39 protein-coding genes are annotated in these 44279 nt (G+C 41.3%); 16 read left to right on the top strand and 23 right to left on the bottom strand.

Features of this window, described 5'->3' with window-relative positions; all coding sequences use genetic code 11:
• Window positions 1–1166: 1166 nt before the first annotated feature.
• Window positions 1167–2399, bottom strand: coding sequence for a tyrosine--tRNA ligase (tyrS, locus tag FTT74_RS12250; RefSeq protein WP_167845626.1), 1233 nt, complete (start codon window positions 2397–2399; stop codon window positions 1167–1169).
• Window positions 2400–2462: 63 nt separating this feature from the next.
• Between tyrS and FTT74_RS12245 the strand changes: the two genes are divergently transcribed.
• Entirely contained in the window at window positions 2463–3590 is a 1128-nt protein-coding gene (locus tag FTT74_RS12245; protein ID WP_004969740.1) for an anhydro-N-acetylmuramic acid kinase, read from the top strand.
• Between the two features lie 131 nt (window positions 3591–3721).
• Here FTT74_RS12245 and erpA read toward each other — a convergent pair whose 3' ends face one another.
• The 3 genes from erpA to FTT74_RS12230 all read right to left on the bottom strand — a co-directional run bounded on the left by erpA (window position 3722) and on the right by FTT74_RS12230 (window position 6396).
• The gene (gene erpA / locus FTT74_RS12240) at window positions 3722–4057 is read right to left on the bottom strand and encodes an iron-sulfur cluster insertion protein ErpA (RefSeq protein WP_004969742.1); all 336 of its coding nucleotides are present in this window, start codon (window positions 4055–4057) and stop codon (window positions 3722–3724) included.
• A gap of 133 nt (window positions 4058–4190) precedes the next feature.
• Complete coding sequence (locus FTT74_RS12235; protein WP_104852777.1) at window positions 4191–5198, bottom strand: putative solute-binding protein; 1008 nt, start codon at window positions 5196–5198, stop codon at window positions 4191–4193.
• Window positions 5199–5379: 181 nt separating this feature from the next.
• Entirely contained in the window at window positions 5380–6396 is a 1017-nt protein-coding gene (locus tag FTT74_RS12230) for a putative solute-binding protein (protein WP_004969750.1), read from the bottom strand.
• Window positions 6397–6783: 387 nt separating this feature from the next.
• Here FTT74_RS12230 and FTT74_RS12225 point away from each other — a divergent pair, with 387 nt between their 5' ends.
• A complete protein-coding gene (locus tag FTT74_RS12225) occupies window positions 6784–8724 on the top strand; it encodes an ATP-binding cassette domain-containing protein (protein WP_104852778.1) in 1941 nt (646 codons plus the stop codon).
• A gap of 457 nt (window positions 8725–9181) precedes the next feature.
• Here the strand turns inward: FTT74_RS12225 and FTT74_RS12220 are convergent, their stop codons facing one another.
• The 5 genes from FTT74_RS12220 to dnaA all read right to left on the bottom strand — a co-directional run bounded on the left by FTT74_RS12220 (window position 9182) and on the right by dnaA (window position 15972).
• Window positions 9182–9544, bottom strand: a complete 363-nt coding sequence (locus FTT74_RS12220) for a hypothetical protein (protein ID WP_004969754.1) — start codon at window positions 9542–9544, stop codon at window positions 9182–9184.
• Between the two features lie 161 nt (window positions 9545–9705).
• Window positions 9706–12174 (bottom strand): DNA topoisomerase (ATP-hydrolyzing) subunit B, encoded by a 2469-nt coding sequence (gene gyrB, locus FTT74_RS12215; RefSeq protein ID WP_154320151.1) that lies wholly within the window; start codon window positions 12172–12174, stop codon window positions 9706–9708.
• 44 nt (window positions 12175–12218) lie between these two features.
• Complete coding sequence (gene recF, locus FTT74_RS12210) at window positions 12219–13301, bottom strand: DNA replication/repair protein RecF (protein ID WP_154320150.1); 1083 nt, start codon at window positions 13299–13301, stop codon at window positions 12219–12221.
• Between the two features lie 37 nt (window positions 13302–13338).
• Window positions 13339–14487: a DNA polymerase III subunit beta gene (gene dnaN, locus FTT74_RS12205; RefSeq protein WP_004969759.1), complete on the bottom strand. Its 1149-nt coding sequence runs from the start codon at window positions 14485–14487 to the stop codon at window positions 13339–13341.
• A 108-nt stretch (window positions 14488–14595) separates the two neighbouring features.
• Window positions 14596–15972 carry a chromosomal replication initiator protein DnaA gene (dnaA, locus tag FTT74_RS12200; RefSeq protein ID WP_004969761.1) on the bottom strand — a complete coding sequence of 459 codons (1377 nt, stop codon included), beginning with the start codon at window positions 15970–15972 and terminating at the stop codon, window positions 14596–14598.
• A gap of 660 nt (window positions 15973–16632) precedes the next feature.
• Between dnaA and rpmH the strand changes: the two genes are divergently transcribed.
• The 6 genes from rpmH to FTT74_RS12170 all read left to right on the top strand — a co-directional run bounded on the left by rpmH (window position 16633) and on the right by FTT74_RS12170 (window position 21391).
• On the top strand, window positions 16633–16767 hold the full coding sequence (rpmH, locus tag FTT74_RS12195; protein WP_000831329.1) for a 50S ribosomal protein L34: 135 nt from the start codon (window positions 16633–16635) through the stop codon (window positions 16765–16767).
• Window positions 16768–16798: 31 nt separating this feature from the next.
• Window positions 16799–17191, top strand: a complete 393-nt coding sequence (gene rnpA, locus FTT74_RS12190; RefSeq protein WP_004969764.1) for a ribonuclease P protein component — start codon at window positions 16799–16801, stop codon at window positions 17189–17191.
• Between the two features lie 9 nt (window positions 17192–17200).
• Window positions 17201–17521: a membrane protein insertion efficiency factor YidD gene (yidD, locus tag FTT74_RS12185; RefSeq protein ID WP_004969767.1), complete on the top strand. Its 321-nt coding sequence runs from the start codon at window positions 17201–17203 to the stop codon at window positions 17519–17521.
• A gap of 5 nt (window positions 17522–17526) precedes the next feature.
• Window positions 17527–19290, top strand: coding sequence for a membrane protein insertase YidC (gene yidC / locus FTT74_RS12180; protein WP_004969769.1), 1764 nt, complete (start codon window positions 17527–17529; stop codon window positions 19288–19290).
• Window positions 19291–19381: 91 nt separating this feature from the next.
• Window positions 19382–20737 carry a tRNA uridine-5-carboxymethylaminomethyl(34) synthesis GTPase MnmE gene (mnmE, locus tag FTT74_RS12175; RefSeq protein ID WP_178867910.1) on the top strand — a complete coding sequence of 452 codons (1356 nt, stop codon included), beginning with the start codon at window positions 19382–19384 and terminating at the stop codon, window positions 20735–20737.
• 318 nt (window positions 20738–21055) lie between these two features.
• Complete coding sequence (locus tag FTT74_RS12170) at window positions 21056–21391, top strand: DUF1622 domain-containing protein (protein ID WP_154321234.1); 336 nt, start codon at window positions 21056–21058, stop codon at window positions 21389–21391.
• 123 nt (window positions 21392–21514) lie between these two features.
• Here FTT74_RS12170 and FTT74_RS12165 read toward each other — a convergent pair whose 3' ends face one another.
• Together FTT74_RS12165 and FTT74_RS12160 are read right to left on the bottom strand one after the other, a co-directional pair.
• Window positions 21515–22702: an MFS transporter gene (locus FTT74_RS12165; RefSeq protein ID WP_171287397.1), complete on the bottom strand. Its 1188-nt coding sequence runs from the start codon at window positions 22700–22702 to the stop codon at window positions 21515–21517.
• A gap of 102 nt (window positions 22703–22804) precedes the next feature.
• The gene (locus FTT74_RS12160) at window positions 22805–23071 is read right to left on the bottom strand and encodes a metal/formaldehyde-sensitive transcriptional repressor (protein WP_004969779.1); all 267 of its coding nucleotides are present in this window, start codon (window positions 23069–23071) and stop codon (window positions 22805–22807) included.
• Window positions 23072–23129: 58 nt separating this feature from the next.
• Between FTT74_RS12160 and dmeF the strand changes: the two genes are divergently transcribed.
• Window positions 23130–24077 carry a CDF family Co(II)/Ni(II) efflux transporter DmeF gene (dmeF, locus tag FTT74_RS12155; protein ID WP_167846433.1) on the top strand — a complete coding sequence of 316 codons (948 nt, stop codon included), beginning with the start codon at window positions 23130–23132 and terminating at the stop codon, window positions 24075–24077.
• A gap of 168 nt (window positions 24078–24245) precedes the next feature.
• Window positions 24246–24893, top strand: coding sequence for a DsbC family protein (locus tag FTT74_RS12150; RefSeq protein ID WP_373683485.1), 648 nt, complete (start codon window positions 24246–24248; stop codon window positions 24891–24893).
• A gap of 174 nt (window positions 24894–25067) precedes the next feature.
• Here FTT74_RS12150 and FTT74_RS12145 read toward each other — a convergent pair whose 3' ends face one another.
• The 4 genes from FTT74_RS12145 to FTT74_RS12130 form a co-directional block, all read right to left on the bottom strand.
• The gene (locus FTT74_RS12145) at window positions 25068–25325 is read right to left on the bottom strand and encodes a GlsB/YeaQ/YmgE family stress response membrane protein (protein ID WP_004969785.1); all 258 of its coding nucleotides are present in this window, start codon (window positions 25323–25325) and stop codon (window positions 25068–25070) included.
• Between the two features lie 196 nt (window positions 25326–25521).
• Window positions 25522–26049 carry a hypoxanthine phosphoribosyltransferase gene (gene hpt, locus FTT74_RS12140; RefSeq protein ID WP_004969787.1) on the bottom strand — a complete coding sequence of 176 codons (528 nt, stop codon included), beginning with the start codon at window positions 26047–26049 and terminating at the stop codon, window positions 25522–25524.
• A gap of 217 nt (window positions 26050–26266) precedes the next feature.
• Window positions 26267–27607: a guanine deaminase gene (gene guaD / locus FTT74_RS12135; RefSeq protein ID WP_179989095.1), complete on the bottom strand. Its 1341-nt coding sequence runs from the start codon at window positions 27605–27607 to the stop codon at window positions 26267–26269.
• Between the two features lie 159 nt (window positions 27608–27766).
• Window positions 27767–28732, bottom strand: coding sequence for a TerC family protein (locus FTT74_RS12130; RefSeq protein WP_104852786.1), 966 nt, complete (start codon window positions 28730–28732; stop codon window positions 27767–27769).
• Window positions 28733–29130: 398 nt separating this feature from the next.
• Between FTT74_RS12130 and FTT74_RS12125 the strand changes: the two genes are divergently transcribed.
• Window positions 29131–29412 (top strand): GNAT family N-acetyltransferase, encoded by a 282-nt coding sequence (locus FTT74_RS12125; RefSeq protein WP_004969793.1) that lies wholly within the window; start codon window positions 29131–29133, stop codon window positions 29410–29412.
• 161 nt (window positions 29413–29573) lie between these two features.
• On the opposite strand, the gene FTT74_RS12120 is transcribed toward FTT74_RS12125, so the two are convergent.
• Together FTT74_RS12120 and mpl are read right to left on the bottom strand one after the other, a co-directional pair.
• A complete protein-coding gene (locus tag FTT74_RS12120) occupies window positions 29574–30659 on the bottom strand; it encodes a zinc-dependent alcohol dehydrogenase family protein (RefSeq protein ID WP_179989096.1) in 1086 nt (361 codons plus the stop codon).
• Between the two features lie 238 nt (window positions 30660–30897).
• The gene (gene mpl, locus FTT74_RS12115) at window positions 30898–32268 is read right to left on the bottom strand and encodes a UDP-N-acetylmuramate:L-alanyl-gamma-D-glutamyl-meso-diaminopimelate ligase (protein WP_004969796.1); all 1371 of its coding nucleotides are present in this window, start codon (window positions 32266–32268) and stop codon (window positions 30898–30900) included.
• 241 nt (window positions 32269–32509) lie between these two features.
• Between mpl and FTT74_RS12110 the strand changes: the two genes are divergently transcribed.
• From FTT74_RS12110 to FTT74_RS12095, 4 genes are all read left to right on the top strand, one after another.
• The gene (locus tag FTT74_RS12110) at window positions 32510–32851 is read left to right on the top strand and encodes a DMT family protein (RefSeq protein WP_019836196.1); all 342 of its coding nucleotides are present in this window, start codon (window positions 32510–32512) and stop codon (window positions 32849–32851) included.
• Window positions 32852–33074: 223 nt separating this feature from the next.
• Window positions 33075–33587, top strand: a complete 513-nt coding sequence (gene purE / locus FTT74_RS12105) for a 5-(carboxyamino)imidazole ribonucleotide mutase (RefSeq protein ID WP_019836195.1) — start codon at window positions 33075–33077, stop codon at window positions 33585–33587.
• A 14-nt stretch (window positions 33588–33601) separates the two neighbouring features.
• The gene (locus FTT74_RS12100) at window positions 33602–34723 is read left to right on the top strand and encodes a 5-(carboxyamino)imidazole ribonucleotide synthase (RefSeq protein ID WP_131261895.1); all 1122 of its coding nucleotides are present in this window, start codon (window positions 33602–33604) and stop codon (window positions 34721–34723) included.
• Between the two features lie 678 nt (window positions 34724–35401).
• Entirely contained in the window at window positions 35402–36688 is a 1287-nt protein-coding gene (locus FTT74_RS12095) for a lytic murein transglycosylase (protein ID WP_004969803.1), read from the top strand.
• A gap of 70 nt (window positions 36689–36758) precedes the next feature.
• Here FTT74_RS12095 and FTT74_RS12090 read toward each other — a convergent pair whose 3' ends face one another.
• From FTT74_RS12090 to FTT74_RS12070, 5 genes are all read right to left on the bottom strand, one after another.
• Entirely contained in the window at window positions 36759–37136 is a 378-nt protein-coding gene (locus FTT74_RS12090; RefSeq protein WP_162164695.1) for a hypothetical protein, read from the bottom strand.
• A gap of 140 nt (window positions 37137–37276) precedes the next feature.
• Window positions 37277–38191: a matrixin family metalloprotease gene (locus FTT74_RS12085; RefSeq protein ID WP_179989097.1), complete on the bottom strand. Its 915-nt coding sequence runs from the start codon at window positions 38189–38191 to the stop codon at window positions 37277–37279.
• 219 nt (window positions 38192–38410) lie between these two features.
• Window positions 38411–40345 (bottom strand): molecular chaperone DnaK, encoded by a 1935-nt coding sequence (dnaK, locus tag FTT74_RS12080; protein WP_104852793.1) that lies wholly within the window; start codon window positions 40343–40345, stop codon window positions 38411–38413.
• Window positions 40346–40466: 121 nt separating this feature from the next.
• Window positions 40467–41039: a nucleotide exchange factor GrpE gene (grpE, locus tag FTT74_RS12075; protein ID WP_257220042.1), complete on the bottom strand. Its 573-nt coding sequence runs from the start codon at window positions 41037–41039 to the stop codon at window positions 40467–40469.
• Window positions 41040–41605: 566 nt separating this feature from the next.
• A complete protein-coding gene (locus FTT74_RS12070) occupies window positions 41606–42073 on the bottom strand; it encodes a hypothetical protein (RefSeq protein ID WP_131261893.1) in 468 nt (155 codons plus the stop codon).
• Window positions 42074–42293: 220 nt separating this feature from the next.
• Between FTT74_RS12070 and FTT74_RS12065 the strand changes: the two genes are divergently transcribed.
• Complete coding sequence (locus FTT74_RS12065) at window positions 42294–43367, top strand: alpha/beta hydrolase (RefSeq protein ID WP_131261892.1); 1074 nt, start codon at window positions 42294–42296, stop codon at window positions 43365–43367.
• A 40-nt stretch (window positions 43368–43407) separates the two neighbouring features.
• On the opposite strand, the gene FTT74_RS12060 is transcribed toward FTT74_RS12065, so the two are convergent.
• Window positions 43408–44052 (bottom strand): acetoacetate decarboxylase family protein, encoded by a 645-nt coding sequence (locus tag FTT74_RS12060; RefSeq protein WP_167846493.1) that lies wholly within the window; start codon window positions 44050–44052, stop codon window positions 43408–43410.
• Window positions 44053–44279: the final 227 nt, after the last annotated feature.

The raw sequence follows: 44279 nt of genomic DNA, 5'->3' as shown, positions 1-44279 counted from the left end.
ATTTTCTGACTTAAATTTCGCTCAAATAAACTTCGAGTAATTTAAACCAATCAATCAATGAAATATGTTCGATCAATCAATCAGTAAAAATCCACACAAGTTGTTCTTCATAATCTCTTAATGATCTCAATTTCTGCCTCGTCAGCAGAAATTTTAACGCAAAACACTTCTAACAACTCAACCCTGTAAGCTAAGTTCGTAGGCTGTTTCGCGTCGGGATGGGTGCATTCTAGGGGATTTCAAAATCTTTGCAAGCCCCAAATTAGAATATTTTTCACGTATGTATTTTTTTTCTACAAAAATGCTTGGTTTTTTAATTTTTTAGCTATTTTTTCATCAAATTTAAATAAAAACTCTCCTCTACAATGCAGAGAAGACTTTTTTTATCCATACTTTTATGGGTTCAAATCGGTCAAGTTTTGAAGACTGCAATCAACGATTGCCAATGTATATGATTCGTTTCATCTTACGACATCTAAAAAATTTTACATCTCAGTTAAAAATGCTTTTGCATTATCCAAAATAATATTCCTACATACGGCGTACATCTAGCATTGATTTCATGTCAGCTTGGTGGTTTTGTCCGTTAATTCATAGTTGATGCTTAGCATTTGCATTACCGACTTCAAGTTGACAAACCTACTCTTCTATTCGGCAAGTTTAGATCGCGCCATCCACATGCACTACTTACAAGATGTTTTACCATATATAAGTAGCTTTGAAATTTGAATTAGGTCTTAAAGTTTTAAGAATATTTTTATAAAACAAAGAGAAGTAATCTTACATTTTACCTTTAGATATAAAATACAACAAAACTAGAGGCAAAAAAAAGAAAGAGATCTCTCCCAAAATCTCTCCCTCGGAGTTGAATCTATATGCGATCCATATATCGTTATTATAGTTATACGAAAAAAAAGAGTCCCCTGGGGAAGGGACTTGTAAATTGTGGAGCTATAGTTATAAGTACCCTCTAGATCTGTTTTGTACACTGTGTCTAGATGGGTAAATCTTATACATAACTGAGCAAAAATGCAAGCTGCTTGGAAAAATTTAAGTGTTGTTTTTATAAGGTTTTTTTTGAATTTACTTATTCATATAATTAATATACCAAACAGAAAATAAAAGCAGACCGAAGCCTGCTTTTATTTCAATCACTTAGAATGGATCTAGTCCGTAAATGTGACTTTGGCAATGGCTTTTTTACCCGCCTGAATAATATATGTTGCGTTTTCTTTGACCGAGAAACCTGCGTCGACCACATTCCAATCTACTTTTACTGCGCCACGTGCAACAGCATCTTTGGCTTGTGCGGCATTTTTGGTTAAACCTGCAGCACGTACAATAGAAGCAATAAATAATTCACCACCAAATTCAGCACGTGAAATCGTCACTTCTGGCGTACCTTCAGGTAATTCACCTTCGGTAATGATATTACCTGCACCTTTATGGGCATTGGCTGCAGCTTCGCTGCCGTGGAAACGCTCAACCAATTCGAGTGCCAAAATCTTTTTGATTTCTTGAGGATTACGACCTTCTGCCATTTCTTTGAGCAACACTTCAATTTCATCCATCGACTTGAAGCTGAGTAATTCAAAATAGCGCTCAATCAGACCATCAGGCATCGACAAGACTTTTTGATACATCGCACCCGGTGCATCAAATACGCCAATATAGTTGCCTAAAGATTTAGACATTTTATTCACGCCATCTAAACCTTCAAGAATTGGCACAGTAATACAAACTTGTGCTTCCTGATCATAACGACCTTGCAAGGTACGTCCCATCAACAAGTTAAAGGTCTGGTCTGTACCGCCCAATTCTACATCGGCTTGTAATGCCACCGAGTCATAACCTTGTACCAACGGATACAAAAATTCGTGAATCGCAATCGGTTGCTGGTTGTTATAACGCTTGGTGAAGTCATCACGTTCCAACATACGCGCTACGGTTTGCTGCGATGCCAACTGAATTAAGTCTGCTGCAGTTTTTGTTGCAAACCATTCAGAGTTAAACACCACTTTGGTTTTATTTGGATCAAGAATTTTAAAAACTTGTTCCTGATACGTTTTGGCATTTTCCAAGACTTTTTCACGTGACAACGGCGGACGTGTAGCACTTTTACCTGTTGGGTCACCAATCATGGCAGTGTAATCGCCAATCAAGAAAAATACTTCGTGACCTAAGTCTTGGAATACTTTTAATTTATTGATTAATACCGTATGCCCCAAGTGTAAATCAGGTGCAGTCGGGTCAAACCCCGCCTTAATTTTTAAAGGACGATTCTCTTTTAATTTCTTTAGAAGGTCTTCTTCAGAAATAATTTCATGCGTGCCTCGTTGAATGAGAGCAAGTTGTTCTTCAGCCGGCAGGAAATTTGACATCACGAAATCCAAATACATCAGTTATTCAATTTGTGCGATATACTAACACTTTTTCAGCATATTGCAGGCTATAGAATAACCATGACAGCGATCTATATTGGGGTAATGACGGGCACAAGTATGGATGGTGTCGATCTTGTTGCTGCTTCTTTTGATCCACTGCAACTCCACGCGACCCTGACTTTGCCGTTTGATCCCGATTTACGTGACGAACTCATGGCACTGACTTTGCCAGGTGACAATGAAATTGACCGCATGGGCAAAGCAGATGTGGCTTTAGCCACCATGATTGGACATGGTATTAACAGCCTGATTGAAAAAAATAAACTGGATAAATCTCAAATTAAAGCGATTGGTTCGCATGGCCAGACCATTCGTCATCGTCCTGAACATGCTTTTACTTTACAAATTGGTGATCCGAACATCATCACCGAAATCACCCAAATTCCTGTAATTTCAGATTTTCGTCGTCGTGACATGGCTGCAGGCGGACAAGGCGCACCGTTAGTGCCCGCTTTCCATCAAAACTTATTCCAACATCCGAGTATTCATCGGGTAATTTTAAATTTAGGCGGCATTGCCAATGTCAGTTTGTTGCCTGCAGGACAGCCCGAAGCAGTATCGGGTTTTGATACAGGGCCTGCCAATATTTTAATGGATGCTTGGTGTGAGCGTTACACAGGACAACCTTATGATGAAAATGGCAATTGGGCTGCGTATGGACATCCGATTCGCAGCTTGTTAGATCGTTTACAAGCCCATGCTTTTTTCTCTAAAGAACCACCCAAAAGTACAGGGCGCGAAGACTTTAACTTGGAATGGCTAGATGAACAGGTTGCCGATTGGCGCAATGATGTGGAATATGACGAGCTGGAAGATAATCCTGAAAATATTCAAGCGACTTTATTAAAGCTCACCACCCGCGCGATTAAAAAAGCCATTTATCGTTCAGGCATGGATACAGGTGAAGTCTATGTCTGTGGCGGTGGTGCCTATAATTCTTATTTGCTAGAGCAATTGCGCTGGCGTTTGCGCAAACATCAATGGACTGTACAAAGTACAGCCGATTTAGGGCTAAACCCAACATGGGTCGAAGCCACCGCCTTTGCTTGGTTGGCAATGCGTTTTTGTCAGCAATTAAGTGGCAATTTACCTGCGGTCACAGGGGCTAAAGGTGATCGCATTTTAGGTACCATGACTTTGGTTTAAGGATGCACTTTTAAACCAGATCAGTAGCAACAAAAAAGCCTTTCCTCTTCTATATAGGAAAGGCTTTGATCATTTTGAGTGCATCAATCTACTTTTTCAGATGCTGATACTCAAAAATATTTAAATCATACTTAGATTGAGAATGAAGAACCACAACCACAAGTCGTGGTTGCATTCGGGTTTTGTACCACAAAACGCGAACCTTCCAAGCCTTCAATATAGTCCACTACCGAGCCAACTAAATATTGATAGCTGAGTGAATCGACCAGCATTTTTACATCGCCATTCACAAATTCTGCATCATCTTCATTTTGGCTTTCCGCAAAGTTAAAGCCATAAGAAAATCCTGAACAACCGCCACCTGTCACATATACACGTAGCATTAAGTCTTGATTACCTTCACTGTCACGCAATTGGCGAACTTTTTTAGCAGCGTTGTCGGTGAGCTCAAGTGCTTGGGCATTCATGATGGATTTTCCTCAGGTACAATTCAGATGTCTTTTCTGCAAAAAGACCACTTATCAAGTATAGCATACTCAATATTGGGACGGTGATGCAGAATTAAAGTGAATTCTGAGTAATTACCTCAAGATTCTCCAATTATTTGTAATTTTCGTCCTGCAATCCACATTCAAAATTGGTTGGCGCTTCTTTACAGCGGAATTGCCACAATAATTTCATCATGCGTTTGTCATAAACACCACGTTTAGTTAAATCAATCCGCGATTCACGCATCATTTTTTGATAACCCGGTTGATCTGCTGCAGGCACTTGCATCCAATATTTTGCAGGAATATCGGCTTTCATTTTGCCTAAAATACCAAAGGCACGTGGTAACTGCCCTTTCACCCATTCACGTGATTTTTGCCCAAAACCTGCAGGGAATTTATCTGGGCGGATAATAATATTGCCCGTGACCTGTAAAATTGGATAATTCACAATCGCGCCTTTAGTGCCTAAGCCTTTATGTAGTTCCAAAGGACGGAATACTGCAGCAGGCGCACCAATAATATCGACCTGACCATTGTTAAATTTACTGCCAAAATTGGTGACATCGGCACTGACTGCTTGCGCACCAATTTGCTGTACCATAATTTTTTGCGCTTGGTCATAATCTAAAACAGCAATTTTTTTCCCCGCGGCTTTGGCGACACTATTAATACTGCGGTCATTCACCATCAAAAAGGCATCGCCCACAGGAATGACACCTGCAACTTCATACTGACCATTGCGCATATATTTGGCGAAAGCAGGACTTGCCAAACCTTGCATGACTTTGACTGCCAGTTTTAAATCTGGAATCGCGCCAATTGCATCCAATGAGCCTGTAAAATGGTTAAATTGACGACCACGCATGCCCGTCACACTAATACCATCACATTTTCCTGCTTTAAAATCTTCTGCAATCACGCCTTCGTTTTGACCTACGCGTAACTCAATCTCTGCACCCCAGTTTTTGGCCGCCAATTGATAGTCTTGCATTAAGTTATAGACATCACCGTTTTTACCGACCAAATCGAATACACAGACCACTTGTTTGGCCTGCGCTGCACTAGCGACTAAAGATAAGCCTGCGCCAAATAATAAAGCTTGCGTCCATTGTTTCATTTCTAGTTCCTTCCATTTTTTGTTTTTCTGCGCACAGTTGATCCAAACCTTCAATTTAGTATCACTGTTCTTTTATCAAGCTCAGATTAGCGAATTTTGATTTTTTGGCTGATATGGCTCAATTGACGAATCTTTCATTATAAAAAACCTAGAGATCTAGGCTTTTTTATTAAAAATCAATCTATTCACCACCTAGTGAACATTCAAAATTGGTTTTTTCGACAGAACAACGAGCGCGTTTTAACACACTCATCATGGCAGGGTCATAAATGCCGCGTTTGGTCATATCCATACGTCCATCACGCAGCATTTTTTGATATTTGGTTTTATCTTCTGCGCTCAAGTTCATTTTATATTTGGCTGGAATCTCACCTTCCAAACGATTAATCATACTCATCGCTTTAGGCAGATTTTTTACAAACCAATCTCGTGATTTTTGCCCAAAGCCCGCAGGGAATTGTTCAGGACGAATCACAAAGTCTGCGGTCACTTGTAATACAGGGAAATTAAACATTGCCCCGTTATTGCCTAAACCTTTGTAGATTTCTAAAGGTTTGTACGCATAGGCAGGCGCACCGACCATATCGACCTGACCATTGTTAAACTTCGCCACAAAGTTAGATACATCAGAAATGACGGCTTGCGCGCCTACACGCTGCACCATAATTTTTTGTGCATCGTCATAGCCCAATACCGCAAACTTTTTCCCTGCTGCTTTTTCAATCGAGCTGATGTTCTTGTCGCGCACAAAAATAAAGGCCGAACCTAAAGGTGAAATACCCGCAACTTCATATTTCTTGCCACCTAAATTGGTAACCATTTTCGCTGCATTACGTTGATCTAAAGCAAAGCTGATGGCACGTTGTGCAATCGCATTACTTGGCGCACCACCTAAAGCATCAATCGAGCCTGCAAATTTATTGTATTGGCGAGCACGCATGGCGGTCATAAATACCCCATCACATTTGCCTGCTTTAAAATCATTGTCTGCGACAGCTTCATCCTGACGTGGAATTAAATTGACTTCTGCACCCCAGCCTTTTGCTGCTAGCGCCCACTCTTGTGCCATCTGAAAAGATTCACCTGACTTACCCAGTAAGTCAAAGACACATACATCTACTTTTGCTGCTTGCGCCTGAGCACTGAAACCGATCGCTGCGAATGCTGTCAATGTTGCGCTGACCCATATTTTTTTCATTGTTTCGATCCTTCTACAGATTTTTTTATTTTTGAGTGTCCGTACACGAAACAAATATTAAGCAAGTTCAAATTAAAAAAATAGAGCATTTACTCGAATTTCATCTGTCAATTCTGCCAAAACCTTATACTGCCTTATTTAAGCGATCATTTTTATTTCATAATTCACTTATATTTTATAGATTTAGATCAAAATAAAGATCATTTCCAACATGCACGTATTTTGTGTTTGTTTACAAAGTCATAAAAAAAGCCTGTTGTTAGATCATAATTTTTAAACATCACAAGAGAGATTTTTCGCAAATCACAAATAAAACTGGGCTTATTTTTGTTTTCTGGTGGGCTTCCATTAGAATATGCCCAACTTTTGTTGTGACCAGTAAACACCATGATTCAACTTGACCAAGTTTCTTTACGCCGCGGTGGACGTGTTTTATTTCAAAAAGCGTCTATGCAAATCCATCCAGGCTGGAAAGTCGGTCTTACAGGTGTCAATGGTGCAGGAAAATCCAGTTTATTTGCTGCGCTTTTAGGTAGTTTAACCCCAGACGAAGGTACGTTGAGCCGTCCGCAAGGCTGGACTGTGGCGCACATGGCACAGGAAGTTAAAGCATTGGATTTGCCTGCGATTGATTTTGTGCTGTCGGGTGATGAAGAATACTGGAACATTCAACAACAACTGCAACATCCTGAACAATTAAATAATGACCAACTTGCACATTTGCATGGTCGTTTTGATGAAATTCATGGTTATACCGCACCCGCCAAAGCCGCACAACTGATGGCAGGTTTAGGTTTTATGGAACATCAAAACAGCTTGGCGGTCAGTAGTTTTTCTGGTGGATGGCGCATGCGTTTAAATTTGGCGCGTACCTTAATGAGTCGCTCCGAATTATTATTACTGGACGAACCAACCAACCACTTAGACTTAGATGCAATTTTATGGTTAGAAGACTGGCTTAAAGCCTATGCGGGAACTTTGGTGCTGATTTCCCATGACCGTGATTTTTTAGATGCCATTACCGATCATATTTTACATATTGAAAATAGTGAACTGACTTTATATACAGGCAATTATTCAACCTTTGAAACCACACGCAGTGAACGCTTGGCACAACATCAACAAGCGTATGAAAAACAATTAGAAACCCGTGCACATTTACAAAAATATATTGATCGTTTTAAAGCCAAAGCCACCAAAGCACGGCAGGCACAAAGCCGTATCAAGCAATTGGAACGCATGCAATTGCTTGCCCCTGCGCATGTAGATACACCATTTACCTTTAGTTTCCGTGAACCGACCAAAATGAGCTCACCCTTACTGACCTTGGAACAAGTCAGCATTGGTTATGCAGACAAAGTGATTGCCAGCAAAATTAACCTACAAATTACCCCGACCAGTCGTATTGGTTTATTGGGGATGAACGGCGCAGGTAAATCGACCTTAATTAAATCCTTAGTGGGTGAATTGGCGTTATTGGCAGGTACTCGCAAAGCCTCAGAATTACTCAATATTGGCTATTTTGCACAGCATCAAATGGATGCTTTGGATGATAGCGCCAGCCCGATGCTACAACTGGCACGCATTGCCGATAAAAAAATCAGCGAAGCCACTTTACGCGCCTTTTTAGGCAGTTTTGGTTTTAGTGGCGAACGTATGGACACGCCTTGTGAAAGTTTTTCAGGAGGTGAACGTGCACGTTTGGCTTTGGCTTTAATTGTCTGGCAACGTCCTAACGTACTGATTCTGGACGAACCGACCAACCATTTAGACTTAGATATGCGACATGCCTTAACCATGGCATTACAGGATTATGAAGGTGCAGTGGTATTGGTGTCACACGAACGTCAATTAATTGCCAGTGTCTGCGATGACTTACTCTTGGTTCATGCAGGACAATGCACAGAATTTGAAGGCGATTTACAAGATTATGCCCAATGGTTACGCCAAGCTCGTGCAGACATGCTTAAGCAAGGTACATCCAACACAGCTCCATCCAATCCAAGTCCAGTGGTTGAGAACAAGACTAACCTAGTCAAAGTAGATAAAGAAGCTCAACGCAAACTGGCAGCACAACGCCGTGAACAAACTCGCCCTATTCGTAAAAATATTGAAAAATACGAAGCGCAAATTGAAAAAATTCAACCGCGTCTGACTGAAATTGAAACCGAACTGGCAGATCCTGCCCTTTACGATGCCAACCGTAAAGATGATTTGCTCAAACTCATGAATGAGCAAAATGATCTGAAAACAAAATTGGCACAGGCAGAAGAACAAATGCTTGAATTGATGATGGAATTGGAAGAACTCGAAAGTAGCTTTGAATAGCCATACCGATGAGATTTTAACGCTATGCTAAATAGGGTTAAATCTCATCATATTTCGTAGAATATGCATTGTGTATGTTCCATACTTATAAGACACATTCGTAATAGTTTTAATCTTTAGTTTATCTTCACAATAACCACGCAAAGAAATTTAAGTCACTCTCTGCGTTTGTTTATTTTTACTTATCAATCTTGCACCACAGCATAGTTGTATGACACCCCCCACCCTGAATAAAAGTAAGACAACGATAGCTACCAAGCAAGAAGTTTTGAATTTAAAACTCAGTGTGATTTTTAAATTCAAAATCTACAATTTAAATTTAAAAGCAAAAACTTAGTTATCCACAACTCAAACTAACTGTTATTTTAAATTCAAAACTCTAATTAAAGCCAAATCAATCCATTCTTTCATGGTTATTTTGAGTCATTGAATCTCAGTGATTCACAGAAAATCGCTGCTACTCGGCAGTAATTTTTGCTTTGCTAATACATAATTCTTGTATTTTCCAGCCCTGAATATAGCGCCAGATTTCTTGAATATACCCTTGATCATCCGCCAAACCAATTTGAATCCGACAGTTAACCTGCTCACGATCAAACTCATATTCTTCTAATTCAACATTCGGTTTGATCGGTTTCCAGACACCATTATTCACTGCATGCTGAATGTTGGCATAACGTGTTTCACGATTTTCCACACGTGATTCTGCCGTATAAACGACTTTAAAATCTTCATCTTCATAGTGTGCTAACAGCTCCACATTGCCAGTAAAAAAAGCATTCACCCATGCATCACGTGCTTGTTCTAATTGATTATCCATCTTAATGATTCTCCTATATTTTTGGCTTAATGTAGCTCAGCATGACAGAACAATAAGTCAGTTTTATAAAAGTTATTTGGATGAATCACGACAACAACAAAAGCCAAACATAAAAAAGCACTCCGTAGAGTGCTTATGGTTATGCGGATGATTTGGACGAATTAAGCGTCAATATCTGCATTTAAGGCATTTTCTTCAATAAAGGCACGACGTGGTTCTACATCATCGCCCATTAAGCAAGAGAACATGCGGTCTGCTTCAATGGCATCATCAATGGTGACTTGCAACATATTGCGGTTTTCTGGGTCCATCGTGGTTTCCCAAAGTTGTTCCGCATTCATCTCACCCAAACCTTTATAGCGCTGAATCATCATGCCGCGACGCGAGTCCTGCAAAATGTGTTGCCACACTTGATGGAAATTGTTGACCGTAATTTTACGTTCGCCTTTTTCCAAATACGCACCTTCTTCAAGCAGCGTAAACCAGCTTTTTGAATTTTTCAGCAAACGTGCATATTCAGCTGAACCCAGCAAACCTGTATCTAGTAAATAAGTATGGGGCAAGTTGTGCACATATACCGTGATTCGTGGCCAATACGTTGCAGATTTTTGACCATCCGCATCTTCTTTTTCAAACTGTTCGATGCTTAATTCAGGACGCAAACCTGGCTGTAATCGTTCAATGCTTTGACGTAATTGCTCGCCCCATTGTTGTACATACGCCTGATCTGCTGCTTGATCAATTTTAAAGGCATCTAATTCTAATAAACCATCCAACAGACTTGCAGGATAACGCAGCGTTAAACGGCTCAAACTCTTTTGTGAAGTTTGATAATCCGCAATGACTTTGGCTAAAGCCTCACCACGAATTGCAGGTGCATCAGCACTCACATGCAGCTCCAATTCATCAATCGCATTAGAAATTAAATAGGTTTCTAAAGCATCGTTATCTTTGATGTATTGTTCCTGCTTGCCTTTTTTCAGCTTATACAATGGTGGCTGTGCGATATAAATATGACCACGCTCAACCAATTCTGGCATTTGACGGAAGAAGAAGGTCAATAGCAAGGTACGAATGTGTGAACCATCTACGTCGGCATCGGTCATGATGATGATTTTGTGATAACGCAGTTTGTCTGGGTTATATTCTTCACGACCAATACCACAGCCCAAAGCGGTAATTAAAGTACCTACTTCTGCCGATGAAATCATCTTGTCAAAACGGGCACGTTCCACGTTCAGGATTTTACCTTTCAGTGGCAAAATTGCCTGCATTTTACGGTTACGACCTTGTTTAGCCGAACCACCTGCAGAGTCACCCTCGACTAGATATAATTCAGATAATGCAGGGTCTTTTTCCTGACAGTCAGCCAATTTACCAGGCAAACCTGCAATATCCAAAGCACTCTTGCGGCGCGTCATTTCACGGGCTTTACGCGCCGCATCACGGGCACGCGCTGCATCAATAATTTTACCCGCAATGGATTTTGCCGCTTGTGGATTTTCCAATAAATATTCAGAGAAAGATTTATTCATGGCCTGCTCAACAGCAGGTTTCACTTCACTCGATACCAATTTTTCTTTGGTCTGTGATGAGAATTTTGGATCTGGCACTTTGACCGACACAATCGCGGTTAAACCTTCACGTGCATCATCACCCGACACCACGACTTTTTCTTTTTTCAGGATATTTTCGCTTTCCATGTAGTTGTTTAACCCACGGGTTAGCGCAGCACGGAAGCCTGCCAAGTGCGTTCCACCGTCTTTTTGTGGAATGTTATTGGTAAAGCAACGTACGTTTTCCTGATAGGAATCATTCCACTGCAAAGCAACTTCTACGGTAATTCCGTTTTCAGCCTGTGTCGTGAAATGGAAAATTTCATTCAGATGGGTTTTGCCTGCATTAATATATTTCACAAATTCAGACAAACCACCTTCATAGTCAAAAATATGTTCTAAATTGACACGTTCATCACGCAATACAATACGCACGCCCGCGTTTAAGAAAGACAATTCACGCAATCGGCGTGCCAAAATATCCACATTAAAAATGGTTTGGCTAAAGGTTTCAGCACTTGGCCAAAAACGCACAGTCGTACCTGATTGCTCAGTGTCGCCCACTACTTTTAAAGGATATTGTGGATCACCATGGCGGTATTCCTGTTGGTGAATTTGACCCGCGCGTTTAATCGTTAATTCAAGTTTACTCGATAAAGCATTGACCACCGACACACCAACGCCGTGCAAACCGCCCGACACTTTATAACTGTTGTCATCAAACTTACCACCTGCGTGCAGAATGGTCAGAATGACCTCTGCTGCAGAGACACCTTCTTCAGGGTGAATATCGGTTGGGATACCACGACCATTGTCAGATACGCTGACAGATTCATCTTCATGGATAGTCACCAAAATTTCATCACAATGACCCGCCAAAGCTTCATCAATAGCGTTATCGACTACCTCGAACACCATGTGATGCAAACCTGTACCATCATCTGTATCACCGATATACATGCCTGGGCGTTTACGAACAGCATCTAGGCCACGCAATACTTTGATACTAGAGGAATCATAAGCCTTTTCATTGGTTTGTTCTGTAGTAGAGACAGATTGATCTTCTGAACTCATGGTTTCTCCCTAGTGAAAAATAGGTCTATCCAAAGATAAAAAAATTATTGCTCAACAGCCTGCACCGTTCCGTGATCGACCTGAAATAAGCGATAAGGAATCGACAACGCTTGTAAGTGTTGTTGCACGGATTGATGATCTAAAGTGGTAATAAAAACTTGACTACCCAATTGGCTTAATCGTTCAATTAAACGTTGTTGTGCGCTTAAATCTAATTCTGCTGTCAGATCATCTAATAATACCACAGTTTCCTTATTAGACGCATGCAGCATTGCAATCTGTGACAGTTTTAATGCCATAATCAATAGCTTTTTCTGCCCACGTGACAGCACCACATCGGCATCACCCATTGGGGTTTTTAAGCGTAAATCGGCGCGGTGTGGCCCATATTCGGTATAGCGACGTTCCACATCTTTTTGATGATAATTGCACAGATCATTCAACAAGCCTGTTTCGGTATGAAAGCCTGCGCTGTATTCCAGACTAATGTGTAAATCAGGCAATAAATACTGTAAATCTTGTGCAAAAAATTGCTGCCATTGTTCCACCGTTCCCAAACGCTGCTGATGCAAAATCTCACCATAATCACTGAGCATTTTGTTCCACGGTTCCAAGTCCGACAGACTTAAATGTCGCTGTGATTTAAGCAAACTATTACGTTGTTTTAAGGCACGTGAATAATATTGCCAAGCGTGATAAAACTCTGGTTCCACGTGGAACATCAACCAGTCCAACAGTTGCCGTCGTGGTTTTGCACCATGGTCAATAATATCGGTACTGAGTGGATCAATATGTTGTAAAGGCAGAATTTTAGCCAATTGCCCTTGGGTCGCAACAGGGTCGCCATTGACCTTAATCAACTGCTCACCCGATGCCATTTTTTGCATGCCAATTTTTTCAGTCAATGACTGAGCAAATACAATCGCATCTTGGCTACTGTTCTGAATGTAATTTTTAGGAATATGGGTGCGAAAAGAACGCCCTGTCGCCAATAAATGAATCGCTTCTAAAATCGAGGTTTTACCCGAACCATTTTGCCCATAAAAGACGTTAAACGGCTGCAACTCATGAAGTGCAACCGCTTTTAAGTTCCGAACACGCTCGATATGTAAACGCGTAATATGCATGATTCAGCTAGATTTAATCTTGAAATAAACCGCTCACTTAAACACGCATTGGCATCACAACATAGGTTTGATCTTGATGTGCTGGATCTTGTACCAATACCGATTGATTGGCTTCGGTCATGGTCATCGATACATCATCGCCATCCAATGCCCCTAATACGTCCAATAAATACTGTGCGTTAAATGACATTTCTAACGGCGAATCGGCATATTGAATCGCTAAATCTTCAATTGCTTCATCTTGTTCTGGGTTATTGGCACGTAATTGCAAGGTGTCCGCACTAAAATTCAGGAATACGCCACGCAATTTTTCATTACTTAAAATCGCCACACGCTGTAAAGATTGTTTAAATACATCATGCGCGATCAGCACGTTTTTATCACCACCACGTGGAATCACACGGCGATAATCTGGGAACTTACCATCAATTAATTTAGTGGTAAAACGCACGGTAATTTCTGCTTGTTCTTTGTCACGGCTTGGGGTGCGAATGGTCACATTCAGCAATTCACGCCCAATTAAAAGTGCCAGTTGTTCATCTTCAATGCTCAGCAAACGCTGCAATTCAGCCACAGCTTTACGCGGCACAATGGCTTGAATTAATTGAGTAGCTGTCGAAGATGCCGCTGTTTCACACAAGGCCAAACGGTGACCATCTGTGGTCACAGCACGTAATTGGTTTTCATCAATTTCTAACAAAGTACCCGTTAAATAAAAGCGTACATCCTGCACTGCCATCGCAAACGCAGTTTTTTCAAACAAACGCTTCAGCTCACGCTCAGTAACCGTCACTTGCGTACCTTGAGCATTTTCTGTAGCCAATAATGGATAATCTTCCGCAGGCAAAGTACCTAATACAAAGCGGCTATTGCCCGATTTTAAAATACAGCGCTGATCTTCAGTGATTTGCAAATCAATCAAAGCTGCGCTTGGTAAAGATTTACAAATATCCATCAGTTTACGTGCAGGCACTGTAGTTTCCCCTGCCTGTAAACATGCCCCTTCAGTCAGATTCGTACTGGCAACCAATTCCACTTCCAAGTCCGAACCAGTAATGGTTAAGGCTTGCTCAGTCACCTGAACTTTGACATTGGATAAAATATTTAAGGTATGGCGACGTTCAACCGCTCCTACGACATGTGACAGAACATTCAGTAAGCTTTCTTTCGCGATTTTTAAACGCACGGTACATTCCTCTAACAACTGAAGATTGGAGTATAAAATAGGTTTTTTAGCAGTGTACTATGCGGCAAAAGCTGCCGCATGGCAAGAACAGAATTTGAGCAAATTCGGTCAACTTTGCAACAATCGTTGCAGGTTTTTATAGTCTTCGTTAAAGATCGGATCTTCTTCGCGCAGGCTTTGTACTTTTTCGCAGGCATGCATCACGGTACTGTGATCACGGCCACCAAATGCCATACCAATTTCAGGGAAACTGTCGCCTGTCAGCTCACGTGCCAAGCCCATTGCCAACTGACGTGGACGCGCATAAATACGGGTACGTTTTGGCCCCACCAATTCTTTGAGCGGAATACGGAAATATTCACTCACGACTCGCTGAATATTTTCGGTACTGATGGTACGTGCGCGAATTGCCAAGACATCTTTTAAAGATTCACGTACCACATCTAGATCGATTGGGGTGCCTTTAAAACGGGAAATTGCCACCACTTTATTGAGTGCACCTTCAAGTTCACGCACATTAGCCACCACTTGCTGGGCAATAAATAAAGCACAGTTACGTGGTAAATCTACGGCGCTGCTTTCAGCTTTCTTTAATAAAATTTCAATTCGGGTTTCAATATCTGGCGGTTCTACCCCGACTGATAAGCCCCAAGAAAAACGTGACACCAAACGTGCATCCAATTCGGTTAATTCTTTTGGATAACGGTCTGAAGTCAAAATAATCTGTTTAGATTCATCCAATAAAGCGTTAAAGGTATAGAAAAACTCGACCAAACTGGCTTCTTTACCTGCCAATAAGTGAATGTCATCCACCAATAACAAATCTAAAGAGCGGCAGTTTTTCTTAAATTCTTCAACCTTGCCCTGCTGCAAAGAGCTGACAAAATCCTGCACAAAACTTTCTGCAGTCATGTACATCACCCGTGCATTCGGTTTGGCTTGCAACAAAGCATTGCCCACCGCTTGCATCAAGTGAGTTTTACCCAAACCTGTTGGGCCATACAAAAATAATGGGTTGTGCTGTGAAGCCCCCAATTGGGTCAATACCTTGCGACAGGTTTCCGCAGCCATTTGGTTAGAACGACCTTCCACAAATAAGGAAAAGGTAAATAACGGATTGAGTTGGCGTTTACGGCTTTTTGCAGAACTTTCTTCTTTTTCACGTTTAGGCTTGGCCACAGGCGCAGGGCTAGATTCCAGCGCAGCAGTAGTGGTAGCAGGTTGTTCACTGGCCGATAAAATTGCACCTGGACGCGAATCGACTAAAATTTCGACCTTACGCACGCGTCCCTCAGACAACTGCTCTGCCAAAATAGTAATCAATTCCAGATGATGTTCTTGAATGTAACGCGTCCAATAAGGATTAGGCGCATAAAGTTTTAATGTATCTTCAACTTCTTCTGCCACCAATGGGCGAATCCACATTGTAAAGACATTTCCAGAGAGCTCTTGTCGCAAGCGATTTAAGCAGTCCGTCCAAAGCATGTGAAACCCCTATCTAATCCATTTTTAAATTTAAAACTTCTCTCGACCGCCTGAGCGGGTCGCCATTCTAACCAAGTTATCCACATCTGTCATGACAAAATCAGCAAAATTGCTCAAAAAAGGAATCACTAAACCTGAATTTAAATTTGAAACGTGGTGTGGATAAGTTTATCCGCAAGGTGTGGATAAAATATAGCACAAAGTTATCCACATAGTATTAAAATTATAGAAACACAGATATCCACAATTCAAAATTTTGTTTTATAAAAGAAAAAGTGGGTTTTCAACAGAAAAATGCGTCCCTAATAATAATAAATTTAAATTTATAAATTTGAATTTATTTATAAGAAACGTTGCAGCTGTGGATAATTCAATCTGAGTTTAAATTTAAATTCAAAACCGAAAATTTTAAAATTAAACAGAATAAGCTTGTGGATAATTATGTGAATAATACTGTTAATAACTTATTAGTCAAGCATAAACAATTGCTTATCTTGTGTATACTTTAATTTGTATGATCAACCAGTCAATTGAGCGAAAACTTGTTAAAAAGAAAAATTTAGGCTTATTTTGCAAGAAACCGTGTTTTTCATTGACAGCTCAAGCAATGAGCACTAAAATCGCGGACCTTTATAGAAAGATCATTTTTGGAGTTTCGATATGAAACGTACATTTCAACCATCTGAATTAAAGCGTAAGCGCGTTCATGGTTTCCGTGCTCGTATGGCTACTAAAGCTGGTCGTCAAGTATTGGCTCGCCGTCGTGCAAAAGGTCGTCACAGCTTAACTGTTTAATACAGTCACGCTGAACCGACTCTTGGGTGTTATGACAACACTTTATGGCTTCAGCACAGAGTTGAGATTACGCTGTGCTGCCGATTATAAAGGTGTGTTTGATGGTGCGCTTTTTAAAGTGCATCAACCCCATTTCTTATTTCTTGCAAAACATTCCGAACTGCCGAATAGCCGTTTGGGTCTTGTCGTTGCAAAAAAGAAAGTGCGTCGTGCACACGAACGAAATCGAGTAAAACGACTTGCTCGCGAAAGTTTTCGCTTACACCAACAGCAATTAAATGACTTAGATATTGTGGTAATGCCCAAAGTTGGGGTAGATACGGTATCTAATGCGGAATTGCATCAGCAATTACAATTTGCTTGGCAGAAGTTACAACGTCTCGCCAAAAAGCATTCAAAAATAGCTCCCTCCCCACAAAAGTAGAGATGGCCAATGGTACTTTTACTGCATTGGTTGATACGTTTCTATCAGATCGCGATTAGTCCTTTATTGGGACCACGCTGTCGCTATATTCCAACATGTTCTCAATATTCTTTGGAAGCAGTCCATACGCATGGTGCTGTACGTGGTGTGTGGCTGGCTACAAAACGTATTTGTCGTTGTCATCCGTGGGGTGGTTCGGGCTATGATCCGGTGCCGCCAAAAGTCATTCGTTTTATTTCATTTCAGCAAATAGATTCTCAAACGCATCACATTACTGTACCCTTTCGTGATCGTTTATTGAACCAAAATCACTCTAACCACTTGGGGTAATAGATATGCAACAATGGGCCAGGTTTGCAATTCTCGGGGCCATGTTTGTCGTCGCATATTTGCTCATTTTGGCGTGGCAAAAAGATTATGGAAATGCTGAAACAGCACCGCAGCAAAAAACTGCCGTTGTTTCACATGAAGTGTCTGCAGATTTGCCGAATGCCCAAACGGCTACAGCAGCTTCTGATGTACCGCAAGCAAATATTCCTGCACAGCAAACAACCGATGCCACAGCACCTGTAAGTCAGCAGCTTATTTCAGTACAAACTGACCTTTATCATCTTTGGATCAATCCGAAAGGTGGTGATATTGTTCGTGTTGAATTACTCAATCATGACAAAAATAAAGACAGTGACGATCCTTTCGTCATGCTGGAAAGCGATGCTAAGCGCACCTATGTCGCGCAATCTGGGTTAATCGGGCTGAATGGTCCAGACAGTAGCCGTAATGGCCGCCCAAGCTATGAAATTGAAAAATCGACTTATAGCTTAGCCGATGCCAAAGAAAGCAAAAATAAAGCGGGTGAAACAGTTAAAACTTTAACTGTCCCAATGGTATATAAAACTGCCGATGGTGTAGAAATCATTAAAACCTTTAGTTTTACTGAAGGTGAATATCCTGTGCTGGTGAATCACAAAGTGATTAACCGCAGCAGCCAAAACTGGCAAGGTCAGATGTTTGGTCAGTTGAAACGTGATAATTCAGATGATCCAGGCAAGTCAGATCAAGGTATTTTTACCTTGGGTACTTTCCTTGGCGGCGCATGGGGAACACCTGAAGAACACTACAACAAGTTGAAATTTGACAATTTTAATGACGAAAAATTGAATGTCGATGCAACAGGTGGTTGGGTGGCCGTGGTTCAGCACTATTTCGTGAGTGCATGGGTTCCGGGGCAGTTAAAATTGACGCAGGCCGATGGTCAACCGTATGCAGCGAAGTTGGAATCACGTAAATCTAGCGATGAAATGAACATCATTGGTTTTACCTCGCCAACCATTAATGTCCCTGCAGGTACGGTGGCAGAAGTTGATGCGACCTTCTACTCTGGTCCAAAAATTCAGTCTGAATTGAAAGATTTGGCGACAGGTTTGAACCAAACTGTGGATTATGGCTGGTTATGGCCAATTGCAAAATTATTGTTTATTGGTTTGCAATTCTTCCATGGTTTAGTGGGCAACTGGGGTTGGTCAATCATCTTATTAACCGTTCTTGTCAAACTGATTCTTTGGCCGTTATCGTCTAAGAGCTATCGTTCTATGGCGAAAATGCGTGTGATTGCACCAGAAATGCAGCGCATGAAAGAAGAATTTGGCGAAGACCGTATGCGTTTCTCGCAAGAAATGATGGCACTTTATAAACGTGAACAAGTGAATCCACTGTCAGGTTGTTTGCCATTGTTACTACAAATGCCAATTTTCCTTGCCTTGTACTGGGTATTGATGGAATCGGTAGAGTTACGCCATGCACCGTGGTTAGGTTGGATTCAAGACTTATCGGCAATGGACCCTTGGTTTATCTTGCCATTGTTGATGGGTGTGACCATGTATGTTCAACAAATGTTGAACCCACAGCCAACAGATCCAATGCAGGCAAAAATCTTCCGCATTATGCCTGTGGTATTTACCGTATTCTTATTGTTCTTCCCTGCAGGTCTAGTTCTGTACTGGATTGTCAACAACTTGATTACGATTTTGCAGCAAAGCTTGATCAACAAAAGTGTTGAAAAAGACCGCGCTAAACGAGAAGAGGCAACTCCAGTCAATTAAGTATGGCTGAGCTGCTGAATAAATCCGCTTAAGATGGTAATCTTAGGCGGATTTTTCTTTGCATACATTTTGAAAGTTTTAGGTGAATTTTATGTATAACCGCAGCACCATTGCCGCAATCGCGACTCCACCTGGCCGTGGTGGTGTGGGGGTGATTCGCCTGTCGGGACCAAAAGCCTATGCGATTGCCGCAGCATTGACCCAAAAAGACTTACCCAAAGCGCGTTATGCAGGTTTTCGCCAGTTTTACGATGCAGCCAATGAAGTCATGGATGAAGGTTTGGTGATTTGTTTCCCCAATCCTCATTCATTTACTGGCGAAGATGTGGTGGAACTACAAGGGCATGGTGGCCCAGTGATTCAAAATGCGCTGTTGGCACGTTTACTGGAACTCGGTGCAACGGCTGCCAAAGCGGGTGAATTTTCGATGCGCGCCTTTGAAAATGGCAAGCTGGATTTGGTACAGGCCGAAGCCATTGCCGATTTAATTGATGCCACTTCACAAGCCGCTGCGCGTTCTGCAGTGCGTTCCCTTCAAGGGGCTTTTTCCACCAAAGTGAATACTGTGCTAGAACAGTTAATTCATTTACGTTTGCATGTTGAAGCTGCTATTGATTTTCCTGAAGAAGAAATTGACTTTTTGGCCGATGGGAAAATCCTTAATTTGCTAGATGAAGTGGCTACTTCGGTGACTGCTGTGCAACAATCTGCGCGTCAGGGACAATTGTTGCGTGAAGGTCTGCAGGTAGTGATTGCGGGCAAACCGAATGCAGGTAAATCTTCTCTACTCAATGCCTTGGCGGGTATTGAACGTGCAATTGTGACTGATATTGCGGGAACTACTCGTGACGTATTGCATGAAAAAATTACCCTAAATGGCTTACCAATTACCCTGACCGATACCGCAGGTTTACGTGAAACAGGGGATATTGTGGAGCAGGAAGGGATTCGCCGTGCAATTAAAGAAATTGAACAGGCGGATTTATTGTTATTGGTCTATGACTTGAGCCAAAACGAAGATCCGTTGCAATTGGCACAGCATTATTTTGCTGAACATATTGAACCGAAGCGTTTGATGTTGATTGGCAATAAATGCGATTTAACTGGTGTACAAGCTACAATTTCAGATTTTAAAGGGTTTAGACATATTACTGTGTCGGCCAAACAAGAAACAGGTGTTCAATCGCTCATAGAGGCGATTACAGCGCATGCAGGCTTTCAGCCTGAAGAAGATACCTTTATTGCACGTACCCGTCATTTAGACGCAATGAAACGCACGCAGCAGTATTTGGCTGAAGCACGTGAGCAGTTGGTGGTCTATCATGCGGGGGAATTAGTAGCCGAGTCGTTACGTCTTGCACAGAATGCTTTGGGTGAGATCACTGGTGATTTTTCTGCAGATGATTTGTTGGGCAAGATTTTTGGATCGTTTTGTATTGGGAAATGATTTTTAGCGATTACTTCCTGATTTGATACAAAAATAGCATTAAGTTTGAGTGGCTTAGTGCTTTTTTATTATCCTATTTGGGGTGATCTGCTACTAAAAATCAGCCTATTCGTTAATGTTTAGTTTCTCATTCGGCACAAGCCCGATCTAACTTATGTCATATTTAAACATTTCAATTTATCTTTATGAAAACCCATCAATAATCACGTAAGTCTTTTTAAACCGCAGCATTTAAAGCTATGATGAGAAAATAATCAAAAATTGGCGCTCAATTCAATCCTAAATGCACGAGATGAAATCTCTGATGGAGGTATTTGGATGTTTGAACTGGCTTTTTTACGTGAAATACTCATTTCTTCGGTTCATTTTTTGCAATTGTCACTCGAAGCCATTTCTGTGATTTGCGTGGTGATTGGTCTGGTTAAAACTTTATTGGTGCTGGTTCAGTTAAAATCGGGGCGTACTGCACGTTATTGTTTTGGGGATTGGCTCGCGACGGCACTTGAATTTCAGTTGGCTGCAGATATTTTAGCCACCACAGTAGATCCAGATTTAGATAGCCTAATTAAACTGGCGATCATTGCAGTGATTCGAACCTTTTTAAATTACTTCCTAACTAAAGAATTAGAGCATCAAACCATCAATGAAAAATAATGGCTGCTGAGTTTGAGATCAAACAGAAGACATAGTCCTAGTCATCTACAAAGTTTGAATATTTGAATAAACTCAGCTGATCCAAACCTTGTCCTGATTTTAGTTTGTCGTTTAGATGAAACTTCATCCTAAAACAGGTTTGTTCTGCAATTGGCGATACCAAATAATGATGTAGCCACACAGTAAGCAGATGGCTGCACAAAAGCTAAGTACGGCGGTGGTTAAACCAAAATGATCGGCCAGATAACCGACTGCAATAATTGGCAGAATTGTGCCTAAATAGCCCACAAATAAATAGGTCGACATCACTGCAGCGCGATTCTGTAGATTGGTCATGGCATGAATTAAGCCAAAAGCACCAATCAATGCCAACCCGTGTCCTATGCCTAGCAGCACATCACTCACAAAAAATAGAAAACTCCAATGTAAATACATGCATAAACCGAGTACCAATAAACTCAATAACAGCAAATACAGCCCATAATTTAGGCATTTTTGTGCAGGAATGGCTTTAGAAAAATACTGCACCAGCGCTGAAATCAGCAAAATACAGGTGATGGCCAAACCACTGACCAAAGGCCCGTGCCACGGAATAATCACTTGCACAAAAGAGGGAGAGAGCGAAGCAAATAAACTAAAGGCAGCAAAGGCACAGAATGCGGTTAAACCTGTAATATAAAATTCTGCATGAAAGCGTGGTTCTGGGCGTTCTAATTTTGGGGCAATCGAGAAGGCTTGTGGCGTAAATTCAGGCGGTGCTAAACGTAACAATCCAATAAAACACAGTACTGCACCCAAAATGACAGGAATATATGGACTAAACAAAGGCGCTGCTGAAAATTGTGCCACACCACCACCGAGCAAAGGACCTAAGCCAAACCCGACTGCGGTAATGACTGAACTGAGCTGTGGCGCATGTGCTTTATGTGATTCGGGGATACTCCACATTAAGCCAATTAACGCCGATGTAGTCATAAGACCTGAAGCAATTCCAATCACAAAACGCCCCAAAGCAAGCCAAAGTGCATTGGTGGCAAACATAGACAGAATCAGTCCGAGGGTGATGATGACTAAACCCAATTCTAAGGTTTTTAAGAAGCCGATACTGTTGCTGGTACGCCCTAAAAAGAGCAAGGTAGCCAAACAACCGAGCATATACGCCACAAAAATAAAGGTGATATGGCTGGGTAAAAGCTGCCACAATTCCTGATAAATTGGATACAGCGGGCTTGCAAGTGCCGTGCCCATGGTGCCAATAATCAGGGCGAGGCTGATCATCACGAAAGGATGCCAAGATTGAGATTGAGTCATAAAAACTCGATTGATGGCTAAACTGTTGAGTTTAGTCTCATATAGTGAGAAATATCACTCAGTGTAAAGACAAGCCTTGAATCTGGTCAAGCCTATTTGTGTTTAAGCATAGCGTTTCAGCAATTTCATAAACTCTTCCAGTTCATGTTCATCAATCGCGCATTGATCACCAATCACATGATGGCGTAAATGCGATTCGATTAACTCATTCATCAAACCATTGACCGCACCTTTAATGGCTGCGACTTGTTGTAAAACTTCAATACAGCCATGATCAGGATTGTGAAGTGCTTGTTCTACTGCCCCAATTTGTCCTTGTAGGCGTTTGACGCGATTTAAAATTTTCTTATCTGTATGTAAATGACCCAACACATCACCTCAATTTTTATATACTCTATGGGAGTATATTTAACAATGATTTCCCATTATGCGTCAGCAACACTCTCATCGTATGCATCCACATCAATTCGATCAAGGCAATCCGCTGGCGCAGAAAAAAATATTATATGCGGCTTTGCTGACGGCTGTCATGATGTTCTTGGAAATCTTGGGTGGTTGGATTTTTCATTCCATGGCTTTGCTAGCGGATGGCTGGCACATGAGCTCACACATGCTGGCGCTAGGCTTGGCTTATTTTGCCTATCGGGCAGCACGTCATTATGCAGCAGATACACGGTTTAGTTTTGGTACATGGAAAATTGAAATTTTAGCTGGCTATAGCAGCGCCATTTTATTGTTGGTGGTGGCTGCATTTATGGCAATTCACTCTATCGAGCGTTTATTTTTTCCTGTCGATATTCAGTATAACCAAGCCATCCCAATTGCAATTTTAGGGTTATTGGTCAATTTGATTTGTGCATGGTTATTACATGAAGATGATCACCATCACCATCACCATCACCATCATGAGCATACGCATGACAGCCATGACCTGAATCAAAAAGCCGCCTTTATGCATGTGGTGGCAGATGCGGTGACTTCAATTTTTGCGATTATTGCTTTAATTGCGGGTAAATATTGGGGCTGGGATTTTCTAGATGCACTGTTAGGTATTGTTGGTTCAATTTTAGTGGCGCGTTGGGCGATAGGTTTGATGCAGGAAACAGGGAAAACATTGCTGGATGCAGAAATGGATCATCCTGTGGTGGATGAAATTCGTGAAGTGATTGCAGAGTTACCAGTCAGTGTGATGATTACAGACTTGCATGTTTGGAAAGTCGGACAGGGTAAATTTTCCTGTATTTTGGCATTGGAAACCGCACACGATTTAGACGCAGATCAAGTCCGCACCGCCCTCGCCATTCATGAAGAAATTGTGCATATTTCAGTAGAAATTAATCCGCCATCAGGTTTGAATGTTCCACGTGAAACCTAAAGCGTTGCATAGCAAAAACGAGTTGTAGCAATTGCGTAATTCTGGCTTAAAAATACTGAATTCTGTGCAGCTTTCAGCTTAGAATCAGGCTAAATTTACTTTTAGATGAAACACATGATTAAACAATTGAGTTTAGCTGCCTTAATGGGATTATGCAGCGCCGTGAGCATGGCCGATGTTGCAACGGTTAGTAAAAATGTCAAACAACAGCATCCGCAACTGAAATTAGACAATATTCAAGCCACAGAAATGAAAGGTATTTACAGTGCCTCTATGGATGGTCAAGTGGTGTATTTGAATGAAGATGCACAACATATTTTGGCGGGTTCAATGATTCGTTTAAAGGATCAGCATAACTTAACCAAAGATTTATTGATCCAACAAAACAGTGTCGATTGGAAAAAGTTACCGTTACAAGATGCAATCAAAAGTGTGCGAGGTACGGGAAAACGTCAGATTGCGATCTTTTCTGACCCAAATTGCCCATATTGTAAACAGCTTGAGGCTGAACTGAAAAAGCTGGACAACATTACAATCTATACCTTTATTTTGCCGTTAAAAGCGCAATCTGTTGCGCCATCTAAACAGGTGTATTGTGAGAAAAACCCTGCTCTTGCTTGGGAAAACCTGATCACAAAAGCACAATTGCCTACAAGTCAAAGCAGTTGTGCCAACCCTGTGGAGCGCAACATTGTTTTAGCGCATCGTTTAGGTGTAAACGGTACGCCTGCGATTATTTTCTTGAATGGCTTTAAAGTTATGGGAGCATATCCTGCGGCACAAATTGAACAGATTTTTAAAGAATTTGGTCTTTAAGAACGGCTAATTTTTTATCTGATATTGGCAACTAAAATTGTGTAGTGTGTATCGGAGCAAACCTGAAATTTGTGATTGCGAAGTAGATATAAAAAAACCGCCTCAATTTTTAGGCGGTTTTTTTATTGAGAGAGAAGATGTTTGACTGAAAAATTACAGTCGTTAATACAGGATTTAAGCACGCGATTTTTTCATGAACGTATTATAAATAAATAGAATAATCAGCGCACCAATGATGGAGGCAATAAAGCCTGCGGCAGAACCATCACCGTACAATCCCATCATACGCCCTGCATAGGTTGCCAATAAAGACCCTGCAATCCCAAGTAAGGTGGTGACAATAAACCCTGCTTTGTCATCTCCAGGATGAATCGCACGGGCGATTAAACCTGCAATAAAACCCACCACAATTGCGACAATTAATGACCACATGAGCAGCTCCTTGTTATCTTTGTTTATGTTTTACATCATGTTTCAGACTTATTTTTGCTGAAAAATCCCAAGGAAAATAGTCGAATAATGCTACAGCATGTTGTGTTTTTGTCCTGTTAGATAGATGAAATGCAAATTTTAGCCATAAAAAAAGTGATCTGAAACGATCACTTTTTTTAAGCGAGGCGTGTTTGTTTTATAAGCCAATTTCGCCAATAAACGGAATATGACGATATTTCTGGTCGTAATCTAAGCCATAACCGACAATAAACTTATCTTCAATTTCAAAGCCCATGAATTTAACTTCAAGTTCAATTTCACGGCGTGATGGCTTGCTAATTAAGGTACATAGCTCAATTGAATTTGGCTCACGGGTTTGCAAAATTTCCATCACTTTATTTAGGGTGTTGCCCGAGTCGATAATATCTTCAACCACCAAGACATCTTTACCGCGAATTTCACCATCCAAATCTTTTAAAATTTTCACATCACGCGATGACACAGTACCTCCGCCGTAGCTGGATACAGTCATAAAATCCAGTTCATGCGGCTTTTGAATGGTGCGGCATAAATCTGCCATGAACAATACAGAACCACGTAATAAGCCAATTAAAACCAACTCTTTGTCGCTATTGGCATAGTGAGCATTAATTTTTTGACCAAGTTCCTGAACTTTTGTTTGGATTTCTTCTGCAGAAATCAAAACCTGCATTTCAACTGTCATGGGTAGATACCTAAAAAGCAAAAATAAAAAAGGTGTTGACCTGCAACACCCCAAAATATGCGCTAATTTTAATATATCTTGCGCGATGTTGCACGTGCTTGCATGGTTAAAATAGCATCATTTTTGTGCTGAGTGAGAATCTGAGCGTAACAACAAAGCACAACCGAGTATCAGCATTGCCCATCCGATGGGTTTTATATACGAGGATTGCGCAGGTTTAGCCACCTGCTGCTGAGTTTTGATTGGGTTGGTAGTAGGCACGTTGTCCATAAATATAGGTCGCATGAATATTACGGTCATCTGCTAAAGTAATGAGGGCAAATAATGCATCTTCAAGATGTTTGGAACGTTGTTGTCGTAAGCGTTGTAAAGCGGTGGCATTTAAATCCAGCACCACAAAATCGGCTTCTTTGCCTACCTTAAAATTCCCCAGCTTATCGTCTAAGTCCAAAGCTTTGGCAGCACCTAATGTGGCGTGATACAACGCTTCAAAAGCAGAGAGTTTTGCCCCTTGCAGTTGTTGTACTTTATAGGCTTCATTGAGGATATGCAGTACATTAAACGTGGTGCCTGCGCCAATATCTGTACCTAAACCGACCTTCACCTGTCGCTCCCAAGTTTTATGCAGCGGAAATAAACCGCTGCCCAAAAATAAATTGGAGCTTGGACAAAAGGCAATTGCAGAATCGGTATGATGCAGACATTGCCATTCATGTTCTTCTAAATGCACACAATGCGCAAAAACCGAACGTGAACCTGTTAAACCATAGTGATGATAAACATCTAAATATCCATTTTGCTCTGGAAATAATTGTTTCACCCACGCAATTTCATTGTGATTTTCACTTAAATGGGTATGTACATAAACATCGGGATATTCGGCTTTGAGTTGCCCTGCCCGCGCCAGTTGCTCAGGGCTAGAAGTCGGTGCAAAACGTGGCGTAATCGCGTAGAGATTACGTCCTTTTCCATGCCATTTTTCAATCAACGCTTTAGAGTCTGTATAGCCTGAGTCTGCACTGTCACACAATGCTTCAGGTGCATGCCGATCCATCAGCACTTTACCTGCAATTAAACGCATTTGATGTTGTGCTGCCGCTTCAAACAACGCATCTACCGATTCAGGATGTACCGTACAAAACACCAAAGCTGTGGTGGTGCCATTTTTCAGTAATTCCTGCACAAAAAATTGTGCAATCTGATCTGCATAGGCTTTATCTGCAAATTGCAGTTCAGTCGGAAAAGTATAAGTATTCAGCCATTCCAGTAATTGTTCACCATACGCGCCAATCATTTCAGTCTGTGGAAAATGAATATGGGTGTCGATGAAGCCAGGCACAATGAGATGGTCAGGATAATGATGGAACTCTGTGTTGGCGTTTAGCTTTGCCTGCCCTTCTTGCCATGAACCAAACCACTGAATTTTGCCTTGTTCGCAAATTAACAAGCCATCGTCTACATAACGGACTTGTTCTGAAATTTGATCGGCTTGGCTGGTACAGTTTTTGAAATCAAGAAAGCGACCACGAATTGCGGTGCGTTGTACAGGAGATGGCATAAAACAACCTACATTTTTCATTTTTCAAGAGATTGTACCTTAAATGTAGCTTGCAGCAGTACGATAAAATTTATCGTACGGTAAATTAAAACTTGGTGAAATGAATACAAAAAGCCTTCTCGAAAGAAGGCTTGCAACGATGGTGGGGATTATTAAATTTTATAATGTGGTTTCATGGTGTTTTCGACTATGTCGAATTGATAACCACGCAGTGATTGTCAGCACAAGTACAATAAAGCCGAGTGAAATCCAGATAGGCATGTGGAATACATCTAACATCAGCATTTTAAAGCCAATAAATAGTAAAATTAAACCCAGTCCATACGGTAAATAATGCATTTTAGTGGCTGCGCCTGAGAGCAAGAAAAACATGGCACGTAAGCCCAAAATAGCCATAAGATTTGCAGTGAGTACAATAAACGGATCGGTAGTCACGGCAAAAATTGCAGGGATAGAATCCACGGCAAAAATAACGTCAGATGCTTCGACCAAAATTAAAACTAAAAATAATGGCGTTGCCCAAAGTACACCATTTTGGCGCACAAAAAACTGATCTTTTTCCAGTGTTGGGGTAATACGCATGTGTTTGCGTAGCCATTTCAACAACGCCATATCTTCAATATTGCTGGCTTCTTGCTCTGGACCTTTTAAGAATTTAAAGCCTGTGTAGACCAAAAATGCGCCAAAAATATACAAAATCCAGGAGAATTCTTGTACAAACCAAGCTCCAATAAAAATAAAAATGGTTCTGAGAATAATTGCGCCCAGTACGCCGTAGAGTAAAATTTTACGCTGTAAGCCCGGTGGGATGGCGAATGCGGCGAAGATCATCAACCAAACGAATACATTATCAATCGCCAGTGATTTTTCCAGCAAATAACCCGCAAAGTATTCCATGACTTTGGTGTTGGCGACTTCTAGCCCAACGCTGTGTTTAAGATACAGCCATAAACCGCCACCAAATAAAGCTGCCACACTGACCCAGGCGATACTCCAATACGCAGCGGTTTTGACTTTGACCGATTCGCCTGCTTTTTGTTTAAAGCCTAAGAAGTCAATGGCGAGCATGACTGCAACAATTGCAAAAAAGACCAGATATAGCCATAAATTGCCGATGGATTCCATACAATCTCCACATCCAACAACTGGCCACAAAAAAACCTTGACCTGTTGTCAGATGATTTCAAACATCTGTAACAACATGATCAAGGTCTTGCCTACATAGAGCGGACTTGTATCAACAAGTATGTGCACTATGCTCAGCGTCCGACTTTTTGCAAAGTGTAATGACGAAACGCTGACACGTTAAAGTTATATTTTAACGCTTGGAGGAGGCTACTCCCCTTGTTCAACATAATTTGGGATTAGGACGCTGCCTAAATCTGCGTAAAGAATTACATAATTTTAAGTGTTGTGCAATTTATTCTGTATGGTAAATCACTTTAAGTTGTACAAATTCAGCACAATATTTCGTAAAGAGTGTGGCAAATTGAAAAAATAGATTTAGTTTGATAGGTGGACTTATGCAAATTCAACATCAAGAAACCCAACGCGGTGGCGAGTTTTTTATTGAACGAGATGGTCGGCATATCGCTGAAATTACTTATCAATATCAAGATGATCACACTATTTTAGCAGATCACACTTGGGTCGATCTGACATTACGAGGTCAAGGGGTTGCCCGTCAGCTATTAGATATTTTGGTCGCCTTTGCACGTGAAAAGCAGCTAAAAATTGTACCCGTGTGCTCTTATATTGAGACGGCTTTTGAAACAGATACACAATATGCTGATGTCGTGGCTTAAAAGTCTTTCTACGTTGAAATAATCTAATGTGTTGGTATTAAAACAGCATGCAGACTTCGTCTGTCGTGCAGTCTAAAATTTTCTTGAAAATATTATAAAAGCCCAAAAAAGCCAATCCACAGCGCGTAGATTGGCTTTTTTGTAACATAGTTAAGCCAAGATTATTCGTAATTAATCATCATTTTCATGGCATTTTCATCTGAAGCATGTTTAAACACATCATAGGCTTTTTCAAATTCAGAGAATTTAAAATGGTGCGTTGCCAGTTTTTCTAAAGGTAATTTGCCTGAACAGCAGGTTTTTAACAGCATACCTGTCGTATTGGTATTCACCAAACCCGTAGTGATGGTCAGGTTTTTAATCCAGAGTTTGTTTAACTCAAAATTTACCGACTTACCATGTACGCCCACATTGGCAATATGTCCGCCCTCTTTCACGACATTTTGGCAAATATCCCAAGTGGCTTCGACACCTACAGCTTCCATGGCACAGTCTACCCCGCGACCACCTGTAATCTCTAAAATACGTTGTACTGCATCTTCTTTGGCAGAGTTAATGGTATGGGTTGCACCCAACTCTTTTGCCATCGCCAAGCGGTTATCGTCCATATCGACTGCGATAATTTGTGCAGGAGAATAGAACTGTGCGGTAAGCAGACAACCCATGCCAATTGGACCTGTACCCACAATTGCAATGGTATCACCAGGTTTAACATTGCCGTATTGCACACCAATTTCATGTGAAGTTGGCAATACATCAGACAAGAAAACCGCAACTTCTTCATTTAAACCTTCAGGCAGCAAATATAAAGAAGTGTCTGCAAATGGAGTACGGACATATTCAGCATGAGTACCATCAATCATATATCCCATGATCCAACCGCCTTCATTTTGGCAGTGTGCATAGAGTTGTTTTTGACAGTTTTCACAAGTACCACAACGGCTGACACAAGAAATAATGACCTTGTCGCCTTTTTTGAAATTTTTGACTGCCGAACCGACTTCTTCAACAATCCCGATACCTTCGTGACCTAAAATACGGCCATCAAATAGCCCTGTCTTGGCAACTGCAGTGTCTTGAATTTCTGGGTTTTTACCTTTCCAAATACCTAAGTCAGTACCGCAAATTGTAGTTTTGGTGAGACGAATCACGGCATCTGTTGGTTGTAAAATTTCTGGACGTGGGCGTTCTTCAAAACGAATATCATTGGCGCCGTGGTAGACCATGGCTTTCATTGTTTTTGACATTGTGACCATCCTTCTTAGTAATAATGATGAAAGACATCCAGCAGCCAACCTGTAGCAACCGTCATGCTCGCAGGATGTAATCTTTTTAAAGTAACAGGTCAAGATGACAAGTTCATGAGCAGTATTGTTGCTTTTAATAATTATAATATATAAGTTTATAATTAATATAAAAATCCCCTATTTTTTGCCAAAAACAGGGGATTTTTTTTGAAAGAGTTTTAAATCAGTTTAAGCGATTTTAAGCCGTGTGTTGCAACGCTTGAATGAGTTTTTGATGTAAACCACCAAATCCACCATTTGACATAATCACCACTGCATCGCCCTCACCTGCTTGGCTCACGATTTTTTGAATAATTTCATCCAAAGTATTGGCCACCACCGCATGATTGCGAGCAGCCGCAACCACAGGCTGTAAATCCCAGTCTAAACCTTCAGGTTGATACCAAATCACAGCATCCGCCAAACGTGCTGAATCTGCCAAGCCCTCTTTATGACTGCCCATGCGCATGGTGTTGGAACGTGGTTCAATAATCGCCCAAAGCTTACGCTCACCCAAACGCTTACGTGCGCCGTCCAGTGTGGTTTCAATTGCGGTTGGATGGTGGGCAAAGTCATCATAGACTTCAATGCCGCGTATGGTGCCTAATAACTCCATACGGCGTTTCACCCCACCAAAATTGGACAGCGCTGCACATGCGGTTTCAATTGCAACCCCAACATGCTCTGCTGCGGCGATGGTTGCCAAGGCATTGGCGACACTGTGTTGCCCAGTCATATTCCAGCGCACTTCACCTTGTAGCACACCATTTTTCAGAACTTTAAAATGTGAACCATCTGCTGCAAGTTGTTCTGCATACAGTTCCGCTTGTGGATCTGCATTGAGCGAAGTACGTAGCACAGGTGTCCAGCAACCCATTTCTAACACTTCATCAATATGGGTTTCTGTAATTGGGGCAATAATGCGCCCTTCACTTGGGATGGTACGCACCAAATGATGGAATTGTTTTTGAATTGCGGCCAAATCATCAAAAATATCGGCATGGTCAAATTCAAGGTTATTTAAAATGGCGGTTTTAGGATGGTAATGTACGAACTTGGAGCGTTTATCAAAAAACGCAGAGTCGTATTCATCGGCTTCGACACAGAAATACTTGCCTGCACCCAAACGTGCACTTTCACTAAAGCCTAAAGGAACGCCGCCAATTAAAAAGCCCGGTTCTAAGCCTGCCTGATCCAATACCCACGCCAACATGGTGGTGGTGGTGGTTTTGCCGTGCGTGCCTGCAACGCCCAGTACGTGTTTGCCTTGCAAGACATGATCGGCCAAAAATTGCGGGCCAGAAATATACGGTAAACCTGCATTCAGCATGTATTCAACCGCATCAATCCCACGTTTCATGGCATTGCCCACAATCACTAAATCTGGATGCGGTTGTAAATGGCTGCGGTCATAACCTTGCATTAAGGTAATGCCTGCATTTTCCAGTTGAGTCGACATCGGTGGATAGACGTTTTGGTCTGAACCTGTGACGGTATGTCCTAAATCGCGGGCCAAAAGTGCCAATGAGCCCATAAATGTGCCACAAATACCCAAAATATGCAGATGCATTCCGCCTTACTCCACTGCTTTTTATAGACACATCACGTATTTTTGTGCTGTTGTCGTGATTAACTTGATTTGAAGCAACGATAGCAAGGGTTTTGGCGAAAAGATAGTGATTCTTGTATCTCATTTCAGGGATTTTTCTGAGCTGAATCTGCGCCAAAGGATGTAAAAAATTGCTGCTCTTGCATTTTTTATGGCAAATAGCTCGTAAAATAAAACTGAATTTTTAAGATAGTACGACACAATGTCTTCAGCACTTTTACTTTTGGTGATTGCAAACTGTTTTATGACCTTGGCGTGGTATGGTCATCTCAAGTTTTTACCACATGATGCTCCGCTGTGGCAGGCAATTTTATTCAGTTGGGTGATCGCCCTATTTGAATACAGTTTGATGATTCCTGCTACCCGTTTGCTGGCGCAGCATGGCTGGGCGGTAGGTCAAATGAAAATTACCCAAGAAGTTGTGACTTTATTGGTGTTTGTCCCGTTTATGATTTTTCTGTTTAAGCAACCTTTTAAACTGGATTATTTATGGGCAGCCTTATGTTTATGTGGTTGCGTGTATTTTGTATTTCGTGCGCCTTAAAGACGAGTTTTAGCTCGCTTGAATAGCTTTAGGTTCACCTATTTTGTTTAACTGTTTTCAATTCTTTAAAATAACCCGATAAAAATAATCAAAAAAGTCGGTTGAGTCGCCGTGTTCAATTTTAACAAGTCGAAAAATCAGTCTATAATGTGGAGTTCTTATTCAAGCTTGGCTTTCTCGCCTGAATTTCTCTTTCCTTAGTTTCGTTTCTGGAATATTTGTAATGAACGCGGCCGCTGCACAAGACGCTCCTCTCGTTGGAATTATCATGGGTTCTCAATCGGATTGGGCAACTCTCGAACACACTGCCAATATGCTGAAGCAGCTTGGTGTCCCATTTGAAGCGGAAGTCGTTTCTGCACACCGTACCCCAGATCGCTTATTTGAATATGCTGAACAAGCGCGTGATCGTGGCATTCAGGTGATTATTGCAGGCGCTGGTGGTGCCGCACACTTACCAGGTATGTGTGCAGCTAAAACTGATTTACCTGTTTTGGGTGTGCCAGTGAAATCTTCAATTTTAAATGGTGTCGATTCATTACTTTCAATTGTGCAAATGCCTGCAGGTATTGCCGTAGGTACATTGGCGATTGGTCCTGCGGGAGCAACCAATGCGGCAATTATGGCAGCCCAAATTTTAGGTTTAACCCGTCCAGAAATTGCACAAAATGTTGCCAATTTCCGTGCCGCGCAAACTGAGAAAGTTTCAAGCAACAATATTCCAGGTCAGGCTTAAGCGGGACAATTACTATGGATAAGACCATCGGTATTTTTGGTGGCGGTCAATTGGGTCGCATGATGGCACAAGCGGCTTTACCCTTAAATATTCAATGTACCTTTTTTGAAGCCAGTCCAGATTGCCCAGCGGCAACCTTGGGTCAGGTTTTTGCCAGCAAAAGCGAAAATAGCCTACAAGATTTTATACACAGTGCCGATGTATTCAGCCTTGAGTTTGAAAATACTCCGTTGGCTGATGTTGATGTATTGATTAAGCACAAAGACTTGCATCCACCACGTCAGGCTTTGGCAATTGCCCAAAACCGCTTGCTGGAAAAAGGCTTATTTGATGAATTGGCGATTCCTGTTGCGCCGTATAAAGCGGTCAACTCGCTGGAAAGTTTACAGGCTGCTGTAGCTGAACTTGGTCTGCCAATTGTGCTAAAAACCGCAACAGGCGGCTATGATGGCAAAGGTCAGTTTGTCTTGCGCAGTGCAGATCAGATTGAACAAGCATGGGCAGAACTTGGCCCTGCAGGCAGCTTGATCGCAGAAAGTTTTGTTACTTTTTCACGTGAAGTATCTATTATTGCGGTGCGTGGTCAAAATGGTGAAGTAAAAACTTGGCCATTGGCAGAAAACCATCATCACAACGGTATTTTGTCGCATTCGATTGTCCCTGCACCAAACAGCGCTGACTTGCAGCCTGCGGCACAAGACTATATCACTCGCCTGCTCAATCACTTGAATTATGTAGGTGTGTTGACGTTAGAGCTATTTGTCACTGACAAGGGCTTGTATGCCAACGAGATGGCACCTCGTGTGCATAACTCAGGTCACTGGTCAATTGAAGGCGCGGTGTGTTCGCAGTTTGAGAACCATATTCGTGCTGTAGCAGGTTTACCGTTAGGCTCAACTGAAGTGGTACGTCCAACGGTGATGGTCAATATTATTGGTCAGCATCCCAAAACTGAAGATGTGTTGGCATTGAATGGCGCACATTTGCATTTGTACAATAAAACTGAGCGTGAAGGTCGTAAAATTGGGCATATTACTTTAATGCCGAATGATGCTGCTGAGTTGACAGATTTATGCCGCCAATTGGCAAAAATTTTGCCAAATCCATTGGCGCTCAGTGCTGATATGAGCTTGTAAATTTAAAAATGACGCCAAAGCGCTCATCACGATGAGCGCTTTTTTATGCTCTCACATTTTTTATTCTGCCCATTTTTAAGGTGTTCTACCGTTAATCTGTCTAGGATTGACGCTGTAATTTTAGGTTGATTAAGATAGATCAGGCTGAATAAGCAACCATCACCGTAGCAAAGCAATACTTAAAATAAAAATGCGCACAAGTCTGATGGGAAACAGATGATAATTATGAATTCAAAACTTTAAATTCAAATAGCGCGTTTTAAATTTAAAGCGATGCTTCAACTTTGAATTTAAATATCAGAAATGAATTTAAAGATAGATCTGCAGTTTTGAATTTAAATAAAGTAGCGGCTCTTTTGATCTTTAAATTTAAAAAGCTACTTTTAAATTCAAAGTAATACATCGTAAATATGCAGTGAATGTCGTGTTTTGTGGATAACTTGGGTTGGTTTAATTTGAATTTAAACTTTTAAATTTAAAAGTCTTATCATGTGTTGTGATTTTGAATTTAAAAATGTGAGATGCCGTACTTGTGGATAAGTGTTTTAAATTTAAAACGAGAAAATGAATTTAAAACTGTGTAAATGAATTTAAAGTTACAGATTTTCATCTGATCTCTGTGGCTGAAGGTGTTATGGTAAAGCCAAGATTTAAATTCAAAACACATCAAAGGGTATTATGCATCGTTTCGCTGTGATTTTTGCGACAGCTGCAATGGCAGCTACTCAGGTTCAGGCAGAACTGATTATCAATGGAAAATCTGTCACCGTAACACCAACGGTCAGTACATCTGCAAATTTTCAACCACAAAACCATTTTCAAAGTTGTTTGGCCAATTTACGCAGCCAAGCCATTGCCAAAGGGGTGAGTGGCAGCAGTTATGATCGCTATACTCAAAATCTCAGCCCAGATTATTCCGTCATTGAGCGTTTAAATTACCAACCTGAATTTTCTACGCCAATCTGGGATTATCTCTCAGGCTTGGTCGATGATGAGCGCGTGCAGGCAGGACAGCAGAAATTGGCACAGCACCGTGATGTGCTCAATCGTGTTGCAGCAGCCTATGGCGTACCTGCAGAAACCGTAGTGGCGGTTTGGGGTGTAGAAAGTAACTTTGGTGCGATTTCAGGATCCTATCCATTATTGCAAGCGCTAGGTACCTTGAGCTGTGAAGGACGCCGTCAAAGCTATTTCCGAGGTGAGTTTTTTACCACCATGCGTTTATTGCAACGTGGTGATGTCACTGAATCACAATTAAAAGGCTCATGGGCAGGGGCGTTTGGGCATACTCAGTTTATGCCATCGACCTATGATGAGTTGGCGGTCGATTTTGATGGTGATGGTCGCCGTGACTTAGTATCTAGTATTCCAGATGCTTTGGCTTCCACCGCTAACTTTTTAAAACGTCGCGGCTGGCAAACAGGGCAGCCGTGGGGCTTTGAAGTCAAAGTGCCTGCAGGCATGTCTTTGAGTGGTGAAGGGCGACGCAATAAAAAATCCCTCAGCAGTTGGGTTAATCGTGGGTTGACTCGTGCAGATGGTTCGGCATTAATTCAGGGCAATTTATCGGGCAGTAGTCAGGCAGGCTTGATGGCACCTGCAGGTGCGAATGGCCCTGTATTCTTAGTGTTTAGAAACTTCGATGCCATTTATAGCTATAACGCAGCAGAAAGTTATGCCTTAGCGATTGCGCATTTATCAGATCGTTTAATGGGGCAGTCTGCATTCCGCACCGCTTGGCCAACCGATGATGCAGGTACATCCCGCGCAGAACGCCGTGAAATTCAACGCTTTTTGTTAAGCCGTGGTTATGACATTGGTGAAGTGGATGGTTTAATTGGCGACAAAACCCGTCAAGCGATTCGTCAGGAACAGACTCGACTCGGCTTGGCTGCAACAGGTCGGGCAGGGCAGCAAATTTTAAGAGCGTTTCGTAATGAAGCGGCCAAACAAATGATGCAATAAGTTGTTGCGATTGCATAAAAAAGGTCTGCAAATGTGCAGACCTTTTTAATTTTTGTCTTAAAACAGGGGATTAAGGTTCAATTTTCACTGCTTCAAGCAAATCAAAAATCACAGTCGTGACATCTTGGCTTAATTCTTTGTTATTAAAAATTTCATAAGCTGAAATGGTGATGTCGGTATCACTTGGCAGCAAACGCTGTTCTTCTTCAATCAGGTGTTCAATTGGTAATAAGGTCTGTCTAACCTCAAGATGCAAAATATCTTTGTATTCAATATTTTCATCTTCAAGTTCAATCACTTGCTCATTAAAATACGGCAATAAAATCGAGTGGAGACAAGGTTGAAGCTCAACAATATCAAAAATTTCGATATCACGGCTTTGTTCAATCGTGCTGATGTGGTCATTTACTTCAATCAGGATATGGTAGTAACTCACATGAATCTCCACAGATCGTTCAGGGTTATACAGAGCCTTCACAATAACATGAAATGAGTAAATTTGCTGCCTTTGCACGTGTAATGGATATGCAACTATCGTACAGGGTGAGGGGAGTTTTGTGTTTTAGTCACTTCAGTTTGCCAGATTGCTCAATGCCGTGCATGGAGTAAATCGAGATCGGCAGGGCGCAGTTGGAAATTCTGCAACTGCTGATCTTTTAGCATTGGATACATTAAGGCATAAGGGTCGTTATGGTGTGCTAAACCCAAAGCATGACCAAATTCATGCGCCAAAGTTAGACGTAAATCATCTTTAGATTGAAACTCATAAATCCGAATGGCCTGACCATCAAAGCTGCCTTTATCAAATAAACGTGGTTGAAAACGTGCATTAAATTGCTGGATGGATACATCAATGTCTTGATTAAGTTGATTGAGGGCATCGACTTGTTGATTGAGCTGGTTAATTTGCTGATTAAATTGCGCTATTTCGTGTTCTAAACTCCACATGTGTTGCTGGATTTCTTGTTTTTTGGCTGCAAAAATTTCCTGTTGCGAAGGATGTAGCCCACCACTTTGGTTAATTTGCTGTACTTGACGATTGTATTGTTCAAGTTGTTGTTCAAATAGCATTTTTTTTGCATCAAGTTGTTGATTTTTATCTGCAATTTCTTGTTTTAGTGCTTGAATATTTTGATTTTGATTGTTCCAGTGTTGTTGGCGTTGTTCAATGGCTGTAAGTTGTTGTTGGCGTTGGTTTGATTCATCTTGACGTTGATCATAAATCAAGTGAATGGCGAGCTTGGCGTTCGGGTCATATACAAAATAATCTTGTCCCGTCCCTTGTTTCCAAATATGGGTGGCTTCCTGACTCAGTTGTAGTAAATCGGCATGGCTTAAGCCAAAACGCGGATCGACTTCAGCAATACGATAACGTAGGCGAGTATCTAAAGGATATTGTAAACGATTTAGTGCAGTATTGTGCCGTGTGTGCGGATGTTGAATATTTTGATAAATCAGCAAGATAGAAAACAGTATGATTGCACCCAATAGAAACAAACGCATTGCTAGCGGCATCCTTTTTTGGGTTTACTGTAGCCGAAAGTAGGGCAGAAACTCAATCTATTTGCAGTTAGAGCATCATTTTATCTATTGTACTCGGTTGAGCGTCCAATTGTCTGTGCTCTTTCATTTAAATCTTGAAGTCAGTGTATGGATATCGAAAAGAAAAACCGCGCTGCAATTGCTTGCAGCGCGGTTTTTGATGTGCGTTAAAGCGACAAATTATTTTTTATCATCTTTGACTTCAGTGAATTCAGCATCGACTACGCCATCATCGGCTTTTTGACCTGCATCGCCTTGGAATGCATTCGGGTCAAAACCTTGTGCACCGCCTTGACCTTGTGCAGCTTCATACGCACGTTGCGTAATTGGCATGATGATGTTTTGAAGCGCTTCAGTTTTCGCTTTGATCGCATCTACATCATTTTCTTTAGTGCTGGCTTCAAGCTCAGTCACTGCTGTTTCAATCGCAGTTTTTTCATCGGCAGTCACTTGTTCACCAAGGTCTTTTACTGCTTTTTGAGCAGAAGAAACTAAAGCATCCGCTTCGTTACGTGCTTTTGCAAGTTCTTCAAACTTACGGTCTTCTTCAGCATTTGCTTCAGCATCTTTAATCATCGCTTCAATTTCAGCATCGCTCAAACCAGAGTTTGCTTTAATTTGAATCGATTGTTCTTTGCCTGTGCTCTTGTCTTTTGCAGACACTTTCAAGATACCGTCAGCGTTAATGTCGAACGAAACTTCAATTTGTGGCACACCGCGTGGCGCTGGTGGAATGTCACCTAATTGGAAGTTACCCAACAATTTGTTTTGTTGAGCCATTTTACGCTCACCTTGGTAAACTGAAATGTCTACTGCAGGCTGGTTGTCTGCCGCTGTTGAGAACACTTGAGATTTCTTCGCAGGAATCGTGGTGTTTTTCTCAATGATTGGCGTCAACACGCCACCCATAGTTTCAATACCAAGCGTTAACGGAGTTACGTCTAGAAGCAATACGTCAGTTTTGTCACCAGACAATACGGCACCCTGAATTGCTGCACCAATTGCAACAGCTTCGTCTGGGTTTACGTCTTTACGTGGCTCTTTGCCAAAGAATTCTTGTACTTTTTGTTGTACAAGTGGCATACGTGATTGACCACCCACCAAAATCACGTCAGAGATGTCAGAAGTTGAAAGTCCTGCATCTTGTAGCGCAACTTTACATGGCTCAATGGTACGAGCGACTAAATCAGCAACCAAACCTTCAAGTTTGGCGCGAGTCACGTTCATCACCAAGTGCTTCGGACCTGTTGCGTCTGCAGTGATATATGGCAAGTTGATTTCAGTCGCATTTGAAGATGAAAGCTCGATTTTTGCTTTCTCAGCCGCTTCTTTCAGACGTTGTAATGCCAATGGATCTTGTTTCAAGTTGAAGTTTTGCTCTTTTTTGAACTCTTCAACCAAGTATTCGATCAAGGCATTGTCAAAGTCTTCACCACCAAGGAAGGTATCACCGTTGGTTGATAACACTTCAATTTGTTGGTCGCCATCAAGGTCTGCAATTTCAATGATCGATACGTCAAAAGTACCACCACCCAAGTCATATACAGCAACTTTACGGTCGCCTTCTTTCTTGTCCATACCAAATGCAAGCGCAGCAGCAGTTGGTTCGTTGATGATACGTTTAACTTCTAAGCCTGCAATTTTACCCGCATCTTTGGTTGCTTGGCGCTGTGCATCGTTAAAGTACGCAGGTACAGTAATCACGGCTTCAGTAACTGTTTCGCCCAAATAATCTTCGGCAGTCTTTTTCATCTTTTTCAAAGTTTCTGCAGAAATTTGCTGTGGTGCAAGTTTCTTGTCATTCACTTCAACCCAAGCATCGCCATTGTCTGCTTTGATGATTTTGTAAGGCACAAGACCAATGTCTTTTTGTACCGCTTGGTCTTCATAACGACGACCAATCAAACGCTTAATTGCGAATAATGTGTTTTTCGGGTTAGTTACAGCCTGACGCTTTGCAGATTGACCTACAAGAATTTCGCCATCTTTATAAGCAATAATAGATGGAGTTGTACGTGCGCCTTCTGCGTTTTCAATTACTTTAACTTTGTCGCCTTCAAGTACCGCTACACATGAGTTAGTTGTACCTAAGTCAATACCAATGATTTTAGCCATTTGGATGTTTCCTCAAAAATTCTTTTGCAATGTTTTCACTTGTTATTCGATATGAGAGCCAATCAAAATTTTTCAAGTTGTTTAGATGAAAATTTTTTATCAACTCTCGATTTTATAAGGCTTAAGCGCCAACCATCACCATTGCAGGGCGGAGTAAGCGACCATGTAAGGTGTAGCCTTTTTGTAATACGTTGCCAATTTCATTGGCTTTTGCATTTGGATCAATCCCTACGGCTTGATGCAGGTCTGCATTGAAACCATTGGCTGTATCAATCACCACCACACCAAACTTTTCTAAAGTGGTCAGTAATGATTTCAAGGTCAGTTCCACACCTTCAGACAAGGCAGTTTTTTCATCACCATTGGCGGCAATAGCACGCTCAAGGTTGTCTACAGAATCCAATAATTCTTTAGCAAACTTTTCTAAAGCAAACTTTTTAGCTGTATCTGCTTCACGTTCTAAACGCTCTTTGGTTTTTTCCGCTTCGTAAACTGCATTGGCAGTACGTGCTTTTTCCAATTTTAGGTTTTCTTCAAGTTTGCTCAGTTGTTCTTGTAAAGACTCAACGGAAACTTCTGCTTGCTCAGTATCTTGCGCTGTTTGTTGTTCCGTCTGCTCTAGCTCAAGGTCTTGAGTTTGTTCGTTCTGCTCAGTTGCCATTGATTTACTCCGTTTAAATGGGTTTTTAAACATGTACAGTCCTTTGGCGTCAGTGCTAACTGCGTTATTGCTGAACTGCCATGGTTAGAGAAGTTCGTAATTAGCTAAGAAATCGGGGCAGGGCAGGCAAAATTCAAGCGTGCCAGTAGATTAATTTTCATTGCCATGAAATTTGGTCAAAAAAATACATTTTGAATCAAGATGTCGGCGGATGAATGAAGCAAATTAAACTTTGAAACTTATAATATTTTTTTGTTTAAAAAAGTATGGTAATAGGGAGCTGATTATTCAGCTAAACCAGTGCTTTTATTACGGAGATAGCTAAAAACACTGTTTTATCAACAGGATTCGACTGGGTGTTTGTTCACTATATTGTGCATGCGTATGATTAGAGTTTTTAAGTTTTGGTTGATTAATCGCTAAAACAGCTTAATCGAGAGTAATTATATATTTTACACAAAACCTAACACTGCTTATTCTTTGCGCATAGATGCTATATCGCTGTAGTTTCTTGTGTATTGCTAAATGTGTTTTCGGGGCTTATCTAACTTCTGAATAAGCCCTTTTTTTACCTCATTTGTTTTGCTTTGCTGCAAGACTCAATCACGATCACGTCGTTGTTCACGGTCTTTACGGTTTTCCTGCCAGCGCTTTTGTTGTGCATCACGTTGTTGTTGCCAGCGTTTACGTGCTTCCTCACGCTTTTTTTGTTCAGCTTCAATTTGCTGCTTACGCTTTTGCTCAAGCTGTTTACGCTGCTGTTCCGATAAGCGTTTACGCTGCTCTGCTAAACGTTGTCGCTCTTGTTCATAGCGTTGTTGCTGTAATTGCTGTTGTCGTTTTTGTTCCCATTCACGACGTTCTAGTTCACGTTTACGACGCTCTAACTCAACCCGATTTTTACCTTGTTGATATTCCCAACGCTGCCGATCATTGTCATAACGTCGATGATCATCATCATAGCGTGGCTCATATCGTCCATCGTAGTAACCTTCGTCAGGCACGACTACGCAACCTACGGCTAAAAAAGCAGTCGCACATGAAAGTAAGATTAATTTTTTAGTCATGCTCTGCCTCCTGAGCTGATGAGGTGAATTTGTCTGAAACATCAAACATAGACTGCAATAGTGTCAATGACAGCGTCATAAAAGCAGGGTAGCGTATAGGTAATTTGAATGTGTATAACGATTGAAGCACTTGTATAACAAAATGGTCACTGTGCTGTTGATCATGAAGAAATTATGAAGCGTTTAGGCAAATCATGCAGACATATAAAAAGGAACAGGCATGCAAATTTTGAATTCATCTCTCAAAAATAAATTGCACAAAGGACAAGGTGCTGCTGCACGTGCATTAAATAAGTTACCAAGTCGAGTACATCATACTTTGGCTCAAGCTTTGGGTTATCCGTATCATTATCCAGACCTTGATCCATTTATTAAATGCATGATGGCGGCACAATTAAAACAAGGGAAAATTGGTTTTATTGGTGCTGACCCTGTACAGTCTAGACAGGCATTTGATCGACAAATGCAATCTATTCTGAGCACTCCAACTGCGGTCAAACGAGTTGAAGAAATCCGTTTAAACTTAGCCAGTGGCAATATCGCAGCGCGTTATTATCATCCTGCACCACATAAAAAATTGCCTTTAATCGTGTTTTATCATGGTGGTGGTTTTGTGGTGGGTGGTTTAGACAGTCATGACGAATTTTGCCGCTTAATGGCGGTACATGCCCATGCACAAGTGTTGAGTGTGGAATATCCACTCGCGCCTGAAGCTAGTCCACAGCAGATTATTCAAGTCTGTGAAGATGCTTTGGCATGGGCATATCAACATCGTCGAGAAATGAAAATTTTAAAAAATCGCATAGCGGTGGCAGGCGATAGTGCGGGTGGTAATATTGCAGCGGTGGTTGCACAGCGTAGTGCTCATTCAGCCTATGCACCTGACGCACAATTTTTAATTTATCCAGCCTTAGATTTTAAGAGTCGCCATCCTTCATTCTTTGCTTATAAAGATGGTTTGGTGTTGACGGGACAAGATATTGATTTTGTCACCCAGCACTATGTCACACAGCATCAGGTCGCTTTGGATGATCCAATCATTTCGCCAACTTTTGGCAAATTGAAAAAACTAGCGCCTGCCTTTGTGGTCACAGCAGGGCATGACGTTTTGCATGATGAAGCTGAAATTTATGCACATAAATTACGTCAACATGCTGTCACGGTAAAATATGTAGAATATTTAGATCAAACACATGGTTTTATTAGCATGACCTTTGTGTCGCGTCGCGCCAAAAAAATCAGCATTGAAATGTGTAAAAACTTTAGAAAATTTTGGGATCGACCACGTAGCTAAACCTTGGGTTGTCTTTGTTAATCTGTTTCACGTGGAACGGTTAAACCAGAGTAGAGATTTCGGCTTCTGGAAAAGTCAGTTCGAACTCAGGCACGTAAAAACCATTGATGAAGCGTGCCTGATTAAAATCAGGAAACAAACTTGGATTCGATTGCCAAGACGCATGTTTGAGTGGGATTAATCTGCCGCGAAAAGAAGGATTAAATTGATAAGATTTCCCTTGCCATGTTTGCTGAATTTTTAAAAGCGCAGCAGGGATGTAATGACTATCAATAAAGCTACGTTGCGTATTGCATTTTTCAAGTTGAATGGCGAATTGCAAATCTGCGTGTTGTATTTTGCAACTCATCTGTCGATCTTGAATATCCCAATCAAAGCTTGCCAGTTCTTTCGGAATACCCCAAAGCTGTTGTCCGTGTTGCACAGAAGACTCAGTTGAAACAAAAATTTTAGGAATGGTAGATAAACGACGCTGCCTAAATAGAGGATGATCTAAAATCAGCAGCTCATCATAAGCGCCAATGGGGCTAGCGTTATAACGTACCCACATGACTTGAACAAGACGCCCTAAAAAAGAAGGTGCTAAGCCAAAAGGCTGTGCCAGATTTAAAAAATGCGGGCTGAGCCAATAATTTAAAATATAGGCTTCACCTTGAAGTTGCCAAGGTGCTGGACACAGTCGGATCTGATCTGAATTATTTTTATCAAATGGAGCGTAAAACTCAGTCCTTCAGGTCAGAGATATAAGCGACACGACATGAAGTGTCGTTTGATTTAACTAAGGGCTATTTTCCTTGAGTTTTGATTGTTAATATAAGTACATGAAAACCCTTAAATTACGTATAAAAGACAAACATTGCAAGGTGTTAGACCAACTAGCATCAGAAGTGAACTTCGTCTGGAATTATGTCA

This window comes from Acinetobacter sp. YH01007, assembly GCF_013420425.1.
Lineage (GTDB): Bacteria > Pseudomonadota > Gammaproteobacteria > Pseudomonadales > Moraxellaceae > Acinetobacter > Acinetobacter towneri.
This window is presented reverse-complemented; position numbering and strand designations above follow the sequence as displayed.

Bases quoted from the DNA above. Each gene is read 5' to 3' on its own strand.
- dnaK (WP_104852793.1), bottom strand. From the start codon at position 40,345: ATGGCTAAAATCATTGGTATTGACTTAGGTACAACTAACTCATGTGTA.
- gyrB (WP_154320151.1), bottom strand. From the start codon at position 12,174: ATGAGTTCAGAAGATCAATCTGTCTCTACTACAGAACAAACCAATGAA.
- rpmH (WP_000831329.1), top strand. From the start codon at position 16,633: ATGAAACGTACATTTCAACCATCTGAATTAAAGCGTAAGCGCGTTCAT.
- purE (WP_019836195.1), top strand. From the start codon at position 33,075: ATGAACGCGGCCGCTGCACAAGACGCTCCTCTCGTTGGAATTATCATG.
- recF (WP_154320150.1), bottom strand. From the start codon at position 13,301: ATGCATATTACGCGTTTACATATCGAGCGTGTTCGGAACTTAAAAGCG.
- FTT74_RS12150 (WP_373683485.1), top strand. From the start codon at position 24,246: ATGGCCGATGTTGCAACGGTTAGTAAAAATGTCAAACAACAGCATCCG.
- guaD (WP_179989095.1), bottom strand. From the start codon at position 27,607: ATGCCATCTCCTGTACAACGCACCGCAATTCGTGGTCGCTTTCTTGAT.
- FTT74_RS12130 (WP_104852786.1), bottom strand. From the start codon at position 28,732: ATGGAATCCATCGGCAATTTATGGCTATATCTGGTCTTTTTTGCAATT.
- FTT74_RS12235 (WP_104852777.1), bottom strand. From the start codon at position 5,198: ATGAAACAATGGACGCAAGCTTTATTATTTGGCGCAGGCTTATCTTTA.
- FTT74_RS12230 (WP_004969750.1), bottom strand. From the start codon at position 6,396: ATGAAAAAAATATGGGTCAGCGCAACATTGACAGCATTCGCAGCGATC.
- FTT74_RS12125 (WP_004969793.1), top strand. From the start codon at position 29,131: ATGCAAATTCAACATCAAGAAACCCAACGCGGTGGCGAGTTTTTTATT.
- yidD (WP_004969767.1), top strand. From the start codon at position 17,201: ATGGTACTTTTACTGCATTGGTTGATACGTTTCTATCAGATCGCGATT.
- FTT74_RS12070 (WP_131261893.1), bottom strand. From the start codon at position 42,073: ATGACTAAAAAATTAATCTTACTTTCATGTGCGACTGCTTTTTTAGCC.
- FTT74_RS12100 (WP_131261895.1), top strand. From the start codon at position 33,602: ATGGATAAGACCATCGGTATTTTTGGTGGCGGTCAATTGGGTCGCATG.
- FTT74_RS12110 (WP_019836196.1), top strand. From the start codon at position 32,510: ATGTCTTCAGCACTTTTACTTTTGGTGATTGCAAACTGTTTTATGACC.
- rnpA (WP_004969764.1), top strand. From the start codon at position 16,799: ATGACAACACTTTATGGCTTCAGCACAGAGTTGAGATTACGCTGTGCT.
- FTT74_RS12065 (WP_131261892.1), top strand. From the start codon at position 42,294: ATGCAAATTTTGAATTCATCTCTCAAAAATAAATTGCACAAAGGACAA.
- hpt (WP_004969787.1), bottom strand. From the start codon at position 26,049: ATGACAGTTGAAATGCAGGTTTTGATTTCTGCAGAAGAAATCCAAACA.
- tyrS (WP_167845626.1), bottom strand. From the start codon at position 2,399: ATGTATTTGGATTTCGTGATGTCAAATTTCCTGCCGGCTGAAGAACAA.
- FTT74_RS12170 (WP_154321234.1), top strand. From the start codon at position 21,056: ATGTTTGAACTGGCTTTTTTACGTGAAATACTCATTTCTTCGGTTCAT.
- FTT74_RS12120 (WP_179989096.1), bottom strand. From the start codon at position 30,659: ATGTCAAAAACAATGAAAGCCATGGTCTACCACGGCGCCAATGATATT.
- dmeF (WP_167846433.1), top strand. From the start codon at position 23,130: ATGCGTCAGCAACACTCTCATCGTATGCATCCACATCAATTCGATCAA.
- FTT74_RS12165 (WP_171287397.1), bottom strand. From the start codon at position 22,702: ATGACTCAATCTCAATCTTGGCATCCTTTCGTGATGATCAGCCTCGCC.
- yidC (WP_004969769.1), top strand. From the start codon at position 17,527: ATGCAACAATGGGCCAGGTTTGCAATTCTCGGGGCCATGTTTGTCGTC.
- FTT74_RS12225 (WP_104852778.1), top strand. From the start codon at position 6,784: ATGATTCAACTTGACCAAGTTTCTTTACGCCGCGGTGGACGTGTTTTA.
- erpA (WP_004969742.1), bottom strand. From the start codon at position 4,057: ATGAATGCCCAAGCACTTGAGCTCACCGACAACGCTGCTAAAAAAGTT.
- FTT74_RS12095 (WP_004969803.1), top strand. From the start codon at position 35,402: ATGCATCGTTTCGCTGTGATTTTTGCGACAGCTGCAATGGCAGCTACT.
- dnaA (WP_004969761.1), bottom strand. From the start codon at position 15,972: ATGCTTTGGACGGACTGCTTAAATCGCTTGCGACAAGAGCTCTCTGGA.
- mnmE (WP_178867910.1), top strand. From the start codon at position 19,382: ATGTATAACCGCAGCACCATTGCCGCAATCGCGACTCCACCTGGCCGT.
- FTT74_RS12085 (WP_179989097.1), bottom strand. From the start codon at position 38,191: ATGCGTTTGTTTCTATTGGGTGCAATCATACTGTTTTCTATCTTGCTG.
- FTT74_RS12145 (WP_004969785.1), bottom strand. From the start codon at position 25,325: ATGTGGTCATTAATTGTCGCAATTGTGGTGGGTTTTATTGCAGGTTTA.
- FTT74_RS12245 (WP_004969740.1), top strand. From the start codon at position 2,463: ATGACAGCGATCTATATTGGGGTAATGACGGGCACAAGTATGGATGGT.
- mpl (WP_004969796.1), bottom strand. From the start codon at position 32,268: ATGCATCTGCATATTTTGGGTATTTGTGGCACATTTATGGGCTCATTG.
- FTT74_RS12220 (WP_004969754.1), bottom strand. From the start codon at position 9,544: ATGGATAATCAATTAGAACAAGCACGTGATGCATGGGTGAATGCTTTT.
- grpE (WP_257220042.1), bottom strand. From the start codon at position 41,039: ATGTTTAAAAACCCATTTAAACGGAGTAAATCAATGGCAACTGAGCAG.